Origin of the sequence: Planctopirus hydrillae (genome assembly GCF_001707835.1) — a bacterium.
Taxonomy (GTDB): domain Bacteria; phylum Planctomycetota; class Planctomycetia; order Planctomycetales; family Planctomycetaceae; genus Planctopirus; species Planctopirus hydrillae.
The window spans coordinates 1-44,561 of record NZ_LYDR01000095.1 but is presented as its reverse complement, the minus strand read 5'-3'; the positions used below and the strand labels follow the sequence as shown (position 1 = coordinate 44,561).

The 44,561-nt window shown below is 54.6% G+C and carries 34 protein-coding genes; 11 read left to right on the top strand and 23 right to left on the bottom strand.

The window, feature by feature from the left end:
- Positions 1-229 precede the first annotated feature (229 nt).
- Positions 230-712: a hypothetical protein gene (locus A6X21_RS24360; protein ID WP_068848152.1), complete on the bottom strand. Its 483-nt coding sequence runs from the start codon at positions 710-712 to the stop codon at positions 230-232.
- A gap of 54 nt (positions 713-766) precedes the next feature.
- On the opposite strand from A6X21_RS24360, the gene A6X21_RS11915 reads away from it, so the two are divergent.
- Together A6X21_RS11915 and A6X21_RS11910 are read left to right on the top strand one after the other, a co-directional pair.
- Positions 767-3,082, top strand: a complete 2,316-nt coding sequence (locus tag A6X21_RS11915) for a tetratricopeptide repeat protein (RefSeq protein WP_068848150.1) — start codon at positions 767-769, stop codon at positions 3,080-3,082.
- A gap of 118 nt (positions 3,083-3,200) precedes the next feature.
- The gene (locus tag A6X21_RS11910; protein WP_068848148.1) at positions 3,201-4,403 is read left to right on the top strand and encodes a class I SAM-dependent methyltransferase; all 1,203 of its coding nucleotides are present in this window, start codon (positions 3,201-3,203) and stop codon (positions 4,401-4,403) included.
- Positions 4,404-4,556: 153 nt separating this feature from the next.
- Here the strand turns inward: A6X21_RS11910 and A6X21_RS11905 are convergent, their stop codons facing one another.
- Together A6X21_RS11905 and A6X21_RS11900 are read right to left on the bottom strand one after the other, a co-directional pair.
- Positions 4,557-5,165: an HAD family hydrolase gene (locus tag A6X21_RS11905; protein ID WP_240490246.1), complete on the bottom strand. Its 609-nt coding sequence runs from the start codon at positions 5,163-5,165 to the stop codon at positions 4,557-4,559.
- A 135-nt stretch (positions 5,166-5,300) separates the two neighbouring features.
- Positions 5,301-6,458, bottom strand: a complete 1,158-nt coding sequence (locus A6X21_RS11900) for an acyltransferase family protein (RefSeq protein ID WP_165603779.1) — start codon at positions 6,456-6,458, stop codon at positions 5,301-5,303.
- A 364-nt stretch (positions 6,459-6,822) separates the two neighbouring features.
- Here A6X21_RS11900 and A6X21_RS11895 point away from each other — a divergent pair, with 364 nt between their 5' ends.
- On the top strand, positions 6,823-10,020 hold the full coding sequence (locus A6X21_RS11895; protein WP_068848142.1) for an efflux RND transporter permease subunit: 3,198 nt from the start codon (positions 6,823-6,825) through the stop codon (positions 10,018-10,020).
- Positions 10,021-10,334: 314 nt separating this feature from the next.
- Here A6X21_RS11895 and A6X21_RS11890 read toward each other — a convergent pair whose 3' ends face one another.
- The 4 genes from A6X21_RS11890 to A6X21_RS11860 all read right to left on the bottom strand — a co-directional run bounded on the left by A6X21_RS11890 (position 10,335) and on the right by A6X21_RS11860 (position 17,240).
- Complete coding sequence (locus A6X21_RS11890) at positions 10,335-13,862, bottom strand: HEAT repeat domain-containing protein (RefSeq protein WP_083233566.1); 3,528 nt, start codon at positions 13,860-13,862, stop codon at positions 10,335-10,337.
- A gap of 210 nt (positions 13,863-14,072) precedes the next feature.
- Positions 14,073-15,368 carry a DUF1559 family PulG-like putative transporter gene (locus A6X21_RS25210; protein ID WP_068848133.1) on the bottom strand — a complete coding sequence of 432 codons (1,296 nt, stop codon included), beginning with the start codon at positions 15,366-15,368 and terminating at the stop codon, positions 14,073-14,075.
- 625 nt (positions 15,369-15,993) lie between these two features.
- A complete protein-coding gene (locus A6X21_RS11865; RefSeq protein ID WP_131818307.1) occupies positions 15,994-16,362 on the bottom strand; it encodes a hypothetical protein in 369 nt (122 codons plus the stop codon).
- A 56-nt stretch (positions 16,363-16,418) separates the two neighbouring features.
- Positions 16,419-17,240, bottom strand: coding sequence for a coiled-coil domain-containing protein (locus A6X21_RS11860; RefSeq protein ID WP_131818306.1), 822 nt, complete (start codon positions 17,238-17,240; stop codon positions 16,419-16,421).
- A gap of 410 nt (positions 17,241-17,650) precedes the next feature.
- Here A6X21_RS11860 and A6X21_RS11850 point away from each other — a divergent pair, with 410 nt between their 5' ends.
- The 3 genes from A6X21_RS11850 (at position 17,651) to A6X21_RS11840 (ending at position 21,853) form a co-directional block, all read left to right on the top strand.
- Positions 17,651-19,330, top strand: a complete 1,680-nt coding sequence (locus A6X21_RS11850; protein ID WP_068848125.1) for a hypothetical protein — start codon at positions 17,651-17,653, stop codon at positions 19,328-19,330.
- Positions 19,331-19,746: 416 nt separating this feature from the next.
- Positions 19,747-20,982, top strand: coding sequence for an aminotransferase class I/II-fold pyridoxal phosphate-dependent enzyme (locus A6X21_RS11845; RefSeq protein WP_013111145.1), 1,236 nt, complete (start codon positions 19,747-19,749; stop codon positions 20,980-20,982).
- A 298-nt stretch (positions 20,983-21,280) separates the two neighbouring features.
- Positions 21,281-21,853 carry a hypothetical protein gene (locus A6X21_RS11840; RefSeq protein WP_068848123.1) on the top strand — a complete coding sequence of 191 codons (573 nt, stop codon included), beginning with the start codon at positions 21,281-21,283 and terminating at the stop codon, positions 21,851-21,853.
- Positions 21,854-22,554: 701 nt separating this feature from the next.
- Here the strand turns inward: A6X21_RS11840 and gspG are convergent.
- Together gspG and A6X21_RS11825 are read right to left on the bottom strand one after the other, a co-directional pair.
- Entirely contained in the window at positions 22,555-23,037 is a 483-nt protein-coding gene (gspG, locus tag A6X21_RS11830) for a type II secretion system major pseudopilin GspG (protein WP_068848119.1), read from the bottom strand.
- Between the two features lie 227 nt (positions 23,038-23,264).
- A complete protein-coding gene (locus tag A6X21_RS11825; RefSeq protein WP_068848116.1) occupies positions 23,265-24,038 on the bottom strand; it encodes an NAD(P)H-hydrate epimerase in 774 nt (257 codons plus the stop codon).
- A 212-nt stretch (positions 24,039-24,250) separates the two neighbouring features.
- Between A6X21_RS11825 and A6X21_RS11820 the strand changes: the two genes are divergently transcribed.
- Positions 24,251-25,195 carry a ParB/RepB/Spo0J family partition protein gene (locus A6X21_RS11820; protein WP_068848114.1) on the top strand — a complete coding sequence of 315 codons (945 nt, stop codon included), beginning with the start codon at positions 24,251-24,253 and terminating at the stop codon, positions 25,193-25,195.
- Between the two features lie 30 nt (positions 25,196-25,225).
- Here the strand turns inward: A6X21_RS11820 and A6X21_RS11815 are convergent, their stop codons facing one another.
- The 9 genes from A6X21_RS11815 to A6X21_RS11780 form a co-directional block, all read right to left on the bottom strand.
- On the bottom strand, positions 25,226-26,431 hold the full coding sequence (locus tag A6X21_RS11815; protein ID WP_068848112.1) for a tetratricopeptide repeat protein: 1,206 nt from the start codon (positions 26,429-26,431) through the stop codon (positions 25,226-25,228).
- Positions 26,432-26,454: 23 nt separating this feature from the next.
- Positions 26,455-27,480, bottom strand: coding sequence for a hypothetical protein (locus A6X21_RS11810; protein ID WP_068848110.1), 1,026 nt, complete (start codon positions 27,478-27,480; stop codon positions 26,455-26,457).
- A 44-nt stretch (positions 27,481-27,524) separates the two neighbouring features.
- Positions 27,525-27,650, bottom strand: a complete 126-nt coding sequence (locus tag A6X21_RS25340) for a hypothetical protein (RefSeq protein WP_261340644.1) — start codon at positions 27,648-27,650, stop codon at positions 27,525-27,527.
- Between the two features lie 147 nt (positions 27,651-27,797).
- On the bottom strand, positions 27,798-28,799 hold the full coding sequence (locus A6X21_RS11805; protein WP_068848108.1) for a DUF1559 domain-containing protein: 1,002 nt from the start codon (positions 28,797-28,799) through the stop codon (positions 27,798-27,800).
- A gap of 594 nt (positions 28,800-29,393) precedes the next feature.
- Entirely contained in the window at positions 29,394-29,963 is a 570-nt protein-coding gene (locus A6X21_RS11800; RefSeq protein WP_013111155.1) for a helix-turn-helix domain-containing protein, read from the bottom strand.
- Between the two features lie 104 nt (positions 29,964-30,067).
- Positions 30,068-30,466 (bottom strand): sirohydrochlorin chelatase, encoded by a 399-nt coding sequence (locus A6X21_RS11795; protein ID WP_068848107.1) that lies wholly within the window; start codon positions 30,464-30,466, stop codon positions 30,068-30,070.
- Position 30,467: 1 nt separating this feature from the next.
- The gene (gene pyrF / locus A6X21_RS11790; protein ID WP_068848105.1) at positions 30,468-31,430 is read right to left on the bottom strand and encodes an orotidine-5'-phosphate decarboxylase; all 963 of its coding nucleotides are present in this window, start codon (positions 31,428-31,430) and stop codon (positions 30,468-30,470) included.
- A gap of 60 nt (positions 31,431-31,490) precedes the next feature.
- The gene (locus tag A6X21_RS11785) at positions 31,491-32,402 is read right to left on the bottom strand and encodes an alpha/beta hydrolase (protein ID WP_068848159.1); all 912 of its coding nucleotides are present in this window, start codon (positions 32,400-32,402) and stop codon (positions 31,491-31,493) included.
- A gap of 105 nt (positions 32,403-32,507) precedes the next feature.
- Positions 32,508-33,011, bottom strand: coding sequence for an MOSC domain-containing protein (locus A6X21_RS11780; protein ID WP_068848103.1), 504 nt, complete (start codon positions 33,009-33,011; stop codon positions 32,508-32,510).
- A gap of 331 nt (positions 33,012-33,342) precedes the next feature.
- On the opposite strand from A6X21_RS11780, the gene A6X21_RS11770 reads away from it, so the two are divergent.
- Positions 33,343-34,065 (top strand): class I SAM-dependent methyltransferase, encoded by a 723-nt coding sequence (locus tag A6X21_RS11770; protein WP_068848099.1) that lies wholly within the window; start codon positions 33,343-33,345, stop codon positions 34,063-34,065.
- A 15-nt stretch (positions 34,066-34,080) separates the two neighbouring features.
- Here A6X21_RS11770 and A6X21_RS11765 read toward each other — a convergent pair whose 3' ends face one another.
- Positions 34,081-34,575, bottom strand: coding sequence for a RidA family protein (locus tag A6X21_RS11765; protein WP_068848097.1), 495 nt, complete (start codon positions 34,573-34,575; stop codon positions 34,081-34,083).
- A 644-nt stretch (positions 34,576-35,219) separates the two neighbouring features.
- Between A6X21_RS11765 and A6X21_RS11755 the strand changes: the two genes are divergently transcribed.
- The 3 genes from A6X21_RS11755 (at position 35,220) to A6X21_RS11745 (ending at position 37,854) form a co-directional block, all read left to right on the top strand.
- Positions 35,220-35,816 (top strand): glutathione peroxidase, encoded by a 597-nt coding sequence (locus A6X21_RS11755; RefSeq protein WP_110766458.1) that lies wholly within the window; start codon positions 35,220-35,222, stop codon positions 35,814-35,816.
- Between the two features lie 417 nt (positions 35,817-36,233).
- Positions 36,234-37,424 (top strand): metallophosphoesterase, encoded by a 1,191-nt coding sequence (locus A6X21_RS11750; RefSeq protein WP_068848093.1) that lies wholly within the window; start codon positions 36,234-36,236, stop codon positions 37,422-37,424.
- Between the two features lie 16 nt (positions 37,425-37,440).
- Positions 37,441-37,854 (top strand): diacylglycerol kinase family protein, encoded by a 414-nt coding sequence (locus tag A6X21_RS11745; protein WP_240490245.1) that lies wholly within the window; start codon positions 37,441-37,443, stop codon positions 37,852-37,854.
- 385 nt (positions 37,855-38,239) lie between these two features.
- On the opposite strand, the gene A6X21_RS11740 is transcribed toward A6X21_RS11745, so the two are convergent.
- The 4 genes from A6X21_RS11740 to A6X21_RS11725 form a co-directional block, all read right to left on the bottom strand.
- Positions 38,240-39,085, bottom strand: coding sequence for a platelet-activating factor acetylhydrolase IB subunit (locus A6X21_RS11740; RefSeq protein WP_068848091.1), 846 nt, complete (start codon positions 39,083-39,085; stop codon positions 38,240-38,242).
- A gap of 299 nt (positions 39,086-39,384) precedes the next feature.
- The gene (locus tag A6X21_RS11735) at positions 39,385-40,590 is read right to left on the bottom strand and encodes an N-acetylglucosamine-6-phosphate deacetylase (protein WP_068848088.1); all 1,206 of its coding nucleotides are present in this window, start codon (positions 40,588-40,590) and stop codon (positions 39,385-39,387) included.
- A gap of 234 nt (positions 40,591-40,824) precedes the next feature.
- Complete coding sequence (locus A6X21_RS11730) at positions 40,825-41,949, bottom strand: D-TA family PLP-dependent enzyme (RefSeq protein WP_068848086.1); 1,125 nt, start codon at positions 41,947-41,949, stop codon at positions 40,825-40,827.
- Positions 41,950-42,122: 173 nt separating this feature from the next.
- A complete protein-coding gene (locus A6X21_RS11725) occupies positions 42,123-44,015 on the bottom strand; it encodes a polyprenyl synthetase family protein (RefSeq protein WP_240490244.1) in 1,893 nt (630 codons plus the stop codon).
- Positions 44,016-44,561: the final 546 nt, after the last annotated feature.

Sequence of the window (44,561 nt, the reverse complement as noted above, 5' to 3'; positions counted from 1 at the left end):
GAACATAAGACGATTGAAAAATCGGGCTAGCTGGCAGTCATGACGGGCGAAGGTGACTTCGTTGGTCGTGGCTATCCTGGATGGGCTGTGATTGAGGCTGGAATACGGATGACCCCTGACGACTTGTGAGAGTCGTTGGGGGTTGTTTTTTTGGGAGGGGGGGGAGTTGGGGGATGGGGGAGCATGCTTGCCCAGAGCTTCAAGCATGGCACGAAGCTCTGAGCCGCAATTATGGCACGCAACGCGAGGCAAGCTGCGGCGGAGGAGATGCGGGGGTACTACGAAGGGCACGAAGAGCACGAAGATGGGAGGAGCACTGCTGGCAAGCCAGCAGTGGCACACGGAGCAGTGGCAAACGGAGAAATGCACACAGTGGAGTGCGCACAGAGGAGTGGCAGATGGATGATGCTGGTCGTTGTGGTGGTGCCGACGGCATGTTCAGGAGGCTGATGGACGAAAAGTTACGGGAACGTGGATTCACCGCCTTTTCGTTCACTCGATCATTCACGAGGTGGTTCACCTCATTTTCTCGATCTGGAAGACAGATCGGAAACTCGCGCTGTGAGACGAGCTGTTTTTCGGCAGGAGTTGCCAGAACGCCCTCCGGAGAGTCTGTTTTTTCGGAAAAGTCACCCTCATCAGGAGAATTGGTAAGAACCCCCGTCATTCGCCAGCTTGGCACACGCCGATAAAGAGGATGGTCAATAGTCATCAAAAATCATTCCGCGCAGTCGCGTGGAGAGCGATCGGCCGCAAGGAATTGGCAATGAAGCGCATAGCACGAAAACTGGCGCTGGGAATCACCGGGCTGGCGCTCACCATCTCCGGGGTAGGTTGTGCTCATCAGGGAATACAATCTCCTCTGGCGCGATGGCGGGCGGAGTCGTCGCCAAAGACTCAGGCGGTTTCCACTGCGAAGGCTTCGCACGGCACAAGTGCTTCCCCATCGAAGGCAAATGCAGGCCTCCTGTCGCGATTGACGAAGCGTCACTCAACGAAGGCCACACCTACTGCCAAGCCCGTCAACGATTCGGCACTCTGGCTGGAGCAGGCGGCTCAGGCTGAAATTGGTGGCCGACTTAAAGAAGCACAAAACCTGTATGCCAAGGTTTGCCAGGCAGAACCCGGTCATGTCCTGGCCCGGCATCGTCTCGCAGTCGTCACCACTCAACTTGATGATTTTCCAACCGCCTGGAGTCACTATCAGGAAGCACTTAAGCTGGCTCCTGATCAAGCGGATATCTGGAGTGATGCCGGCTATTGTCTGTTCCGGCAGGGGAATTACGAGCAGGCCGAAAAGCACGTGCGCGAAGCGATGAAACAACATCCGGAAGAATCGCGCTATATCAATAACCTCGCTCTCATTCGCGGGGTCCAAGGCCATGCCGATGAAGCACTGGGTTTGTTCAAAAAGTGCCACGATGAAGCGACCTCTCTGGAGTTTTTGGCCCAGATTCATGAGTTAAGGAAAGATCCAGCGGCGGCGAAATCGGCTCGTGATCAGGCACAGGTGGCTCGTGCGAAAAAGACTTCTCAAACATTGGCTGGGACCACAGCCGGAATTCCAGAAGCCGTCTCCCCAGAGCCTGCTGTCAGCAAGAAACCCCTCGACTTCCCGACTGAACCCAGAGCGACAGCCGCTGTGGCAGCTCCTGCTCAAGTGGGCTCAATAGAATCCCCATTGGCTGATCCGGCAGTGAAAGCTGCGGCTTATCTTGTGGATGAACTGCCGCCTTCGCCTTCGATTGCCAAACCAGTTGCAGCCGCAGAGAGTGCTCCCTCCTCCAGCCCATCGTCGAGTTTACCTGTCGCAGTCATTCCAGCCGTAGCCCCACTGGGGCATCGAATGGCGATTGGTAACCTGCCGCGAGCAATGGAGGTTGTGCCCCCTGCTCAAGTGAGTCAGATCGCTACGAAACCTGCTGTTCCCGCAGTGGCTGAGGGCACGATTTCGATTGTGAAGTCACGCCCGCTGTCGACTCCCGTCGAGAGTCTGCTGCCGATTATTCAACCTGCGGTGATGCCCACATCAGGCGTCTTGCAGAGTTCAACGGCACCAGCAGCAAACCCGATGATGATTCAGCCACCGGCACACCAAACTCCAGCACCGCAGCTTCTGGCAGATCGTATGCCGGCCACAGATTCCAAGTCCGTTGTGACACCAGTGAGTGAGACTCCGGCACCATTGCCAGCGACAGTCATCACGAGAGCTGCCCACACCCAGACCGGAGATGATGAGCGTTTTACTGCCCGTACAGAACAGCGAATCGTCTCGGAATCCTCGCTGATGACGACGATCGTGTCGCGAGTCAGTCCACAGGATGTGACGATCAATCAGATTCATGCTCCGCGTACATTCCCCATGGATGCGGTCGAGGTTGAGACGGAAGATCCTGGAGATGCACCTATTTTTGTCATTCGCGGGCAGAGCCAGGATGCGGCAGTCCCTTCGAATCTTCCCGTGCCAGCGCCAGCAGAAGGATCGCCAACAGCGTTCGAGACATTGCCAGAATCAACTCAGACTCTACCTGTCAAGTTGCCCGAGAGCGTGGAAAAGAGTTCTACCGCTGTGAGTGATGTCCCCATGGATCTGGCTGCCGGGCCAGCCCCTTTCCCGGAGTCATCCGAGTCTCAGCCACAAGTCAAACAGCAGATTCGTGCTGCGGATGTCGAGTGGTTTGATTCACGTCGTCAGCAGATTTTGGGGCGTGAGCAACAGGATCTGTTCTGTGGCTACTGCCCCGTGGCCTTGCGGGAGGCACGCGAGCTGGTGAATGGCCGACCGGAGTTTGCCTGCGAAAGTGATGGGCAGCGAATTCTGTGCAGCAGTGCCGAGGCCTTAAAGCTCTTCCAGAGCGATCCTTCGAGATATCTGCCAGTCAAAGCGGGACAGGATCTGGTGCTCTCAAAGGAAAGTTCTTCCGCCAACAAAACCGATGAATTGCCAACTCCTATGGGCCTGCCTGCAAGTCGCGGGAATCTGGCTTATGCCAGTTGGTACGAGGGAAAGCTCTATTTCTTTCAGTCAGCCGCCGCACTGAAAGAGTTTCACGAGCATCCTGAAAGCTTTGTTCTCCCGTAAGCCAATCGATGGGAAGAATCTCATCTGGGGAGTGTGGATACCTTCTCGCACACGTCGCAGTTAAACTGTCAGGTCTGTAGACAGTGAATTCCTGCTCAATGTGTTGCGAAAGCCCCGGATGTCGAAAGTTCCTGATTCGCTGAAACCCTTTCTCAAAGAAGTTTCCGCCAGCCTGCGTGAAAAAACGTTTCAGAAGCTGATCCTGAGCAGACCGCTTTCGAACAATGAACAGGTTCCTACCAAGGTGACTGTTCGGCCCGTGCTGATTCAGGAGGAAACTCACTATCAATGGGTCGAACGTGTCGGCCCGCGCGAACTGCACCAGAATCTTTCGGCCGATCAACTGATTCAACGGGTCCCTTCGATTCTGGGAACGCTTCTGGGTGATGCCCGGCTGTTTACCAGCGAAGCGGAAATCTGTGCCCGCTACAAAGGTCGCGGCCATTTTCAAATGCATCGGGCCAAGAGCCAGTTGGCGAACAGTGAGCCTGAGGCTCATAACCGCGAAAAGAACTATATCATTCCGCCGAATGAGCCCTGCCCGTTTCTGGCTAAAGCGGGAATCATGTCGACAGATGGCCGCGTGAAGGCGCCGATGTATCATAAGTTCCGGCAGATCAACCGCTATCTGGAATTAATCCGTGATCTGAAAGGAACCTTGCAAAAACCTGGTTCATTGCGAGTGGTCGATTATGGCTGTGGCAAAAGCTATCTGACGTTTGCTCTGCACCATTACCTGACCGTTGTGGAACAGCGCACCGTCGAGATGACAGGGTTGGATCAGCGGCCTGATGTCATCGCCACCTGCACAGCCATTGCCGACGAATTGCAGTTGATCGGGCTTGATTTTCGTGTCGGTCAGATTGTCGATCTACCGATTGAAGGGAAGATTGATCTGGCGGTTTCACTCCATGCCTGCGATACGGCGACCGATGAAGCCCTGGCGGCCGCTGTGCTGCGCGAGGCTCAGGTGATTGTGGCAGTGCCGTGCTGTCAGCATGAGCTCAGACCACAAATCCGTGGGGAGTCACTTTCGGGTCTGTGGAAGCATGGCATTCTGGCCGAGCGGTTTGCGGCTGATGTGACGGATGCCCTGCGGGCGTTATGGCTTGAGCAGCAGGGCTATCAGGTGCAGGTAATCGAGTTTATCGAGCTGGAGCATACACCGAAGAATCTGGCAATTCGAGCGGTGCGAGTGGCAAAGCCGAGCCGGGAATCAATCCGACTGGCGAAGGAGAAATCTCAGGCACTTAAAGAGCTTTGCGGCATTACGACGACCTGGCTTGATCGCTGGGATGGGCAACGAGTCGAGGCCATGTAGGGTGCATGCCAATGCACCAATTGTGCGTCAATATCTATGTAAATAAATACTGGTGCATTTCGAGGACTCCATGCACCCTACGTAAGATTTATCGGCAGGCGGGAGCCTGCCCTACGAATGTGCCATGCAGCCTGCAAATGGATGAAAGAATCGCTAGAAGCCGGTGATCTGGCGGTCGTGGAGATGTTCCTTGAGGACGGCGGTCTGGGTGAAGATTTCTGCGTCGAGGCCGTATTCACGGCCTTTTTCAATATAGGCGGCAATATCATCCGTATAGAAGCATTCCCCGGGGTCGCAATGAATCGCCTCAAGGGCAGCTTCATAGATCCTGGCTTCGGGTTTGATGGCACCCACTTCGCAGGAAAGGATGCGATCGTCAAACTCATTGAGAACATCAAAGTGTTTCTCGACGTAACGGACGTGCGAGACACTGGTGTTGGAGAGGAGAACGAGCCGCTGACCATTCGCTTTGAGGCGTGCGAGGACCGGCAGCATGCTGGTGTTCTCGATAAAAATATCGGCTGTCGCGCGATCGAGTGCGGCGAGTGAAATGCTGCGGCCCGAAAGTTCACTCAATGCATCGCGCATCTGCGCGCAGGTGAGGAGGCCACGCTCGTAATTCCACTGCAATCCCGAATCCATGAGTTGTCGGCGGCATTCGTCCCGATTCCAGCCACAAAGAGCACCAATCTGGCGGCACATCCGTTCGTGGGAGAAAAAGACGAGGACGTTCCCCATGTCGAACAGGCAGGTTCTGATCAAAAGAGGCTCCTTCCTCTGAAGTGTGTCTGTCGAGATACTCAACATGTTTGTAGCAGTATCGAGAAAACGTCGAGTCATGAACAGGTCAGGACTGGCGATTGAGGGCGCAGTCAACATGCTGCGGAGAATCGCATACTAAACCAGGCCGTCGACCGGTGCGGTGGAGCCCCAGGGAAGTGTTTGTTCGGCGGTCGGTTGAGGCTTCCATGAATTTTTGAGCAGCAGGAATGGTCTCTCAATCAGCCAATGGCAGGTCACCGCTGCCAGCGCCAGACATGCCAGATTGACGGGGAAATGGAGCCAGTTCTCATTTGTCTCTGCGCGGAGAAACAGGCGATGCCACAAGTAGAGGCTGTAACTCAAAATGCCAATCGTCACAAGCAAACGGCTATGGAGCACACGAATCCACAGGCTGGGAATTTCCTTCGATTGATCCATCAAATGCCCACGGGACAGGGATGATGACCGCTGGAGTGCGAGGAGTATCAGGGCGGCCCAGGCCATGGCTGTTAAACTGTAACCAATGGTCAGCCCGAGTTTGTTGGATAGATTCAACCCGAGTGAGACGATCAGAATGGTGATCGTCGCAGGCAGGGCCCATGGGGCTTCGGCAAAGCTCACGAGCCGGGCGCGTGTGGCCTCATGCCGCAGGCCAAGTGCCAGCCAGCATCCGGCGGCAATCGTATCCCAGCGGAAAATCGTCCAGACTTCCAGAATAGATGCCTCTTGCGGTTGGGTGGCCAGAACGACTCCGCGTAGCAGAAGTGTTCCTGCGATCAACGCCACAAGAAGCTGACGAAGCTGGGCTTCGGAGAGGAGCACGACCATGAGTGGCCAGAGGAGATAAAAGTGTTCTTCTATCGAAAGCGACCACAAATGCCCGGCATCCCAACTGCTTTCGGGGATGAAATTGACTGTGTAGGTGGCCGCAGAAAGCCAGTCGATGTGTCGCATTTCCACATCGCTGTGACCATCGAGTAGCCAGAGAGCCGTTAACAGCGCGAGGAAAGCGGGAACAATGCGGAGTGCACGCCGCCAGTAGAATGCCCCCAGAGAAATCTGGCGGTTGCGATCTTTTTCCGCCAGCAGCAGCGTGGTAATGAGGTAACCACTGACGACAAAAAAGAGATCAACAGAGGCCGATCCCACGATATGTCCCCAGTGAAGGTGAAATTCACTGGGGAAGCCAGGTGTCAATTGGGCTTTGGAGAAGAGCACACCCAGTATCGCCACGCCGCGCAGTCCATCGAGTGCGGGAAGTCGTGCAGCGGATGTTTCTAATGGTGTGGGCATGCTCCTCGTGAATGCAATCTCCATACCAAAGTGCAATTTGACGATTTTCTGGCATGATGCTGAAGATCGGTCTCCAATGAGGATCGAAGGCGTGATGACAAAATTGCGAATCGACAGCACCAAGTTTTCTCAAAGCTCGATATGATCTCTGCGGCGGTGAAGTCTCCAGTCTTTACCCGGCATAACAGTCCAGTTGAAATCCGTTGAATTCGGGAGAGTGACTGGCGTGTTGTGTTTGGGCAACGTGGGGATTTCGAGATGTTGGGTCTGTTGCCAGAAGGCAACATCGAAGGCATGCGCTGATTGAGATTGCCTGGGAGGACAAAGGTCAATCCCGGGCGGACGTCAGTTACAGGAGTTGAACTTGCTCTCCCGATTTTTTATTGATCGTCCCATTTTTGCCAACGTCATTGCGATCGTCACAATGATTCTTGGCGGCGTGGCTTTGTTTCGACTTCCTGTTGAGCAGTATCCCTCCATCACACCCCCCACGGTTCAGGTGACGGCGACCTATCCTGGTGCCAATGCTCAGGTGCTGTCAGACACCGTTGCTGCGCCCATTGAACAGCAGGTGAATGGTGTCGAAGGCATGCTCTACATGTCTTCGACATGTGCCAGTGATGGCACCTACACTCTGACGGTCACGTTTGAAGTGGGTGCCAATCTCGATATGGCGCAAGTGCTGGTACAGAACCGCGTCTCTCAAGCGGAGCCGAGACTTCCTGAGGATGTCCGCCGCCAGGGGATCAACGTCAAGAAACAGTCCACGGCCATTATTCAGGTGGTGACGCTGACCAGCGATGAGGGGAAGTTTGACAGTCTTTATCTCTCGAACTATGCCACCTTATCGATTCGCGATGAGTTGGCCCGTATTTATGGTGTCGGCGAAATTCAGGTCTTCGGCTCCAGCGATTACGGGATGCGTGTCTGGCTCGACCCCAACAAATTAAAGGCACGCAATCTTTCGGCCTCTGATGTCGTCGCTGCCATTCAGGAACAGAACGTCCAGGTGGCCGCTGGTCAATTAGGAGCTGCTCCTGCGCCGGTGGGGCAAGATTTTGAATACACAATTACCACACTGGGGCGACTAAGCGATGTCGAGGCCTTTAACGACATCATCGTCAAGACGGCACCAGGGAATGGTGGCCGCCTGACGCGTGTGCGAGATGTGGCCCGCGTGGAACTGGGTGGGCAGCTCTATAACCTGTATTGCGAGAAGAGCGGGATTCCCGCTGCCGGCCTGGCGATCTTCCAGCTTCCCGGGGCAAACTCCCTCAATGTGGCCCATGACGTGAAGCAAGTCATGGCAAAACTGGCAAAGAACTTCCCTAAGGGGCTCAACTACGACATTCCGTTTGATACGACCAAGTTTGTCGAAGAGGCCATTGCCGAAGTCTACAAAACGCTGTTTGAAGCCGGCGTTCTGGTGCTGATTGTGATTCTGGTCTTCCTGCAGGATTGGCGGGCCGTGCTGGTCCCGGCGACCACTGTTCCCGTGACGATCATTGGTGCCTTTGCCCTGATGTGGGCGATGGGCTTCTCTGTCAATATGCTGACGCTGTTCGGACTGGTGCTGGCGATTGGCATTGTGGTCGATGACGCCATTGTGATCGTCGAAAATGCGGCCCATCACATCGAGCATGACCATCTGGCACCGCGTGAAGCAACGATTGTCGCGATGGGGGAAATTCTGGGGCCGATTATTGGTATTACGCTTGTGCTGATGGCGGTCTTCCTCCCCACAGCCGGTATGCAGGGGATTACCGGCCAGCTTTATCGTCAGTTTGCGTTAACAATCGCGGCGACTGCACTGATCAGTGCAGTCAACGCGCTGACGTTAAAGCCTGCTCAATGTGCCGTGTACCTCAGGCCTGTCGCTGCTAAAAAGAACATTTTTTATCGCGGGTTTAATGCGGTCTACGATTTCTTTGAAGGTATCTACGTCAGTATTGTCAAGCTGCTGGTACGAGCACCACTTTTTTCGATGATTGCTTACGTGGCGATTGTGACCAGCACGGTTTTGCTCTTCCGCAGTTTGCCAACAGGATTTCTGCCGACGGAAGACCAGGGCTATCTGGTTGTGGGCTGCCAATTGCCCGATGGGGCTTCTCAAGAGCGAACGAAAGCCGTTCTCCAGAAGATGAACAAGATTCTGGGGAGTACTCCTGGTATTGAAAACTGGGTGACGATTGGTGGTCAATCGCTGCTCGATCAGGCGGCTTCTTCCAATGCCGCCACAATCTATGTCACGTTGAAAGAATGGAGCCATCGTCAGTCACGAGAGGAGAGTTTGTTTGGCGTACTGGGTTCACTCTACGGCCAGTTTGCGACAATTGATGATGCGATCACCTTTGCCTTTCCACCACCGGCCATTCTGGGATTAGGTACGGCTGGCGGATTCGAAATGCAATTGCAGGATCGTGGTGGAGCCGGATTGGTTCAATTGCAGAATATGGCGCAGATCATCTCGGCCGATGCCAATCAGCAGACAGCACTCACGCAGGTGAACAGCACTTTCCGTGCACAGATCCCGCAGATCTATTTAGATATTGACCGCGTGAAGGCCAAATCGCTCGATGTTCCGCTGGCCGAAATTTTTGGAACATTGCAGGCAGAACTCGGTTCGGCTTATGTGAACGATTTCAACCTGTTTGGCCGAACCTATCAGGTACGTATCCAGGCCGATGCTCAATTCCGCGTGGAAAAAACAGACATTACTCGACTGCAGGTTCGCAATCGAGCCGGGCAGATGGTTCCTCTAGGCTCGCTGGTCGAAGTGCGTGATACGTTGGGGCCGCAGATCATCCGCCGATATAACCTCTATCCGGCAGCAGCGATTAACGGTCAGGCGGCTCCCGGTTTCAGCTCAGGTCAGGCACTCGACATCATGGAGCAGATGGCAGAGCGACTGCTCCCGAAAACGATGGGCTTTGAATGGACCGGGATTTCCTATCAGGAACGTAAAGTCGGTAATGAATCAGTTTACGTGCTGGGGCTTGCCGTGTTGCTGGTGTACCTGGTGCTGGCCGCTCAGTACGAAAGCTGGACGAGTCCAGCCGCTGTGATTCTCGTGGTCCCGTTGGGTCTGGTGGGTTCAGGATTGGCACTTCTGGCGCGCGGGATGGACAATAATGTCTATACTCAGATCGGACTGGTACTGATCATTGCTCTGGCGAGTAAAAACGCGATTCTGATTGTCGAGTTTGCCCGTGATTTGAGGCATAAAGGGGCCAGTATTCTCGATGCGGCTGTCAATGCTTCGCGACTGCGCTTCCGCCCGATTCTGATGACTTCGTTTGCGTTTATTCTCGGAGTCTACCCACTGGTGGTCGCTCAGGGTGCCGGTGCGGCCAGCCGTCAGGCTTTAGGGACAGCCGTCTTTGGTGGGATGATTACCTCAACCATACTCGCAGTCTTCTTTACGCCAGTCTTTTATGTTGTCATGCAGAGCCTGAGTGAAGGCTATGCCCACTTGCGAGGCAAGCCCGTTCGCACTGGCCCACCATCCGATGAAGCTGCACAGCCTGCCACGACTCAGCACCAGCAGCCGGCAAGCCACTGATGGAACGAATGATATTGTTCCGGGTGAACATTCTTCAGCACGACGTTTGTACGCGATTCTGTCGGCGTGTGTCTGGCATGGTCCAGAGTCTGACATGCTTCAAAGCCTGTCACGCTCGATCGTAGGACATGTTTAAAAGTCGTGGCACCCAGGGCCAAGACAAGTGTTGTGGCAGAGTACACGCATGGCGCGGCTTCTTGTTGTCGTGCGGCTGCACGACACCCGGCCACATGTTGGCCGGGCCACCCTTGGCGGGCTATAACACAAAGGTGTGTGGATATAGACAGAGAAATATTTCAGCGTGATCTCTGCGATTAACGACCTGCCGGGACACTCAGGACGGCTGCTTCTTCGAGTGAGGGGAGGCTTACAACCACAACATCGGCCGATTCCGAATCCATAAAGGCCAGGTGTTCGCCCGTCGGGCTGATGGCAAGACCACCAATGCCCCCCACAAGATCGTAAGCAGGAGAAGCTTTCACTTCATTCGTTGATACCTTCCAGGTGGTGAGTGAAGTGCCCGCCGAGAGCAGGACCAGATCATCGTTACCTCCCACAAAGCTGGCACCGGCAAAAATTGGTGCTGTTTTGCCTTCGAATGGCAAATCATTCAGTCGCTTGCGGGTCTTGATATCATAAATGCCGACTCCACCGCGGAGATTGGCGACCACAAGCTTGTCACCTGCGGAATTGAATCCGATGGCAGCCGGGACAATGGTGCCCAGCTTGAGTTCCGCGACGGGCTTACCCGATTGAGCTTCCCAGATTGTGACACTGCCGTCTTTACGTCCACCGACAATTTCACGACCACCATTCGAAAGGCCCATGCAGGTCACAGTTTTTGTATTGAGTTGAATGGCCTGCATTGGTTTGGCATTTGCCAGATCGAGAAACGTGATTGAACCATCTGAGCCAATGGCAGCCGCATGTTTTCCGTCGGGTGACTGAATTGTGTAGGCGGCAATCGAAGGCAGGCCGGCCATGGGAGTCACTTTGCCGCCGGTGAGCATTGAGATCTGTTTGTCCGCCACACTTAAAAATGTCCCTTCGACACCGGTGGCCAGCAGATTGGAGGCATAATTCCCGTAGACCGATTTCGATGAAGGTGATCCACCAGCCACCGGCCAGACTTCAACCACACCTTTATTGAATCCGACAACCACAGATTTCCCGTCCAGAGCGAAGTTCAATGAAGCCGGTCGGCCTCGCACCACCACGCTGGAACCTCCCCCGCTGAGCAGTCCCAGGCTCATGGCGGCAAAACCAATCAGCAGCAGTGCCGGAACCGCGATGGCACCAATGGCCACAGCAGGGGGTGCCGCCTTGATCGCTTCGATGAACGCCGTCGGCTCCAGTGATGAGAAATTGAATTTGAAACCGGGACGTTGTTTCTTGAAGCTGGCGAGCTTCTTTTCATCAAGTAGCGATTCTCCTCGAGGATCTCCCAGCTTGACCAAAGCTTTGGCAGCTCCCCGACGAACCATGGGGTGTTCATCGGAAAGGAGCTCTTCGAGCGGTTTGAGAGCATTCGCATTCCCAAGATCGGCCAAGGCCTGTGTCGTGTGATAGCGCACTTCCGGCACAGAGTCTTTGAGCATCGCCAGTAAGGCGGGCAACGAGGCCGATGCGCCAATCTGACCTAACGAGGTAATGGCCCGACAGCGAACCGGGAACTCATCTTCCAGGGCTTGTTCGAGAGGTTCAATTCCATCGGCAGAGCCAATCGCACCCAGCGCCTTGGCAGCCATCTGCCGGACTTCCATCGTGCCATCATTGTGCAGGGTATGGATCAGGTGATCGACGGCCGATTCGTCAGCAATTTCCCCTAACGTATCCACCGCGCGCAGGCGGATCTGAGCGTTCGGATCCATCAGTAGATTCAGCAGAGGATCCACTGCGATGCTTGCCTTAAACTTACGGAAAGCAGCAATCGCCTTAAGACGGACAGCTTCATCGGTATCGTGTAGCAGACGTGTCAAAGGCGAAGCGGATTCGGAAGCGCCAATCTTCCCCAGGGCCTCGGCGGCAGCTCCGCGAATTTCAGACTGGGGATGATCAATCAATGGCAAAAGATTCGGAGCCGCCTGGGCATCACCGATCTCTCCCAGGGCGGTAATCACCCTTTCCAGAACATCAGCATCATCCTGTGATAACCCCTTGAGCAGACTGGGGACAGAGCGTGGATCTGCCAGCCGCGCCAGGGCACCGGCTGCTGCAACTCGCACACCTTGTTCAGGATCTTCCAGAAGTTTGCAAAGTGGCCCGGTGGCTTTCTTATCGCCAATCTGACCAAGGCTTTCCGCAACCTGACCACGCACAATCGCAAAAGAGTTTCCAAGCAGTTTCAGTAAAGGTTCAATCAGCTTTGCATCGCGTGTGCGCCCAGCCACGACGGCCGCTTCGAGAGCATAACCTGGGTCTTTCTCCTGTAGAATCTGTTGCAGTGAGGCAGTGGCTGCATTCCCCATTTTGGTGATGGCGTCGAGTGAGGCAAAGCGGAAATGAGGCTCCTGCAAAGCCATGACAATCATGGCTCGACAGGCTCTGGCATCGCGCAGTTTTCCGATTGAGGCAATCGCGTTGCGCCTGACCTCGGGAACTTCATCGTCGAGCATTTCAATCAGAGCGGGTGTCGCTTCCGGTTGGCCCAGATCACCTAATGCCGTGGCGACCGCCTCACGCACGACAATCCAGCTATCGCTTTTCAGTTTCTCCAGTTCGGCCCACAGCCCTTCATTTTCGGCCATGCCCAATTCTAAAACGGCTTGTCGGCGCTTTTCGGCATCTTCCGAACTGGCACTCTCTTTGGGTTCAATGGCTTTTAGCAACTTCGTCAGGCGTGATTTTGATAACTTTTTCCTTTTGGTCGTACTCCCCGATGACGTTTGCCCGGGCTTGGAACCACTTTCAATCTTGGTTCCCGATTCGACAGCGGGCATTTCGGCTGAGTTTTTCACGCCTGCCGATGGATCATTTTCGGTCGCGACCAGAGGTGGCAAACTGGCAATTTCTTTCGCCAGATCGGCAAACTTTCGTTTTTCAACGAGTGCCGGCCCAGTCGTTTCCGACGAACCACCGGGTACGATGACTGCTGAACCACATTTGGGGCATTTGACCTTTCGGCCAGCCGTTTCACTCTTCGTACGGAACTTGGCTCCGCATTCGCAGGAGACTCGAATGGCATCATTGCCAAACGCTTCCATGCGGCCACTGGAGCCACTGGGCCGAGCCAATCGCATGCTGCCCGATTGCGAACTGGCACTGGTGGGAGGCAATGGAAGCTTGCTGGAGGCGGCCGAAGCGACCTTGGCAGTGTCTGTCGATCCTGGAGTCGAGGAAGTCGCAGCGGGGGGAGAAGTCGTGGCGACTGTTGCCTGCGACGTGACAGCCGCAGGTGACGTTTGAATTGGGGAATTACTAGCCGGTTTCTTCAGACGCAGGCTCGATCCTGAAGAATCAGGCGGACGTGTATTCGCGGTACGTCCCTGATCAAAGCCTCCCGTGGCCACAGGAGCTGCATTTGCTGCTGCTGTATTGGTTGAACCGGCAGGCCCGGTTGTTCCGGCAGGGACTGCTCCTGTCTTGAGCAAGTTGTTCAGGTTGAGAACGGTCCCTGTTTTCGGACCAGCAGCCGATGATGGTCGAGCTGTCGATGCAGAATTCAAAGGTTGTGTCGCTACGGGTGCGTTTGTCACACCAGTGACTGAACTCCCTATTCCCGCGGCAGCCGCGACGGGTTGCCGTGTCGCAGGGGTCAGCCTCTCGCCACAGGCACGGCAACGGAGCATCCCGGGCTGAAGAGGTTCGTTGCATTTCGGGCAGGCAGGTGCAGCTTCGGACATGGCTTAATTCTCTCCATCAGGAGTACGCACCGATTGAGGGGATCATCCAGATGACCGCGTATTTCCTGGGAAATCTCAAAAGATTCATCGATTCACAGGGAGATCCATCAAGCAAGGTAGCCTGCGGCAACCCATTGGATCGCCGCAGGCTCCTCGAGACTGTTTAAATCGTCAACTCCCGAGGAGTTGGCCAATCAAACATGATTTCCATTACTCTTCGAAGCGACCCTTGGTCACAGCGCGGATTGCGAGTGTTGGACCGCAGAAGATTTCGAAGCTGTTGACTTCAACAACGTTGCTGGTGAAACCCTGTGATTCAGCAGATGGTGGAGTGGCCATGTCGTAGTTGAAACCTGGGTTGAAGAACTTGTCTCCGTTGAGGTCAACAACTTCACGAACCGAACCATCGGCCATCAGAATGTTGGCAGATGACTGGTGAACAGCAAACCAGTCGCGAGTATCCTGCAGCATCCAGATTGCGCTGGGAGCGTAAGCAGAAATCACAGTGCTGGTAACAGCGGTACCGGCTGTTGGATAACCGGTGTAAGCCAGAGCGGCGGTGGCCACGTCGTTGGTGACGAGCAGGCGGAGGCGGTTGGCACTGGTGATCTGACCAGGACCGTCGTTGGCGGTTTCGCCGAGGCGAGCACCAGCAGTCAAAGCAGGATCAACGAGCTTACCTTCGCTGTCAACGATGTTGTCCGAGAGAACAGCTTCGTTGATGTCCCCAGGAGAAGCATCGCCCAGGAGTGGCACGTTGTTGGAAGGAACGTCAGCACCTTCGAGGAAACGACGTGTGAGGGGGCCCACTGTGTTCTGGAATTCTTTCAGACCATCGCGGTAAATCTGTGTGCCAGTCACTGCTGGGCAAGCTGTACCACCAACGGAAATGGTAGCGACCGTGGTGAAGTCGGCGAGAACGAATGGATCGTTACCGCTGTTGGTGGTCTTGAAGTTGGTGCGGCTCATGAACCAGCTCGAAGCGTAGTTGCTGTTGTGGCCGTCCTTGATCAACCGTGCCACGAAAGGAGCAGCAGTTGCACCGGAAACACCGGCAGCGTTCATCTGGTAGCAGACGCTGTCAATGTTACAGGCGTCGAGACGATCAGCCAGAGGAATCGAGCTGTTCGAAGTGACGTTACCACGGAGGAGGTCGTTCAGCTTTTCTGAACCGCGGATGGGGTTGGCTGGGCAACGGAGTTCGTTGGCCTTACCAGCGTTGACGCGAGCGAGGTCGGCTGTCCAGCCGTAGGTATCGACGCAACCATCGCGGAAGCGGTCGTACTGACCTGTGCAGAGACGATCGCCTGGATCGGTATCAGCAAAGGCGTTGAGACCAATGCCAACCTGACGCAGGTTGTTCTTGCACTGTGTCTTACGGGCAGCTTCGCGAGCTGACTGCAGAGCAGGCAACAGGAGAGCGATGAGGATCGCGATGATCGAGATCACCACGAGGAGCTCGATCAGGGTGAAACCCTTGCGAGCGTTCAGCGAGAACTTCTTCATTCGAGTCTTTCTTCAGTGAAAAGGGACGTGAAACCAACGGGAAAAGACACAAAGCACTACTAACAAACGGATACTTCTCGACTCAGCACCTGACAGGTTCTCAAGATCGTTCGATGCCGCGCGACTCATCGAAAATCAGACCCATCATCTCTCAACTACTGGAGCCCTCTTCCCTGCTGAACAAAGGCAGAGAGTTGGCCCGGCAGCGATTGACTGTCCAAGTCAATCCATCCGGTCAGCACCTTCGCCACGCAAAGGCAAGGTCAGCATCCATGCGTCTGACCTTTGCGACTGTTGTAAAGTAGTGGCGAAACAACAGGACTTGATGAACAAGACTGGAAATCTTTTTCATATTTGAAGTTTGTTGTTTCGCTGGAAATCCGAAGTGTGCTTAACAAGCACGCCTCGGTGTTTCCCCTATCACGACGGCAAGACTGTAGAAGCCAATTGTGACGATCTTGTGAACGTTCTTTGAAAAAACGTTAGGAACTTCGCTTCGTACTTGACGTGCAAGGAGCTTGCGCGTAGCCAAAGTCAACGAATGCGACATAGAGTCAAACACCCGGCCTGGCTTATTAAAAAGCCGTGAAGTTCTTCACAATGATCAGCCGTTGCCTGTGAGGAATCAGTCAGTGATGCGGAGGCGGTGGCCATCAGAAGAGTCAAAGCGGGCATCAGCTTCGTGGAAATCCCGCTGCTCCAGATTTTCTGATTCAGTCACCTGAATTGGGGAAATCATGCGGATAAACATCAAACTCATTGCCCCCACGCAGATAAGTATCGAGATCCAGGCAACGAGATGAATCGAACTGACCCAAATTCCATATCCGGAAGGCAGCGGGTTGTTCGATCGATCATTGGGAGGATTTATCCATTGCTCGAATAAGCAAGCTATGGCGATTATCACCAGAAAAAAGCGAAAGGCATTAACCATCACTTGATATGGCGTCAAGCGTGGGAACAGGTTCAGTAAGTAGGGTGGTTTGATTCTCATCGCCAAGAGAAACACGCCCAAGGTATATATAGAAATAAATATGGGTTCATTATGGACTACTTACGATTCTTATCCTTGCGATCCTGGGCCACCTTCTGAGCGAGCTGCTTCTCCGCACGGTCGACACCGGCTTGAGCCTGGGCAACATCCCGCGATGCTTTACTCACCCCCTGTTCCGCAGCATCTTCAGCTTTGCGGCTCGCCTCAAACTTCTGCTCGGCTGCTTTGAGCTGATTGTCCCGCTCGATGATTCGATCCAGCTTCTGATTGGCCGTTTGCACCTGCTGCTCCTGCAGAGTGACTTTCCGAGACAACTCTTTCGCTCGAGGATCAGCTTCAATCGCCGCCGCTTCGAGCTGTCGAAACTGTGCCTGATACTCAGCGATCTGCTTCGCCGCTCCCTTTCGCTCATCCAACGTCGTCGCTCGGGAGAGTTTTTCCTCAGCCTGCTTCAGACCGGCACTCAAACCCGTTTCCCGCTGACGAATCGCCTGCGTAATCGGCCCTACAACACGATCTCTCTCCGTTGTCAGTTGCTTCAGGTTTTGGCGGGCAGCCTGTAGACCGATTTCCTGTTCATACTTTTCCTCCATCTGTTCGCGGAGTTTTTGGAGCGCGCTCGCCGCCTGCTTCCGTTCCTGCTCGGCCTTTTGAAGATCTGCCCGGGCCGCCCGCAACTGCTTCTCTTCATCTTTCAGGCGGTCTTTGGCTTTGTCGAGATCCTGCCGGGCTTCTTTCACCGCCTCGTTTTCGCGTTTCTCATCGCGAGCGTTAGCGCGACTTTTCTGATCGGCACAGGAGATTTCCGGCCGCACGCCCTCACACAGAACCCAAACGATCCCCATCCATACGACAAATGAAAGCTTCCCGTTCGACATTTTGATCTGCCATCTGAAGGTAAACATCATGCATGCGGATTGCCCGATATCCTCTAGCCTAAAACTCCAGCCTGTCGAACGCGAGAGCGCAATTGATCCTCTGGAAGCAGGCTACTTTTTTCCGAGATCCGCTTCTCAGGGAGACTTGCCGGAATCCCGTGCCATGCGGATTCGCGGAAAGGGCCAGAAAACTGAGCTAGGCCCGTTCAGCAGTTTTCGCTAGTTTTTGCAGCGCGTGTGCTGGAACAGTGGCGTTTTCTGCCGCCTGTGGGCGGAAATCATCGCTGAAACTCCCACAAAATAGGCTGATAGAAGGCTTGCTGCACAGGTTCAGGCATCGGATTGATGGCCCGATCCAGCAGAGAGCCGGCAGATTTTCTAGCGATTGCTTCCTGAAAGGATTCCGAAGCATGGGTAACTTCAACCGGAATGACTCTGATTCAGACGTACCTGCAGTACGAACTTCTTACTTTGGAAAGACAGTGACTGCCGGACAGAAATGGCTCTTCGCGGCAGCCGTCATGAGCACAGGTCTCGTGGCCGAAATGGGCGAAGCACTGGCCCAGGCCCGCACGATCCCCGCTTCGATCAGCCGTGAGGAGCGCGATCGCCTGCTCAACGATCTCAGTGCTCCCATGATGGAGTTCGATCAGTACAACAACTCCCGTTTGCGACCACCTGCCAATAGCGATCTCTCGAATCCCACCACTGAACTCGAAAGGTTGCGGCCGCTCGTTCGCGACGCTCAGGATGAACTTTCGGATCTGATTCTCGATCTCGGTGATGAATCCGCCCGCCGACCGGCTTTGCGATCTTTGCTCGTCGATGCCATGAATCTGCAGGCCCGGCTGACATCCATCGTGCAGCAGGCCCAGCGAACGAACGATCATCGCTATCTCACCGAAGATTTTCGTGAACTTGATGCGCAGTGGCGAGAACTCTCCTATCGCATGAGCCTCGCGACCGATCTCAGCAAACGCACTCAACAGCGTGCTGCCAATCTCGACGGCATTGCCCAGTCGATTGGGAAAGTGCTGTTGATTCAGCCACAAGTCAACTCCCGGGCTCTCATGGAGAAATTCATCCAGATGAGCACCGACATGCGTAACCTCACCGACGATGTGGCTTATGAAGTCAACGACCGCCGCATTCGTGATGAACTGACACTCGCCCTGAACCGCGTTAATCAGCAGATCCGCACGATGTCGCTGGCCGTGCAGGATCGGGCCGATCGCAATGTGGTGGTCGATCAGTACAAACGCTTCCAGGAACTCTGGTACCCCGAAGCCGCCAAGCTGCAGGCCTATACCGGTTCGGCCATGGATCGTGATCTGCGTCGCATCGCCCAGACCGACAGCGAAATCCGTCAGCTACTCATGATGCCACAGCAGCTCGATAAGCAGCAGTTGGTTTATCTCACCAACTCGCTCAAAAAAGATATCGATGAGTTCTTCCAGCGCACCCCACTGCTGCTGCTGGTGCATTTGCCCAAGTCGAACACTGTGCTCGCCACGGCTGATGAGTTCTACGGCGTCTGCGAATACTTTGTCGATATCGTGAACCGCTCGAACACCGCCAGCATGACCGATGTCGTCGAAGCCTTCCGCTACATCGAAGCGGCTGAGCGAAATTTTGCTGCCACTTTCCGCCCCATCCAGAGCGAATCGGCTCAATCGATTCTCCGCAAGATCGAGCAGACCATTGGCACGCTTCGATCAACACTCATGGTTCAGCGGGATGACCTGAGCCGGCAGGCCGCCATTGATTTGGCCGCTGAGATTGATGGTCTCACTTACAACCTGCAACTGGTCAGCCAGCGCTGGCTCCAGACGGAACGCCCTGTTTACGCCGCCGAAGCTCAGCGGGAAATTGCCGCGTTTTCTGAACGGGCCATGCGTCTGCACGATAGCCTGGTCAGGGGCTCAACGGCTGCACAGGCTCGCCAGCAGACCGAACAACTCTATGAGAGCTGGAGAAGAGTTTACAGCTATCTGGTGCAGTGCCGCACAGAAGACCGCACACAACTCGGTCGCCTGGCTTCCCGCACCACACCAGCTCTGGTCGAACTGCGAACCATGCTTTCCCAGTAAATCAGCCGCCGCTTCTGCCCTGCCCCGATCAAGTCATCAACTCAGTAAGTGGTGAACTTTCAGAGCGGCTCAGATTCAGCGATATGACGACTCCATGAACCCCCGGTCTGATTTCAGGCCGGGGGTTTGTTATTTGCCGGATCATGCCACTCAGGTCACGATGGACGACCAAGAAGTGTTCTTATGAACACATTCGCGAATGTGTGTTCGCAGCTTTTGCCGATAGAACATGCAAACTTCGCCAGACCAAAAAAGTCGTCGCATTCCCGAAACTCGATCCCGCCGATAGAATCTTATGCAGCGGTATTTTCCGTTCCGGGGTAGGAAGGCGCGATTCCAGAGAACCTCGCTGCTGATCTCCGTGTCAGCCGCATACCCCGAGCTTTTCATAACTGTATCATCAGGCCCAGTTTGCCATGCGTAACGAATCCGAAGTTCCACTGTCCGACTCTGCTTTCTCGATCCCCGTGGCCGATCGTTTGAAGCGTCTGCCACCCTACCTCTTCGGGAAGATCAACAAGCTCAAGTATCAGAAGCGGCAGGCAGGGATTGATGTCATCGACCTCGGTATGGGGAACCCCACCGATCCGCCCGACCCGCTCATTACTGACAAGATGAAGGAATCGCTCGCCGATCCCCGCAATCACCGGTACTCGGTCGCCAACGGCATCGGTAACCTCCGCAAGGAAGTCGCTGCCCGCTACCATCGCATCTACGGGGCCAGGCTCAACCCGGACGACGAAGTCATCGCCTGCCTGGGTTCGAAGGAAGGCTTCAGCCACATGTGCCTGGCACTCATGGGCCCCGGCGATACCGCGATCGTCCCTGCACCCACTTTTCCCATCCACGCCTATTCGGTGATGCTCGCTGGTGGCAACGTGATCCAGCTTGATGTGCGTGAGCCGCATAAGTTCCTCGAAAACGTTGCCTACACTTGCGAACACCTCTTCCCGAAGCCAAAGCTGGTGATCGTCAACTTCCCGCATAATCCCTCGGGAACCTGCATCGAGCAGAGCTTCTTTGATGAACTGGTGGCGCTCGCCAAGAAGTACAAGTTCCTCGTCATCAGCGATTTCGCCTACGCCGATATCTGCTATGACGGCTACAAGGCTCCCAGCTTCCTCTCGACGCCTGGCGCGATCGATGTGGGTGTCGAACTGACGACCATGTCCAAAGGCTTCAGCATGGCGGGCTGGCGTATCGGCTTCTGCTGCGGCAACCGCGAGATGGTCCGTGCTCTCGCCACCATCAAGGGCTATTACGACTACGGCATCTTCCAGTCGATTCAGATCGCGGCCATCGTCGCCATGCGTCACTGTGAATCGGCCGTGGAAAGCATCGCCAAGGAATACGAGCACCGCCGCGATGCTCTTGTCGACGGCCTGACTCGCCTCGGCTGGGAAATCGAACGACCCAAGGCCGGCATGTTCGTCTGGGCCAAGATCCCCGAGCCATGGGCCCAGATGGGTTCGATCGACTTCTCGATGAAGCTCCTGGATGAAGCCGGCGTGGCTGTCTCACCGGGCCGTGGCTTCGGCGAAGAAGGCGAAGGCTATCTGCGTCTGGCCCTTGTCGAGAACTCCCAGCGCTTAAGGCAAGCCGTCCGCGCCATCGGCAAATGCCTCAAGCCCGAAACCGCCGCAACGGTGTAACACGCTTTCGATGATAAGTTGCACCCTGTGTGCCATGCTTGCAGCTCCGGGCAAGCATGTTTACGCAAGCTCTCAATACGCTGTTATCAGTTGGAAAGCGTATGAGGTTTGATTTGGCAAAGTCGATCAATAAAAGCCCGGTTTCCAGTTAGGAAACCGGGCTTTTTCGTAGTGATTTGGCTTACGGTATCGGCGGGGTTCCCCTCGTTAGAATGCGCAAGGAGCTATTGTAAGATGGAATGTCTTGGCACGTCTTTGTGTCGCGCTAGTTGCCGCTCTTAAAAGGGGAAACCTTCTCATGAAAGCACCCTATCTGGTTGTCATTGGCCTGTTGGTTTTGAGTGGCTCGCTGTTGGCTCAAAACAAGTCCGTTGAAACGCCCATCACCTTGGAAGAACTTCATCGACGCCAGTTGCTGGGCCAGTTGGGATTGCCCTTGGGAACTGTGGCCACCATTGATGCCGTGGTGACTTCGGGGGATGAGACGCGGGTGAAGGCTTATCAAGGCCTCTACCTTCTTACTGTCACGCATGTGAATGGCCAGCCTTTGGAAAAGCCGCCGCTCATGCGGTTTGTGGTCGACAGTTTGTCTTCCACCGTGAACCTCCCCCACGACAAGCCGCCGTTACTTTTTGGGGCCAAACAGGAGGGAGGGAATCCAACCGCCAGCCAAAAAGAGATCGAGAAGGAATATGTGGGGAAGACCCACCGCTTGGTGGTTTACGAATCGGGTGGCTACGCAGGAATCCCGGACAATCTTCCCAAGGGTGTCCCCCTCGCGGGGGCTGCCGGTTTCAAATTTGGCTTCTCGACATCCCTGACGGTTCTTGCTGAGGCAGATAACGTCATTCAAGATCACATCAAACAATAATAATTTGGCTAAGACTCGCATGTCTCAAAGAATCGCCATAGGCAAATGCCTCAAGCCCGAAACCACCGCAACGGTGTAACACGCTTTCGATGATAAGTAGCACTGTGTGTGCCATGCTTGCAGCTTCGATCTATCTTCTGCACACAACTTTGTCGGAGCACTGTTCTGCGATGTGACTGAAGTCGCGTGGCTGGGGTCAAACGTCCTCGTTTGCCCCCAGATCATGGGACTCTGATTGCTGATGGCGAATTTGTTCGAAGATTCTGAAAGCATGTCTCAGATGCTTTCATGCTAGCGGCGCCATGGAACTGGGGACTGGGTGAAAATACCTGCACCGTGCCGCCGGGCAAGAACCACGCCCTTGCGCAAAGCCTCCAGGGGCGTGCCACCCGAGGCCAAGTCAAGAGTCTTGTTAGGACACGCAGATGGCGCGGCTGCTTGTTGTCGTGGAACGGCACGACAACCCGGCCACAAGTTGGCCGGGCCACCCGTCTCAAGCCAGAAACCACCGGGAACCATGTAAGTTTTCTTGTGCGACGCGACACAACAAAAAGGCCCGGTCTTCTTTCGAGGAGCCGGGCCTTTTCTTGAATTGATGAGGTTGATCTGGTGCATCGAGCAGCGATCGCACTTCGATACTATCTCTGACACTCTCGCTGACACACCGTCGCAATTCCAGATCGCTTACTGGGCCGAATCACTTACAGGGCCAGATTCGCCCAGTTGTTGATGTCGTCACCGCTGCCGTCTTCGTTCTGTTTGTTGGCTCCCGATGACCAGATCGCGGGCTTGGTGGCATTGGGAACTTTTGAATTGGGATTCTCGTAATAAAAACCCTGACCCCACGCATCCAGCGGCACTTTATCCAGGTATGGCGCAATCGGTCGGCCGTCGGCATCGTTGCCCGGCTTGATCAACAGCGAAAAAGCCTCGTCGCGAGATCCCTGAGGATACTCACCATCGTGACTGAGAGCATACTGCTGCAGGGCATCTTCCAACCCCTTGATGCTGGCCTTGGTGGCCTTGACCATGGCTTCCTTCTGACGCCCAAGAAGCTGTGGGACAACCATCGCGGCAATCACACCCAGAATTGCCAGCACCAGCAGAACTTCAATCAGCGTAAAGCCTTTTCGCACCAAACGACCGGTTGATCGTCTCGCAGTGGACAGCGGATGGGAAATCATGGGGCAGGCCTTTCAATGTCGAACAGTCGCAGCAGAAATATGGCGTTGGCAGAAACAATCATCTGGCCATGGCAGGGCGTTAACACAAAGTCAACATTGACTCTATCTTGTCGTAAACACCCGGCAGATGCAAAAGATTCGGTACTCCTCACTCCTCGTGGGAAGTTTTTTCTGCTCGCCAGCCATCCTCCCCGCACCCGAAACCCGCCTGATCTCACGACCTCATCTTACTGCAAAGAAACAGCCTCTCGCAGCAGTTTCTCAGGCAGCCCAATCGAAGCAACGAAAGTCTCGCCCAGATACTCTCGTGCCCCGGGATGTAACATTCCCATTTTCGGCGTCACAAACGTGATGGTCACATCCGCACGCACACACAGCCCCGCAAGTTCATGCGGCTGATCAATCAACCGATTTCCCGAAACCGGGCCTGCATCTGCCGAGAAACCTGTGGGAAGATCCACCGCCAGTCTTCGCGACGCGCTGGCATTCATCCCCTGCACCAGTTCTGCCAACACACCACTCAATGGGCGACTTTGCCCCGTCCCCAGAATGGCATCGACAATCCAATCCTTAGCCTGGGCGCTCGCAGCAGCTTCACCAAACTCCTGCAGCTCCCGCCAGGGAATTCCCAGCTTTCTCGCGAGAGCTGCGTTCGCACGGGCATCCGGTGAAAACTCAGCCTCCGGATGCGTCGCAAAAATCTCCACGGCGTAGCCCATCGTCCATAAGAGTCTCGCGATCGCGAATCCATCTCCACCATTGTTTCCGCGTCCGCAGACGATGCGCACGACGAACGATGTCTCTCCACCGGATGAAGCCTGGTCGTACTGGCTGATCCAATCACAGACGGATCGAGCCGCATTTTCCATCAACACCAGGCTACTGATGCCCAGTTCTTCAATCGCAAAACGATCCACCTCCCGGCTCTGCCGGGCAGTCAGGCAATCAGCCGCCCGCAAGGTTCTCCAGTCCAAAAGGCGAACAAATGGGCAGATTTCCATAGACGTTTCCCTGCACTGCAACTTCTGCCGAAGAATTCGCTCAAGTGTAAACTGCAACGATTGTGAAGCGCAGCGTGAAACGGTTGCGAGGTTGTTTTCACGGAATACGAAGTGTTATCAATCTCTCCCTCACGGTCTGCCGAATAACGGTGTGCGGAGCGATTAATCCGGCTATGCCGGAGTTCACAATTTGATCGGATGGAACAAAGATCATGGATGATCAACTGACCCCCGAACCTTCACGTCGTCGTCTTGGCCGTGGGCTCAATGCACTGCTCGGGAGTGGGCATCATCACGAAAATGAGCCTGTCTCGAACGTAGGCGATCACTCAGAAGTTCATATCGATCTTCTCGAGCGGAACCCCTTCCAGGCACGGAAAGACTTCGATTCACAGGCCATTAACGAACTGGCCGACAGTATTCGCCAGCATGGCGTTCTGCAGCCGATCATTGTTCGCCAGATTGGCGACATGTATCAGGTGATTGCCGGTGAACGTCGCCTGATTGCAGCTCGCAAAGCCGGCTGCGAAACTGTCCCCTGCCGGGTCCTCGAACTTTCCGATCAGCAGGTCTTCGAAGTTTCACTCGAAGAGAACCTCAAACGGCAAGATCTCAATGTGCTCGAAAAGGCACAATCGTTCCAGGATTATCTCAATCAGTTCCAGTGCTCGATTGAAGAGCTTTCGCGACGATTGAGCATGGATCGCTCGACAGTCAGCAACTTTATCCGCTTGCTCGAACTGGCTGGCCCGGTTCAGGAGATGGTTCGGCAAAGCCAGCTCACTGGTGGACATGCCCGCGCCATGCTCAGCCTCTCACATGATCAGCAGGTCACACTGGCTCAGCGCATCGTGAGCGAAGGACTTTCGGTCCGCAAGACAGAAGAAGCCGTACGCGGCCTGCAGACCGAAGGGAACGTCGAAGAGGGAGCCACAGTCCCCTTCCAGCAGACCGGTCATGAGTCCGGCTCAGGGAACTCCCAGGGCCTTTCGAATCATGTGCTGATGCTGCAGGAACAGCTTCAGGGCATGCTGGGTGCCAAGGTCGCTATCAAGCTCAAAGGCAAAGCCAAAGACAAAGGGAGCATTGTCATCGAGTTCACCTCGAACGACGACTTCGAGCGCATTCTGGGCTCACTCCAGAGAATCGCCGCTTAAAGCGAAGTTCTCGAACGATCGAAGATGTCGTCAGTCGTCTTTCATGGCGGCTGGCGACATCTTCTTTTCTGTAGCGGCTTGCTCGCCCGCCAAACGTCGCGGCAGCAAGAAACACCCCAGGTGTGCTGTCCGTAATCGCAAAAGAAGTTCTTGAGCAGAAACCTGATAGAGGGCCGGTTCCAGCAGCGCTGCCTGCCTGGCATGCTCGGCGGCCTTTAACGCTTGCTGAGATTCCTCCAGAAACTGGGCAAACACATAATGGATCCTGGCTTTGTCAGATCCTGGCGCGGCCTCCAAGGCTTTCAGATAACAGTTCTCTGCACGGTCGTAGGCGCCCCGCTTTCGGGCGGCATACGCTGCTCCTGACCACAACCGGGCATCGATTGCGACCCTCTGATGGCCTGACTCTCCTCGAACGTCTCGTTGTCGCACAAGTTCCACGGCTCGTAGAAAACTTGTCTCACTCAGCGACCAGCGATCCTGGAACTGATACATGAGGCCTGCCAGTTCAAAGGCTTCGAAAGATTCCGGATGATCACGAAGGATCTTCGCCAGCAGCTCTTCAGCCAGCTCAAATTCGTCCAGTCCGAGCAGTAACCTGACTTTCTGAAGCTGACCTTCAACCTCCGTGATCTCGACACCACCAACGGACTGAATCATCTGGCGAATCTGGGTTTCCAGTTGCTTTCTTGACATGTCTGGCAAGACTGTCGCTGCTGTCTTCGGGCCGGAGAGTTGATCAATACGATCGAGCAGATCGTAGGCCGCGACAAAACGGCCCTCATGCATGCGGGTGATTGCCAGATCAGCCCAGGTGCGCACTCGCTGTGCCGTCATTTGCCATGGCAGCACCACAGCAAGCACCAGCGCGATGAGAATGCTCAATCGCTCTGAGAAAGCACCTTGAATGCTCGACGCCTTACTCTTCGCGACCAAAGGTCTCAAATCACTGGGATTCGATCCCACCGACCTCGATCTTACCCAGAGAATGGCCACCGCCAGCCAACATCCCGCCGTAGGCCCCAGCACAATCAAAAACCAACTTTGCGGCAGGCCCAGCAAGACATTCAGCACCAGCCCCAGCAGAGCGCCGCATCCCACGTACGACAGACGTTTCCAACGGTACTGACTCTCTGGCCTGCCGACGACTGCCACGACAAGTGCATAGGCCAAAGGAAGCCCCGCGAGGAGACTCCATAAATACAAGCTGAGTTCATCACTCCCGGCTGCTGTCACAACGTTTCACTCTTTACCGATGATTAAACCGCCGCATGCCCGACCGGCACTTCCGCATCCTCTCGGGAAGCACCACGCCTCCAGATCATGCCGTCATAGGCATAATGCAGAAAAGCAGCCACCAGATTCAGTGCCAGCCAGATTTCCGCGACTCGTTGACTTAAAAACCAGCCACCCAGCCCCACCACCAGAAGATAAGTCAGAATGGTAGCCGACCACACTGGAGCCAACTGACCAAGCAATCCTCTCGATGAAACTGCTGCTGACAGCTTGACACCATCATCTCGATTCGTTGATTTGGCCGCCTGATTTCTTACAGACCAGCTACAGACAGCCATATACTCCGAGGCATGCACCCAGGCCGAAGCAATCGCCAGTGGTAAAATCCAATCACGAAATCCGCCGATTTCAGCCAGCAGCCATGCCAGATACAACATCGAAATGCTGGCTAAATAAATACTACCAGACATCGATACGCGAAATCGGATGAGCGCCACGACCAGGATCATCGCGAGGGTAACGATAGCCATCGCATCGGCTACAAACATCCCCGGAGACGACGGAAGCGTCACCCAGCCCGACGCCCTCAAGGCGACATAAACAATACTGCCGCGAATACCGATTCGCAGCATGCGCTCGATCCATCGCCCGGAGGGATATACTGCAGCACTATAGATCCGATAAATCCCATGATGCTGCGCCGCAAAATGCCAGATATTCCAGAGAAAATCGGCTGCTACCAGACAGGTCAGCGCCCCTGTCCCGGCCTGTACGAGTCCACAGACAAGCACAACTGCCAGCAGCACACCCAGGTAGGAAACCCAGTGGGATTCACGACGTTTGGCATCACCCCATACCAGGAATAACGTCAACCAGCGGTGTGGCGTCGTCAGAAAGTAGACCTGCAGAAACTGCCAGTCGGCCTGGGCAGGCCCCGAGCCCAGCCAGGCGACCAGCACCAGCAGTGGCCATCCAATATTCGCAATCAACAGCAAATCCAGCGAAGGTGATAGCAACCATTTGCTCGATGTTCGCGAATCTGACGCCATGAAGAATCTCAATCATTGATCGAATGATACATAACCGACCAGCATCAAGGATTGGTGTATTCCGGGGTCGGTGTCTGATCACCAATATTGGTCGCACCATCTGGAGCTTTAGCGCTACAGCCTGCACAGAGCACAAGGATTAATAGTAATGAATAACTCCATTGACGCATGATTTGCTTTTCTTTCTGGAAGAGTAAATGAAGTCTTCCCGCCCATCCGCATGAAGACCTGGTCGCGAAAAGAGCCGAAGTGTGGGCAGCGAAAAATAACTCGACTGCTCACACTTCAGACGGAATCAATCCGTTGGTCACCAAAATCTAAAACTCACCGATGGTCTCACCGCCGGCAATCGTCCCCAGATTCGAGAACACTGTCCGATCGATGTTTTCCGAAACAAATCGAATTGCACCATCTGCCATCCCCACATGCACGCCACCGGTGTGATAGCTGCGCGGAGCAGCGATCGTCGGGCCCTGATCACTCGTCGTCGAAATTTGGGTGCAAGGCTCATTGGTTGTGTTTGCACAACTCGCCAGAATGTCAGCAGTACGATCATTCGGGCCGCGACCTGTACTGAAGGCGGAAGCCCCCATCCCTGGAAAGACCCAGGCACCCCGGGCATCGGCAGTGTTACCAACGACGTATATCACCTCACTGAGGGCCACGCTGTTTGACATCCCGTCGGTAAAATCTCTGGCCGAAATGCGCGAATTGATCGTGAAGGCACCTCTGTTGGCATTCACGGTCATCGACTGCAGCAAAGTCCCATTCCCGTAACTGGCGGCGTAATTCCCGCGAGACATATTCTCGAGCGCACGAAACGCGACATTCGCCCGGTTATCCCATGGATGACTGGGGCAACGATACATCGGTGGGCTGTAATGCCCAAATATGTTGTTCATCGCATCGAGGGGATCAATCTTTGTATCGACAACCCCTTTTACGTTAGCCCACAAGGGCCCTTGATCCACCATGGGAAGAATTTGTAGTGCCCAGTTGAGCCCCGCTGCAGCCACAAATGGTGTCGTACATTCCTGAATCCCCGAAAGATTCACAGGAGGATTTCCGGCACATTGAGGGGCTACACCCCCCGGTGGAAAGACCGAATGCTGATCGTGGTAGTTGTGCAGACCGAGCAGCATCTGCTTCAGGTTGTTTTTACACTCACTGCGGCGAGCCGCCTCTCGTGCCTGCTGGACAGCGGGGAGCAACAGGGCAATCAAAATCGCAATAATGGCAATCACCACCAGCAACTCGATCAGCGTAAAACCTGGCCTGTGGGGCTGGTTCAAATTCTGGTTCTGCTTCACGATCAACATCTGTCATCCTTTTCCTTAAAAGAACATCGCCCGCAAAACGAATCGCAGACTGAGTATCACACGCCCAACACAGTTGACTTAAAATCAACTTCAACAGTTGTTTGAGTCGGCTAATCAAGTGTGAGATTCAACCCCAGGTCGATTAAGTTTCCGTTAAAGAGATATTATTTTTCCCGAAAAGAATCATTGTTAACCTTAAGTCACAATAAAACCGTCTCCTTCGCCACGTGATCACCCCCAGATCCTGTGACAATCCGATCAGTGTTGCCACACAGTCAACACACCCCGGGCCACAACCTCATTGGAGATTCTGCGGAAACTGACAATGATCGCCATCAAGCTGACTGAAAAAGAGATCTGTCGTCTCCACTGACCATGACCGGCTCTCCTTAGCGTGGAACGGGAACGCAGCGACCTCGACTTGATCCATGCGGAAAGAGTCTGATTTTCTCCCTCAGACTGATCGCCATGAGGCACCACAAACTGCAAGACTCAATCCACTCGACGGCAAAACATTATCGAAGTCGATGGGTCGGCAGTGATGCCCTCTGCGCGAGAAACAGAGCCAAAGAGACGTCTGCCATTAGAGGCAACTCACTCCGAGGCCTGGCGTCCGCTGTAAAACACGCACAGTACCCGGGTATCGGTCGTAAAGGGATTGACCAGCCGATGAGGCGTGGTGGCATCGAAGTAAAGGCTGTCCCCTTCCTCCAGCTCCAGCATCTCATTGTTGTATTCGAGCTGCACTTTACCGGAGAGAACCAGCAGAAATTCCTCCCCCTCGTGACCCAGGGCATCTTTCCTCTGGCCACCGGCGGGCACAGTCAGCAGAAAAGGATCCATGGCTCGATCAGGGCGAACATGGGCCAGAGACTCATAGACAATATCTGACGTCTCGGGATTCCGCTCCACGACTTTGCGTTCAGATTTCCGGATTACCGCCATCTGTGGCTTGCGATCCAGCCCTTCGACCAGATCGGAAACACTCACTCCCAAAGCAGCCGCAATCTGGCCCAGCGACTGCAGCGACGGAGTGATGCGAAAGTTCTCGACTTTCGACCACCAACTGCGCGTCAGCCCGGTACGCGACGCCACCTGATCCAGCGTCAGCCGCTGGTCGATCCGATGATTCTTAATTCGCTGTGCAAGTTCAACAAGATTCATGCTTTAGATACTAGCACAAGTCGCGAGGCAACAATATCCCCCGCCAATTATGAATTCTTTGTGTAGGCTTTCCTGCCAGTATCAAATCGACCACTCCATGACCTTCAGACGCGCGCCAGTCCTTCCGCAAGGCGATCCTGCACAATCTGAATCATTAAGGGATGCAATCCCAGATGCGGGCACAGCACAAACTCGACCTCGGGAAATTCTTCGCTCAACTGCTGGCGAAACTCTTCCAGATCGGCACTCACATGCACTCCCGCCGACAGAAAGTAAGGCAGCATCAATAACCGGCGAATGCCAGGCAGAAGGCAGCTTCTCGCCGCTGTGGGGATATCAGGTTCGGCCAATTCCAGATAACCACAGGCAATAGGCCCCGCATAATCAGCTAACCGCAGACCTTCGGCAATCCTTAACAAGTCGGCATTGGCTTCAGGCCGGCGACTGCCATGCGCAATCAGCAATACCGCTGTTGATTCATCCCCCGTCGATAACAAATCCATCCTAAGCCTCTTTCGAATCGACCATGAACTGACCAGCAGGAGTATTCGCTGCCAGATCAGCAATCATAGCCCGGGTGGCCGCTTCGGCAGCGGCTTCCCATTGTTTCTCGCCAAAACTTTCTGCATAAGCAGGACTGCGAAAGGCAAAATTAATCGCCCGCGAGCTGTTCACAATCGCCCCCAGCCCTGCCGAATCAAAGGCCGCTGCCACATCCGCAGCATTCCCACCCTGTGCCCCGTACCCGGGAATCAAAAGTGGGACATGGGGCATTTTTTCACGCAGATCTTTCAGTTCGCGGGGATAAGTCGCCCCCACCACTGCGCCAATCGAACCATAACTGCCATCAAACCCCGCCTGGAGTGCCAGTTTCTCGACGGTCTCAGAGACTTGTTCGTAGAGCGTTTGACCTTCACAGTTTTGATGGTTCTGAAACGTGGCTGCCCCGGGATTACTGGTTCTCACCAGAACATAGATCCCAGCCTCTCGCTTCTGGCACAGTTCGACAAAAGGCTGGAGTGTATCTTCCCCCAGATAAGGATTCACCGTGAGTGCATCAGCCGCATAGGGCGCTGCCTGTGGATCTTCGCCAGCCAGATAGGCCCTGGCATAGGCCTCGGCTGTCGAGCCAATATCCCCTCGCTTGGCATCGCAGATCACAATCAATCCCTGGGCTCGCCCATATCGAATCACGCGGGCCAGCGCCACCGAACCATCAGGCCCCAGTTCTTCAAAGAAAGCTGCCTGTGGCTTAATGGCTGGCACCAGTGGGGCCACAACATCAATCAGCCGCACACAGAACTCTTCAAATGCGGCCGCTTTTGCTGCTGCCGGGTCGTCATACATTTCTTCGGCCGCCCGACGGATTCTGGCTGGCAACTGCTCCCAGCGAGGGTCGAGCCCAACTAATGCAGCGGTCTTTTTCGTGCGGATTGCCTGATGCAGACGTGAGACAAACGAGGCCATTCAATAACCTGACATTCCAGAAAACTCGATGATCGCCACAGCACCCTGAACTGCAGGATGTTACTTCTTCGGATGAGTTGCCAGTGGCTTTTCGGGAATCAAACCCGAAGCTCGTAACCAGTCTTCGCAACGAGCCGGCCACGTGGCCGCAGCACCAGCATCCGGGAACATCCCGAATCCATGCCCACCTTTAGAATAGATATGCAGGTCAAAAGGAACATTCGCCTTCTTAAGCGCTGTTGCATAGTACAAGCTGCTTTCACATGTCACGGGATCGTTAAAAGCATGGGCCATAAAGGCCGGTGGCGTCTTCGAAGTGACTGGCAGCAGTTCCGAAAGTTCTTTTCCTTTGGTCATATAAGCCGGATAGACCAGTATCGTGAAATCAGGCCGAATGTTCGCTTTCTCTGCCGGGGTTTTAGTGTCAGAAAGCTCGGGGGTTTCAAAGCGAGTGCTGGCCAGTGCTGCCAGATGCCCCCCTGCGGAAAAACCGAGGATCCCGATCCGTTCCGGATTCAATCCCCACTCTTTGGCATTCGCCCGAACCAGTTCTATTGCTTTCTGCCCATCTTCGAGCGGAGCTTTCCAGTTCGGCTGATCCTTACGGGCCGGGACTCGATATTTGAGAAGAATGGCCGTCACGCCCAATGTGTTCAGCCACTCACAAACGGCTGTCCCTTCGTGCTCAATCGCGAGAATGCTGTACCCACCACCCGGACAGACAATCACCGCTGTCCCATTCTTGATGTCTGCCGGTGGTTCATAAACGGCAAGAGTCGGGTTCGCCACATTCTGCAGCCTGGGGACTTGCCGACCGGCTGTCAAAGGAGCAGCCAGACCTTCAGGCTGTGGTAAAGAGGCCACTTGAGCCGAACCTTCCGGCCACAGTGGCAGGACAATTTTCGGTTCAGCAGCACCGGCAGTCCCTGGAATCACCAGCGCCAGCAGACTCCCCGCCATCAAAGTAGCCATTTTCGAATTCAACCGACGGCACACTCGTCGAACCACAGAGCGGAAAAAGTTGTTTGTCATCAGCAGGTACTTCCACGAAAAGTCATAAGACAGATGTCTCTAAGCCTACGGCATCAGGTCCCCTGTCTGCAGCAGTCGAACCTCGTCACCCAGTCGGATTTTTCCACCAGTGCGAACTTTAGCCGTCAAGCCACCATGTCCTCTCATGGCGTTATAGCCTCCCGGGCCCAGGTTTTCTTCCATTCGTGAACAGGGATCGCATGAGCCAGTCCCTTCAAAAATGGCGTCTCCCACTTGAAAGGTTTGTCCTTTCAGAGCCAGCAGATTGATCCCCGAGACCACAAGATTGCGGCGAACAAGTGCCGGATCAAGCCTTTCGATCTGCATCAGGCCAGCCACAGCGACCAGATGCTCGGCCTGAATCAGCGTGACTTGCCGTTTGGTGTCGGGTCGGCGTTTGGCATGGTGATCGCCTTCCAGTCCATAGCCCTCAATCGCCAGCACTTCCTCAACAGCCACGATGCTCGACCGCCGTGCGGAGCTGAGTCCCATCCAGCGAATCGTCCCTGTTTGCGGTAGAATCTGCATCAGTTCGGCAATCGTGCGCATCAAAAGTTTCCGTCGCTCTTTTCCGCCTGGTGATACTTGACAGGTTTCAATTTCAAAACATTTCTGGTGAAGAATCCATCACAGAGATTCTAATCCACGTAGAATAAGGAACGTGATCATCATCTGTCCGGTCTCTCTTCCCATTGAGAATCGAACGGCCTGTGCCAGACTGATCAGCCCTGAACAACCTTTCTGCTTGCCGGCAACAAACGCCTTCCGAATATCGATTCGTCAAACAGATCATGGAACAGTTCCAGTTCATTGATCGCTCGACCAGTTTCATACTTCTGCAGTTTCAATTCCCAATGCGGCTGTAACGGATTTTTCTGCCATGTTGACCAGAGTTCTTGAACCCGAAGTCATGGATACGCCCGAAGAGGCCCGCGCCTACGATGAGATGGATTTCTCCGCCGTCAACGCGGCTTTCGTCGCCGACCTGGTGGCGGCATTGACTCCTGCCGATCTTCAGTTACCCCGGGACACCACGACACCTGAGTTCACGTCCGCTTTGCCAACAAGCCTTCCACCGACAATCCTCGATGTGGGCACCGGCACTGCCAGAATCCCTCTCGAGTTCTGCCTGCAGGTGGAATGGGGCCATATCCTGGCGGTTGATCTTTCACCCGCCATGCTCGAAATCGCTCAGGAAAACGTCCTGGCATCCAGCTATCGGGATCGCATTACGTTAAGGCAAACCACCACCACACCACTTGTGGCAGAAGGTGCCAGGTTTCAGATCGTGATGTCCAATAGTCTGGTTCATCATGTGGCAGACGCAGCTCAGTTGCTCCGGGATTTAGCCCTGCTCGTGGCCCCGGGCGGCGTGCTGTTTGTCCGTGATCTCCTGAGGCCAGAAACCTCGGCAGCCATTGAGGAACTCGTGAATACTCATGCGGGTCAGGATACCCCACGTCAGCAGCAGTTGTTCCGCCAATCTCTCGCAGCCTCACTCAGCCTGAAAGAAGTCGAGGCAATTGCCAGAGAACTTCCGATCGAAACAACGGTCACGAAAAACAGCGATCGCCACTGGACACTGGTTGGCAAAGCCCGCTGATGATCACAACGCGATCTACGGCTTCAGCAGAAACACCGCTTCGACTTCCACCGGAATATTGCTGGGCAAAGAACCCATACCGACCGCACTGCGTGCCCCTTTACCTGCCACTTCCCCAAAAATCTCGACCATCAGGTTACTGAAGCCATTGATCACCTGGGGATGATTGGTGAATTCCGAGACACAGTTGACCATCCCGAGTGTTTTCACCAGTCGCTCGATCCGATTGAGTGACCCCAGTTCATGTCTCAAAGTGGAGAGCATCGTCAGACCCACAGCACGGGCCGCCGAATAGGCTTCTGTCTCGAACAGGTCGACCCCCACCTTCCCGACAATCAGTGAACCATCAGCCAGCCTCGGTCCCTGCCCCGAGACATACAGCCAGCGATCCACAATCACGATGGGCGCATAAACTCCGCCCGGCTGTGGTGGCGGCGGCAGGACCAGCCCCAACTCTTGAATTCGTCGATCAATGTCCGACGGTGTCTGAGTTTCCTGACTCTCTGTCATCGCTGACCTTACTCGAAGACGTTCTGAATCCTGCAGAATGCTGCCACTGCCCTTCTGCCCCGTGACCCGGCCTCACTGATCACGGCGAGTATGCAGCACGTGAACTGGCCTCACAATCTGTGCACTCACACAGCGGGCGGGATTTCTCCAGAAAAATGATCTCCGACCGAAAAACTCGCAGGGCCTGCAGTCATTGGGATCACCTGATCATCCCCTCCATGCAGCCATCTCGACATTCTGATACGACTGTTCACCGCATTGTCTGGTTCAATCCAGAGCCTTGCTTCAGCATGAGAAACCCTGTTTTCAGGGGGCTTGGAGAGAACACAATTGTCGAGGATCTGCAAAATCTGGCTGTGCGGTCCGATTGTCGCGTCTAAACTGTCTAGTGGGGGTGTACTGATCACAGCACACCACAAGTTTGCTGCACTGATTCAACCCAACTTTCAAATGCCCGATTACTGACAATCTTGATTGCCAATACCGAGCTCTGGTGAGTAGGTTGAATGAGTTGAAAACTTCCTCGGAAGTGATTGGTGAAGTGTGAAATCTGACTGACTCAAAGCCCGACTTCACACAAACTGTTCCTCACTGGCCCGTCGCAACTGGCCCGTCGCAATTTGTCTTCTGCCTGGAGTCCAATAATGAGAAGTCTGGTTCGCGGTCTGATGATTCTCGCACTCGTAAGTGCAGCAGTTGTAACTGGTCTGATGACAAAAGGAGACAAAATGACAACCGTCGCGGCTGATGCAACTGGCTCAATCTACCGGCACAAACTCACAACTCTCAGTGGCGAACCCGTCGAACTCTCCAAGTACAAAGGCAAAGTGATTCTCTTCGTCAACGTTGCCAGTGCCTGCGGCTACACAGGCCAGTACAAGCCTCTGCAAGCCATCTCGGAAAAATATAAAGATCAGGGGCTGGAAGTGGTGGGTGTTCCCTGTAATCAGTTCGGCGGACAGGAACCCGGATCAGCCGATGAAATTCAGACCTTCTGCTCAAACAAGTATGGCGTCACTTTCGACCTCCTCGCCAAAACCGATGTGAATGGCCCCAAGGCCTCTCCTCTTTACGTCGATTTGAAAGCCCAAAGCCCCAATGGCAATGGCGATATCGGCTGGAACTTCGAAAAGTTCCTCGTCTCGCGCGATGGGAAAGTCGTGGGCCGGTACAAGTCAGGCGTCAAGCCAGATTCCAAGGAACTGGTGACCGCTATTGAAGCCGAATTGGCCAAGAAGTAATTGCGTAGGGTGCAAGAAGTTCTTACGGATTGCACCATCCCTCCCCTTCTCTCCCCCCGTCGGGAGAAGAGTCTTGTACTGGGCAATCGGAATCAGATGTAAGGCATTTACGTTGTGGTGAATATGGTCCGAAGCCGGTGCATTCCGTTGGAACTTCATGACACCCTACCAGACGGATGATCGAGGCCCACCCTGATCGGGGTGGGCCATTTCTTTCTCCCATACCGTCTGGGCTGACAGATCTGGTTTGCAGATCTTCTCTCAGGCATAAATAAGGTTCACTGATAACCCATCTGACAGATTGGCCAAATTCTTGCTTGCAACTCGTTGAGAATCGGCAAATGCTGAACTGAATGTTATTGATTCTCGGACATCACGAGCGAACGGATTCCCAGGCGATTCTTGATCGGGCGAAGTATGCAGATTCTGTTGCTCGCTGGCTGGATCATGGCCACATTCGGGTGGCTCAGACCCATCGTGGCAGCCATCAACTACCTGTCGGCCAAGCCTTATTCCAAGCGAACACTCCAATGGATTCATGGTGTTCTGTTTGTTTGTGCCGGAGTTGTGGGCCTTGTTGGCGCTGCAGTCTTCGCGATCCGCTTACTCAGCATTGAGACACTCGCGCCGTCGATCCTTGAAACTGGTTATCTGATCTGTGGCGTTGGTCTTGTGGGTTGGTGGATCGCAGATGTCGTTGAATGGCAACGGGCTTGCCGAAGATCGGTCGACGAAGAATGTCATCTCCAGCGGCTTTCCTGGAAGACCGCACTCCAGCACCATCCCGGTGCTTCACGACTCCTGGGCTTGCCCGGGAACGAAGTGCTGATGCTCGAAGTGGCCCAGCGAATTATTCGTTGCGAAGGACTGCCCGAGGTCTCAAGTGGACTGTCAATTGCTCACTTTTCGGACGTTCATTTTCGCGAAGGCATGCCACTGGAATACTTCCGTGCGGTCTTTGAAGAATTGGGGCGGCTTCGTCCAGATCTCTACATTTTCACTGGCGATCTGCACGATGATCCCGACTGTCTGCGCTGGGTTCCCGAACTCTTCGGCTCGTTGCACGCGCCGCTGGGATGCTATTTCGTACTTGGCAATCACGACTGGCAAGCCGACCATGTCAACGCCCGCATCGCTCTTGAAGATGCGGGCTGGATTGATCTGGCTGGCCGCGTGTTACCACTGAGAGACCCCAGTGGTGAAATCGTCATCGCGGGAACAGAATTCCCCTGGATGGGCGACCTCCCGCCCTTCGCCTCGATGCCAGACAATCGCTTCCGAATTCTCGCATCGCACACGCCCGACCTGTGGCGCTGGGCTGTCGATCAACATGTCCACCTGATGCTTGCCGGGCATACCCATGGGGGGCAATGCCGTCTGCCGATCCTGGGGCCGGTCTTTGCTCCCAGTGTCGATGGTGTCCGATATGCGGGTGGACTCTACAAAAAGAACTCGATGTATCTGCACGTTTCCCGGGGGATTTCCGGAAAGGATCGATTGCGATTCGGCTGTCTGCCAGAAATCACCCGCTTTGTCCTCAAGTGCAGCCCCCGAACAGAACTGACACGCCCTAAGGCAGCCGAAGCTTCGCACGAAAACGGTTCGTAATCTGGCGGGCCCATCGTTGACTGCGAACCGCCAGGCTTCACTTTCGAAAGGCATACTGTTGCGACAGCCCGCATTTCTGCAAGCACTTGGTCATGCGTGGAGAGGCCTCGTCGATGTGACAACCACACAGAAAAACATGCAGCGGCATCTGGCCATCACGTCAGTTCCGCTTCTCCTGGGCCTGTGGCTGAGTTGCAGCCTGACGGAATGGTGCCTGCTGCTACTGACGATTGGACTCGTCCTCTGCTGTGAAGTCATCAACACAGCCATCGAGTGTGCTGTCGATCTGGCCTCACCCGAAATTCATCCGCTGGCAGGCCGATCCAAGGATCTAGCGGCTGGTGCCGTCCTCCTGGCTTCAATGATCGCCGTCCTGATCGGAGCGCTGATCTTTGTGCCGAAACTGTTGGCGTTCATCAAATCACCGTGAAGCGAACCGATGGTGTGGCATCTGTTGGGTGGCAGGGGTCGAATGTCTTCATTCGCCCCCTGGTCAACCCGCTATGTGCCATGCTTGCAGCTCTGGGCAAGCATGTTTTCATGCAATCAGCAGACTTGCCACAACTTTTCATAATACTTTGGGTGGCACACACGCAGGGTGGCACGTCCCTGAAGCCCCTAAAAAATCAAAACAGTGCGAGAGGGCGTGGTCTTTACTGTGCTCCATGCTTGCAGCTTGGGGCAAGCATGTTTTCGTGTTTTCCAACCCACCATCACAAATTACGATTCGTATGGCACGAATGACCGTGAAGTGAGCCGACGGAACTCCATCGGCACTTCACGGTCATCAATCTCTTCATCGTTCAATTTTCAATTTATGGCTTAGGAGCTTCTGGCAAAGGGCCATAAACCTTGGTGAGTTGTGGCTCAATCGCATCTGCCCAGATGCCATAGCTCTTTTCATTGAGGTGCAGCAGATCGGGCATGATTTCTTTGCTCAGCGTCCCATCGGCCTCCAGGAACTTCGGACCAATATCGAGAAACTCAACCCTTTCACCATCGGCCAGCTTGGCAATGATCGCATTGGCCCCTTCATTCACCTTGCGACCTGGCGTATCCGGAGTGGCCCCACGGGGAAAGATCGCCAGAATCAGAATTTTTGTCTTCGGCAGGCTCGTCTTCAACTTCTCGACAATGGCCTTCACACCCTCGGCAATCGCTTCACTTGAATCAGAACCGGAGTTATTGGTTCCAATCATCAGCACAGCCAGCTTCGGCTCAATACCGGCAATGTTGCCATTTTCAAGACGCCAGAGAACATGTTGAGTGCGGTCGCCACCAATGCCCAGATTAACGGCATTTCTCGGGGCAAATCGCTGCTCCCAAACCTTCTTGCCAGCCCCTTCCCAGCCCTGCGTGATCGAATCGCCAATAAACAGCAGATCAACCTTGCCTTCAGCAACACGCTTGTTCATCGACGCATGGCGATTCTGCCACCATTGATCATTGCGGGGAGCAGGTGTGGTTGTCGGGTTGGCTTTTGGAGCGGCCGCCTGAGCTGCTGCAGGAGCTGCCGGCGCTGCAGGTGCCTGGGCAAAGCCTTGAGAGGCTAAAGACGAGAGCACGAATGCGGTGGCCAGTGATGCCGTGGCCAGTGATGCCGTGGCCAGTGATGCCGTGGAAAGTGATGACCTGAAGAACTGTGGGAAAATTCGCTTCATCGGTGGTGCCTGACAAGTTGAGTGAGATGAACGTCCTCAGCTGCTTGCCAACACCAGCTTTTGATACGTATTCCAGGTGATCATGGCCCCCGGTGTGCCATGCTTGCGGCTCGGAGCAAGCATGCTTGATTAACGCGGCAGGCACATTTGATTTCTGGAATCGGTATGACAACTTGTGGAGCAAGCAGCACTGGATATCTTCATACCAGTTTGGCAATTGATAATGCCAGCACTCATTCCTGAAGAATTCTCCACTGATGAGAACAATCTTCAGCCATGATCCTCATCCAGCACAGCTCTCAGGCACTGCCCAATTGGAAACCTTCCGCCTGATAAACCATCTGCCCCTGACTCATCGTGGCCAGAATCGGCAGCTCGGCATGAGATTTTTGCGAGAGCATCCGGGGTTCCTGGAAAATCGTCAGATCGGCAAGGCCACCTGCTGAAAGTTCGGGAATCGTGAGATGCAACAGCTTTCGTGGCTGAAGCGTCGCCAGATCGACAGCACGGGCCAAAGGAATTTCCCCAAGAACCGTCGCTGTCGCAATACAATCCCCTAAACCCAGGTGGCTCCCCGCCAGAAATTCCGGCTGACCTGAGACCACCAGCTTCCCTGAATCGAGCACATCACAACCTCCCCAGTCAGAGACATACGCACCGGAAGGAAGACCAGCCCAGCCACTGATGTCGCAGGTCAATAAGACCCGATCCAGAGTTTTTGCGCGGATCACCGTTTTGACAAACGCCGCTGGGAGATGTTGACCATCCACAATCAGACTGCACGACAACCGGTCATCCGCCAGTTGTGGCCACAGCGGGTTGTGATGTCGATGGATTCTCGATTCCAGGCCATTTCCTAAATGAGTCGCCAGTGTGACTCCCGCATCCGAAGCCGCTTCAATCTCATCGGCATTGGCGGCCGTGTGGCCCATCGCCACAACGATTCCCCTCGAGACAAGCTCCCGGATAAAGCGGTTCATCCCGGGAAGTTCCGGGGCCACGGTCACCAGCTTGATCATGCCATTCGAAGCGGCCTGCAAAGAATCAAACTCATCCAGATCGGGCGAACGAATCGCATGGAGTGGATGAGCACCGCGGGCCCCATCCCTCGATGAAATCCATGGCCCTTCCAGATGAATCCCTGCCACTTGCTGTCCCAGCCAGGGCATTTCCTCAATCGCCCGCGAGATTGTCCGCACACTGTGGTGCATGGCACAGGTCGTGTTCGTCACCACGGCGGGGAGGAACTGACCAATTCCAAACCGGGCCAGTTGACTGGCAATCTGCCCGATATGCCCGGTTGTCAGACTCAGGTCACTGAACCATTGCCCTCCGTAACCATTCACCTGCAGGTCAAAAAATGAGGGAGAAACCAGTGGCAGAGCTATCGATTCGAGTTCCGACAGCTCTGTTCTCAACGAATTCACAGAGCCAATCCGCCCGCCCTGAATCGTGATTTCCAGCGGCTCCCCTGTCGAATAATGACGCGCACGAAAACAAGGCATAGTTCACAGGCTTTCACACATCGCAAACGCGAACGGGCCAATCATCAGAACGGTTCCCGACTGTTAAACAAGGAGGCAATCCCTGAGAGAAACGTCTGGCAACAGACAATTTAAGCGGAAGGAACTTCTTGGATTTCTCTTTCAGATATAGCAAGAAAGTGCCTGGCCCGTTTTCCTGATAGGAAAATCACACTTTCAAGGCTCTTCAAATGAGGTGAGTCTGTTCGCCCAGACCTAAATCGTCCATTGTCGATTTCTGGCAGAAATCTCCCATCGGTCGACGACTTCCCCACCCTGGGCAACAATTGCATAAGGATAGAGAGGTACCGTTGTGCAAACATGTCTGGGGATTCCCCAGACCACATCTCCTACGCTCATTCGATCACGATCGTGAGATTCAATCACCAGATGTTCTTCGCTTTGCAAAACCTGCTTCGAATCGATCAGTTCTGGTAACCACACACGCTGCCCCATCGCCTGGTCAGGTGACACCGCTTTATGACCCAGATCAAGCGTCAACCGATCAGCAGTTGGCCGGCTGATAACTCGACTGAGAACAAATGCTGCGGCTCGATAATTCATCTCGGGAAACTTGAGGGCATATCCCCAATCGTGCAGCACACACGTCCCGGGGCTCAGTTCAATCGCGGGATCGTCCACCTGGCTCCACAGATCGAACGTCCCCGTTCCTCCGCAAACGATCTGACCGACTTCGATACCGGCAGCATGTAGCCGCTCGCGAAACTGCTGCACCATCTCCCAGACCTGCTTCACAGAAGCAGCACGTTCTTCAAGGTTCGTCTGATGCAAATGGCCATCGTAAACATGCAGGCCATTTGCATTGAGGCCAGGTAAGGCCTTCAGTTTCTGATAAAGACCAACCGCTTCAGGTAAGCGGGGATCAATCCCCGTCCGGTTCATCCCGACATTCAGATCGAGCAGCACATCCAGTGTCATCCCGGCCGTGCTGGTCATCTCGGACATCGCATCGAGTGTCAGGGCGTCATCTGCCAGCACTGTCAGCTTTGTTCCCGGGAAGCGATGACGAAACTCCGCCGCCCGGCGCAGATTCGGGCCCACCAATGGATAAGCCAGCAGCACATCAGTCGCACCAGCTCGCGCCAGCATTTCGGCTTCAGCAAACGTGGCCGCTTTGTGCCGACGAATTCCCTGCGCAACCTCCAGCTTGGAAAGCTCCAGCATCTTGTGAGTTTTGCAGTGCGGTCGGAGTCGCTGCGGCCCACCACTGACCGCCAGCATATGGTCCAGATTTTCTCGAACTGCACCGAGATCAATAATCAACGCAGGGGAAGGAATCGCTTCGGCGACAGCAGGTGCCAGTGGAGGTGACCATCTCATGCAGAACGCTCGGCTCTCGGGCAATGATCGGCAAAAAGGTCCCCGATCAAGGTGGTGACAAAATCAAAGCCACAGCATGGCCGATTGGTGGTGGCGTGGCAATCGATCAACGATCCTGATGAATCGGACGGATGTCTTGATCGCGGATGTCCTGAACAAAGCGACCACAATTCTCAGGCGTTGACCTGCAATTGATGGAGAACAGGTTTACGCAGGGCATCCATCGAAACGACCACTGGTGCCGGTGCAGCAGGGAGATGCTCTTCCGAGAGGACGGTATCGATCACAAAATAAAGCAGTTCCCGTAACGGATCGGGCTGGACACTGTCGGCCAGAGTTTCCACCCGGGCTCTCGACTTTTCGACCAAAGCCTGAGCCTTGGTAAAGATCCCCAGCTTTTCAAAAACCCGCTTGAAGGCTTCGAATTTCGCATGCGGGCTGTAAGTCGAACTCGCCACGCGCAGCAATTCTTCGCGATCAGCAGACGTCGCCGCTTCCCAGGCCATGGCCCACAAGAGCGTCGGTCGCATGGACTGAGCATCCTGGCCAGCCACCAGCTTGTTGTGGTCATCACCCAGCCAGTCACCCAGATCATTCAGAATCTGGAAAGCCACACCTAAATGGCGCGAAAACTGTGTGATCATCTCAGCGTAGTCATCCACCGGCCCCGCCATACGAATACCCGCATACAACGCAGCTTCAAATGCCGGTGAGGTCTTCAGCGCATAGATCTTCATCGCTTCGGCAGGCGTCAGATCATGTCGGCCAGAACGCGACCACTGCAACTCAGCTCCCTGCCCTTCGCAAAGCTTCATATGAGCTGCCGAAAACGCATCGAGAATATCGGCGGCGACTTCCGCTCCCAGCTCTTTTCGCGAGGCAGATACCAGTCGATAACCCGCCCCAATCAAATGATCACCCAGATTAATGGCCGGCCCGACACCATACTGCCTGTGCAAGGTTTCCTTGCCATAACGGAACTGGTCGTTGTCCTGTATATCATCGTGAATCAGCGAGGCCTTGTGAAAAGCTTCGATGGCCATGGCCACACGATTGACAGCCGGTGGGTATTCGAGGGCCTGATCCTGATGATCAGCCGTCAGCCCGGCAGCGCCGGTCAACGCATCGTAGGCAGCCAGAGTGATAAAAGGCCGCAGCCGCTTCCCCCCATGCTGCAGCCAGTCGAGCACCACGGTCTCCGTAAACTTCAGTGGTGACAATTGATCGTGAGCATCAGCTCCGCCAGCAGCTTTCGCCCGATCACCTTTGAGTGCATCCGTACGAATGGGTTGAGTCAGCGTTTCGAAATGCTCATCAAAAGCCCGGTTCGAGGCCCTCATCAATGGCACAAAGCTGCGTGTCTTATGATCGGGCAATGGCTCATACTTATCGAGACATTCCCAGACCCACGATTCATCGAGCGTCGTATTCTTGCAATCCCCCGAATGCAGCGGCACCGCATACGAAGGGACACCGGCAATCAGCACCTTGTCGATCGCCTTCTCCAGCACATTCAGGCAGGCCACTCCCAGAATGCCATCGATATGCCCGGAGACAATGATCTTCAAGACAATTGGCGAGCCTTCAGCCACCAGGACTTTATAACCCAGCTTTTCGGCCTTCACCTTGTAATCAGCAATCGAACAGGCACCGCAGCGTTCGCAATCCAGACCAAACTCGTCGTAATCGGCCGGACAACCTTCAGCATGCTTCAAACAGTGGGGCAACAGCAGCATCCGCCGCTCAAAAGGAATGGCCAGAAACTGTTCGCGCCAGAAGACATTCCCCAGCATCACCATCGCAAAGCCCAGAAACTTCTCGGGCTCACCATGCCTGGCCAGCATCTCCCGCGCCATCGCTTCCAGTTGATTGCGGGTGAAGGGTTTCGAACGATCCAGCGTCTTTCCAAAAGCCACAGCATCAGACCGGATCTTCTCCCGATGCGCGAGCGTCTCCGGAACAAACTTGAATTGTGCCGTGCTCCGGCGTTTGGGCTTATCGGCTTCGGGATGCTGCTCCTCAACGGGAACAATAACTTGTGATGCCGGCGTAGAAGTCATCGACATAGGTATCTGTTTCACTAGGTGAAGTCCGCTTGCAGAGCCCAAATGGAACGCCTCATAAGGTGTTCACACTGAGAGGATTCAGCACACGAGGAGTACCCGTGCTCAACACAGATCTTACTCGGGATTGAATACCGAAACGAGGGGCTGCCCAGGAAGTTTGGCAAAATGGGTACGTTTGTTCTATTGATGAAGTCGAGAAGTGTGCCATCCACTGACCCACAGTTCCCCACGAGCGTTGCCCTCTCCGGCAGAGACCGAACAATTGGTAAATTCAACATGCAAAATGTTGTGGTCGTTGCCACAACCGCACCTTCTGTACAGAAACCCAGTCGATTTCCAGCAGCGTCTCATCACGTTTTCCATGAAATGATATCGCTCTGCGTGCCATACGCTCCGTGTGCCATACGCTCCGTATGCTGCCAACTGTGTGCCATGCTTGCAGCTCTGGGCAAGCATGGCTTCGCAACCAAAACGAGCTGCTGTCTTCCACGCTTGCAGCTCTGGGCTGTCTTTAGACGCAACTATGCGGGAGGTGCGACTTGAGAC

Coding starts and splice junctions, on each gene's coding strand:
- A6X21_RS11900 (WP_165603779.1), bottom strand. CDS start 6,458: ATGCCCACACCATTAGAAACATCCGCTGCACGACTTCCCGCACTCGAT.
- A6X21_RS11825 (WP_068848116.1), bottom strand. CDS start 24,038: ATGGAAATCTGCCCATTTGTTCGCCTTTTGGACTGGAGAACCTTGCGG.
- gspG (WP_068848119.1), bottom strand. CDS start 23,037: ATGATTTCCCATCCGCTGTCCACTGCGAGACGATCAACCGGTCGTTTG.
- A6X21_RS11755 (WP_110766458.1), top strand. CDS start 35,220: ATGAGAAGTCTGGTTCGCGGTCTGATGATTCTCGCACTCGTAAGTGCA.
- A6X21_RS11805 (WP_068848108.1), bottom strand. CDS start 28,799: ATGTTGATCGTGAAGCAGAACCAGAATTTGAACCAGCCCCACAGGCCA.
- A6X21_RS11860 (WP_131818306.1), bottom strand. CDS start 17,240: ATGTCGAACGGGAAGCTTTCATTTGTCGTATGGATGGGGATCGTTTGG.
- A6X21_RS11730 (WP_068848086.1), bottom strand. CDS start 41,949: ATGAGATGGTCACCTCCACTGGCACCTGCTGTCGCCGAAGCGATTCCT.
- A6X21_RS11915 (WP_068848150.1), top strand. CDS start 767: ATGAAGCGCATAGCACGAAAACTGGCGCTGGGAATCACCGGGCTGGCG.
- A6X21_RS24360 (WP_068848152.1), bottom strand. CDS start 712: ATGACTATTGACCATCCTCTTTATCGGCGTGTGCCAAGCTGGCGAATG.
- A6X21_RS11840 (WP_068848123.1), top strand. CDS start 21,281: ATGAAAGCACCCTATCTGGTTGTCATTGGCCTGTTGGTTTTGAGTGGC.
- A6X21_RS11765 (WP_068848097.1), bottom strand. CDS start 34,575: ATGACAGAGAGTCAGGAAACTCAGACACCGTCGGACATTGATCGACGA.
- A6X21_RS11910 (WP_068848148.1), top strand. CDS start 3,201: ATGTCGAAAGTTCCTGATTCGCTGAAACCCTTTCTCAAAGAAGTTTCC.
- A6X21_RS11780 (WP_068848103.1), bottom strand. CDS start 33,011: ATGCGCACGATTGCCGAACTGATGCAGATTCTACCGCAAACAGGGACG.
- A6X21_RS11850 (WP_068848125.1), top strand. CDS start 17,651: ATGGGTAACTTCAACCGGAATGACTCTGATTCAGACGTACCTGCAGTA.
- A6X21_RS25340 (WP_261340644.1), bottom strand. CDS start 27,650: ATGCGTCAATGGAGTTATTCATTACTATTAATCCTTGTGCTCTGTGCA.
- A6X21_RS11740 (WP_068848091.1), bottom strand. CDS start 39,085: ATGAAGCGAATTTTCCCACAGTTCTTCAGGTCATCACTTTCCACGGCA.
- A6X21_RS11795 (WP_068848107.1), bottom strand. CDS start 30,466: ATGGATTTGTTATCGACGGGGGATGAATCAACAGCGGTATTGCTGATT.
- pyrF (WP_068848105.1), bottom strand. CDS start 31,430: ATGGCCTCGTTTGTCTCACGTCTGCATCAGGCAATCCGCACGAAAAAG.
- A6X21_RS11770 (WP_068848099.1), top strand. CDS start 33,343: ATGTTGACCAGAGTTCTTGAACCCGAAGTCATGGATACGCCCGAAGAG.
- A6X21_RS11725 (WP_240490244.1), bottom strand. CDS start 44,015: ATGTCGATGACTTCTACGCCGGCATCACAAGTTATTGTTCCCGTTGAG.
- A6X21_RS11820 (WP_068848114.1), top strand. CDS start 24,251: ATGGATGATCAACTGACCCCCGAACCTTCACGTCGTCGTCTTGGCCGT.
- A6X21_RS25210 (WP_068848133.1), bottom strand. CDS start 15,368: ATGAAGAAGTTCTCGCTGAACGCTCGCAAGGGTTTCACCCTGATCGAG.
- A6X21_RS11810 (WP_068848110.1), bottom strand. CDS start 27,480: ATGGCGTCAGATTCGCGAACATCGAGCAAATGGTTGCTATCACCTTCG.
- A6X21_RS11785 (WP_068848159.1), bottom strand. CDS start 32,402: ATGGCTACTTTGATGGCGGGGAGTCTGCTGGCGCTGGTGATTCCAGGG.
- A6X21_RS11735 (WP_068848088.1), bottom strand. CDS start 40,590: ATGCCTTGTTTTCGTGCGCGTCATTATTCGACAGGGGAGCCGCTGGAA.
- A6X21_RS11845 (WP_013111145.1), top strand. CDS start 19,747: ATGCGTAACGAATCCGAAGTTCCACTGTCCGACTCTGCTTTCTCGATC.
- A6X21_RS11890 (WP_083233566.1), bottom strand. CDS start 13,862: ATGTCCGAAGCTGCACCTGCCTGCCCGAAATGCAACGAACCTCTTCAG.
- A6X21_RS11750 (WP_068848093.1), top strand. CDS start 36,234: ATGCAGATTCTGTTGCTCGCTGGCTGGATCATGGCCACATTCGGGTGG.
- A6X21_RS11800 (WP_013111155.1), bottom strand. CDS start 29,963: ATGAATCTTGTTGAACTTGCACAGCGAATTAAGAATCATCGGATCGAC.
- A6X21_RS11865 (WP_131818307.1), bottom strand. CDS start 16,362: ATGAGAATCAAACCACCCTACTTACTGAACCTGTTCCCACGCTTGACG.